Below are 55,473 nucleotides of genomic sequence, written 5' to 3'. Positions count from 1 at the left end.
GCACACATACCTTCAGGTTTACGAGCCAAAGAAATGAAACAAAAACAAATCAGGCCTCCATGCGGAGGCGCTTGAGGACGAACTCCCTATCGAGCGAGGCCAAGAACGGGGCAAGCCTCGGCCCGCGGTCCTTGCCTATGAAGACGTTGTAGAGGACCTTAAACCACTCTTTGCTTGGAATCCCGCGCTTCTTGGCGACGTCGAAGATAGCGTTGTTGAGCTCATCAACTGTGAACTTCTCGTGTGCCTCGATCCAGTCCGCTAACTCCCTCATCGCCTCCCTGATTTCGGGCTTTAGGTCGAGCCCTGGCGCTTCCTCAAGCAGGCTGAACTTGACGTTCTCGGGGGCGTACTTCTCGACCCAGTTCCTGGCGAGCCTGATGCGGAGCCTTATTCTCTCAATGTCCTCTTCGCTCAGGTTCTCGGGAACGTGGCCCTGCTCCTTGAGAACCCTGATTATTCCCTCCTCGTCGAGGTGAGGCATCTGGACGAGGGTGACGAGGAAGCGGAAGGGCGCCTGAGCGATAAGCCTCTCCGGAACCTTCGGCATCGACAGCTCGTAGGTCCTCTTGAGTTCCTCTTCCTCCTCGGGGTTCTTTGCGTGCTCAAGGCCGAAGTAAATCCTCTCGACCTTGTCGAACTCGTCGTAGAGGTTGAGAAGGCCGAGACCGAGGTCTATCTTGAGCTCCTTGTTGGGCCTCGCCTTGGCGTAGATGAAGCGGATTATTCCCGGCTCGAGAACCTCGTAAAGGTCGCTGAGGAGTATAACGTTACCCTTTGAGCCACTCATCTTGCCCTTCTGTCCCTTGATTCCGACAAACTCGTACATGAGGGTCATCGGGGCGGGCCAGCCGAAGACCTTCTCGGAAATCTCCTTTCCGGTGTCGTAGGAGCTTCCAGCGGCGAGGTGGTCCTTTCCAGCCGGCTCGAAGTCCACCTTGAAGTGGGCCCAGCGCATCGGCCAGTCAACGCGCCAGCGGAGCTTAACGTTGCCCTCCCTTATGTCGGTCTCCCCCTCCTCGCCACAGTGCTCACAGCGGTACTTAACCTTCCACCCGCCGTCCCACGAGACGAACTTCGCCTCTCGCCTACACTTCGGGCAGTAGACCATGACCGGCTGCCAGTCATCTTCGAGGGGCGGCTGCTTGGCCCTCTCGCGGTACTTGTCGAGGACGGCTTTGATTTCATCGCGCTTGGCCAGGGCAGTCCTTATCTCCTCCGCGTACTCACCGGACTTGTAGAGCTCGCTCGCGTAGAGGAAATCAACCTCAATGCCAAGTTTCTTTACCTCTTCCTCGAACTTCTCCATGAAGTGCTCGGCGTAGCTGTTGTGACACCCCCACGGGTCGGGAACCTCGCGGACGGGCTTGGTTAGGTGCTCCTTCCACTCAGCCGGGACGTTCTTTGGAACCTTTCTAAAGCGGTCGTAGTCGTCCCACATGTGGATGTGCCTGACCTTCTTTCCCCTGTCCCGGAGGGCGTGGCCCACGATGTAGGCCGTGAAGAACTCGCGGAAGTTCCCAATGTGAACGTAACCGCTCGGGGTTATCCCGCTCTCGACCACGTACTCCTCCTTGTCACCGCGTTCCCGGATAATCTTTTCCGCCATGTAGTCCGCCCAGTGAACCATCTTCACCACCGCGCTTAGCTCCTCGAAAGGGCTTTTAAGGTTAGCCTCCAGTCAAACAACTCCCTAAGAGAAACACTTATAAGCACGAAGAGTAAAAACTACTGAACAATGTAAAAGGTGAACGCTATGGAGTTCGAATTGAGGAGAATGAACGTTTTCTTTCCGGCGTCGCTGGAGATTCAGGAGGAATTACTCAAGGCCGGCTTTAAGGTGCCGTACGACAAGGAAACAGGAAAGAAAACTCCCGTTCCTGTGGTCTCAAGCTCGAGGGAGGGCAGAAAGCTGAGGCGCGGAAGGCTGCTGAAGGCAACGGATTTTGAGATAAAGGACAAATTCGCGGTGATTCCAGAAGAGAAAACTCTCATCGAGTTCGAGGTTACCGAGAAGGGCTTTCTCGTGATAAGGCCGAAACCCTTCGAGTACCACCTCGAGGAGCTCGGGTTCCTATCAGTCCCACCAAGGATTTGGGGAACGTGGGCGAGCTTTTCACTGCCGTTTTCAGCGTACGGGGAGCTTGCCGATTGGCTGAGTGAGTTTAAAGGGGAAGGCAGCGGTATTTACACCGCCTCAAAGGGCTCAGGAGGAAGGATAGAAGTCTACGCATACAAGGGCAGGACGAGGAAAGACCTCGGCATCCCAGTCTTCGGCTACGCCTTTGGCTTACACGGTCTAACCATCGCGGAGGAGTACCTGAGGGAAAAGGCGGAGGAGAACGGCGTCCCAGAGGAGAGGCTCCGCTACCTAAAGCTCGGTCTGAGGAAGAGGAAGGAAACCAAGGCCGGCCTCAGGGTAGGAATCGTCTGGGAGAACGGAAAACCCGTTGAGGTTACCCTTAAGCTCTCTACGACCGCGCCAAGAGTCAGAATCCAGGGCCTCTACGGAGAGCTCGTCGGAAAGTCCAGAGGCGAGCTCACGAGGACTGACGACTGGTACATCTTAGTCCACGCAACGGACTTCGTAAACGCCCTTGAGAAGGTGCGCGGGACGTTTGGGTGAGGAGCGGAAGATATTTTAGTTTCAACCTCATTTTTCTTTTGGTGAAAACTGATATGATTGAAACTGCACTGGGAGTTGCAATAGCGGCTTCGTGTATCATAATCACGATATTTCTAACCAGCAAACTCGGGCCAGAATGGGCGTGGATAAACAGAAAGCTTATACACTTCAGCATCGTGCCCGCGGCCCTGCTGTTCTACTACGGCATGATTCCAAAGGAAATCTTCAGCCCAGCGGCTGCCCTCTTTGGAATCGTCCAGCTGGCGGCACACCTAAAGCATAAAGAGCTCAGCTGGTACCAGCTCAACCACAACTACGGGGAGGTCTTCTTCGCATTCTCTGCTGCGGCCATCACGTTTTTCCTGCCGAGGGACTACGCAACCGCCCTGCTCCTTGTGATGGCAATCAGCGACGGCGTTACGGGAGTCGTGAGACACTTCTACTTCAGGAGAAACGGGCTCAAGGTGAAGCTCAAGAAGCACTGGACCGGGAGCCTGGCGTATCTGGCGACGGCCCTCGTGATAGCGTTCATTTTCCTTGAGGGAGAAGCAATAAGAAAAGTGATATGGGCAGTGGTGTTGATGCTCGCAGAGTACCAGCCATGGGTCGATGACAATCTGGCGGTGCCCCTCGTTGGTAGTCTGCTGTTCCCTCTCTACTGAGCCCACCTGACCTTCAGGCTGTCCTTTTTCACCTTTTTGAACTCCTCAACCAGGGCCCTTCCCGTTCTCTCCATGAATTCTTCAACGTCGGTGATGCCAATTTCCCTGAGACCTGTTGCTTCCACGCCCTCCGGAATTCCCTTTGCCTCGACGTTTATTCCGATGTGAATCTTCACGCTGACCGGCGAGACGGTTGCTATCGAGATGCTGAGCTTCCTGCCGTTAACGTAGATGTCGTCGCCTTTGCGCATTGTCTTGATGCCGCACTCACCAAGAACCTCACAGAGCCTCGCTATGAAGAGCTTCTGGAGCGTCGAAGCGAAGAGGGTGTTTACGAGGTCAAAGACCTCTATGATGTAGTGAACCATGTCGTCGCTCTTTATCTCCTTGTTCTGCCTAAGGTCTTCGATGTCGATCATCTCTTCCACTTTGACGTCGCACTTCCCGCGGAAAACCACGAGCGAGTTGCCGAGCAGGCCGAAGTTCCTGTATGCCCAGTGGCTACCAATGGCCGAACCGTCGTAGTCAATACGCCTGTCCTTAACTATCAGCAGCTCCATGTTATCACCCCATTCTTTCGAGGAGTTCCATTAGCTCTTCAAAGCTTTTTGCATCGACCCACATGTGGATGAAGTCAACGCCAGAAACGGCCATTTTGACACCATCGATGTGAATGGCCCTGTCGTCAATGTAGATGATGTCGTCGATATCATAGCCGATTGAACGAAGCTCTTCAATGGTTCTCCGAATCATGTCACCCTTGTCAGGATGGCCCTCAATTTTCGGGAAGACAAAGTAGTCCCATAGACCAAAGCCCTCTAGAATCGGCCCTACCCTCTCCTCGATGTTCCAGCTCGCAATGCTTAGAACAAACCTTTCGCTCGCCCATTCGAGGAACCCGCGGACGCCAGGGAAGAGGCAGAGCTCTTGGCCAAGGGAGTCTGTTAAACAATCACCGCTGAACTCGTAAGGCAGAACTAAAGCAGAAGCGTCCTCATGATCCCAGAGGGTGCCGTCCAAATCGAGAACGAACAGTCTCATGGAAATCACCAGGAAAATGTATCGCGGAGAATTTTAATTTTTGCGGGTTGAAACTTGCAGAAGAGTTGAGTTAAGTCATGATGAGGGCCGTGCATAGGCGAGCTGGTCTCTCAGACGCCCCGCCCGGGGCACTCGGGCTGTTGGGAGCGGCAGGCTGAACGGGTCGGTTTCCCTTCCCGCTTACACCCCCGCCCCATCAAACGGGTCTTCTTCCCGAGCCCTCGTCCTGGGCAACGGACCGGTCGCCCAGGCCCAAACGCCCAGGAACGGCCGCCTATTTTCGGGGACCGCTTCGGCCTTAGATGCTTTCAGGCCTTATCGGACGCGGCGTAGCTGCCCGGCTATGCCCTGTAGGACAACCGGTAGACCAGAGGCCGCGGCTCCCTGTTCCTCTCGTACTGGGGGAGCCTTCCCCTCAGGCGGCCAGCACCCCCGGTAGATAGCATCCGACCTGTCTCACGACGGTCTAAACCCAGCTCACGTTCCCCTTTAATGGGTGAACACCCCCACCCTTGGCCCCTGCTGCAGGGCCAGGATGGGAAGAGCCGACAGCGAGGTAGCAAGCCTCGGGGTCGATATGGGCTCTCGCCCGAGACGACTCTGTTATCCCCAGGGTAGCTTTTCTGTCATCCCTGGCCCCCACCGGGGAGGCACAGGGGTTCGCTAGGCCACGCTTTCGCGGCTGGACCCGCCTCTGTTACGGGTCCAGTCAGGCCGGCTTTTGCCCTTGCACTCTACGGCGGATTCCTGACCCGCCTGAGCCGACCTTAGGGCACCCTCGATACCTTTTCGAGGGTGTGCCGCCCCAGCCAAACTGCCCACCTACCGCTGTCCCCCCCTTCCGGGGGTTAGCCGTACGGCAGAGGGTGGGCGGTGTCTCATGGACGGCTCCACCCGCCCCGGAGGGCGGGCTTCGACGCCTCCCGCCTACGCTGCGCACCCCCCGCCGTACGGCAACGGCAGGCTGCAGTAAAGCTCCATGGGGTCTTCGCTTCCCACCGGGGGTCCCAGGCATATGCGCCTGGCAGAGGTTTCGCCGGGCCCCAGCCGGGGACAGTGGGGACCTCGTTACGCCATTCATGCAGGTCGGCATTTAACCGACAAGGAATTTCGCTACCTTAAGAGGGTTATAGTTACCCCCGCCGTTTACCGGTGCTTCACCCGGTTGTACCCGGGCTTCACATACCGGCACTGGGCAGGCGTCGGCCCCAGTACAAACCCTTTCGGGCTAGCTGGGACCTGTGTTTTTACTAAACAGTCGGGCCCCCCTAGTCACTGCGACCTGCGGGTTACGCACCCGCAGGCACCCCTTCTCCCGAAGTTACGGGGCCAATTTGCCGAGTTCCCTCGGCTGGGTTTCCCCCGACACGCCTTAGGCTTCTCACCCAGGGGCACCAGTGTCGGTTCTCGGTACGGTCGCGGTGGATCGTTCCCGAGGGGCTTTTCACGGGCCCCAGGGATCGGCGGAACCCCCCTTACGGGAGGCCATTCGCGCTTTCATCCGGTTCTCGCCATTACGGCACTCCCCGGACTTATACGCTTAGCCGGCCTTGTGGGCCGGTCCGCCTACCCCGAGGCGTCACCCCTCGGGCTTGCGTTGCCGCGCCTACCACCGCGGTACGGGAATATAAACCCGTTTCCCTTTCCCCGACGCCGAGTTACGGGTCGGGTTAGGACCGACTAACCCACGGCTGACGAACATTGCCGTGGAACCCTGGCCCCTACGGCGGCCGGGATTCTCACCCGGCTATGCTGCTACTCCCGGCAGGATCCACAATACCGACGGGTCCACCGGACCTTACGGCCCGGCTTCCGCCCCATCGGCACGCCCGCCTACCCGATCACGGACCAATCGGTCCGTGCGCCGGGGTCTCGGCGGCCGGCTTAAGCCCCGTCCATTTTCGGGGCCCCTGACCTCGACGGGTGAGCTGTTACGCACTCTTTAAAGGATGGCTGCTTCTAAGCCTACCTCCCCGCTGTCTAAGGCCAGGGACACCCTTTGGAGTAACACTTAGCCGGCACTTTGGGGCCTTAACCCCGGTCTGGGTTGTTCCCCTCTCGGGTGACGGCTTACACCGCCCCCCTACTCCGGCCATCTACGGCGGCGGTGGGTTCGGAGTTTGACAGGGAGCCGGAGGCTTTCGCCCCCTAAACTCCCAATCAGTGCTCTACCCCACCGCCTACCTCCGGCCGGGCTATCCTGGGGGATAATTCGGCGGGAACCAGCTATCGCCGGCCTCGATTGGCCTTTCACCCCTAGCCCGGGGTCACGGGAGCGAATTGCACGTCAGCACCCCTATCGGGCCTCCATCCCTCGGTTGAGGGACTTCACCCTGCCCCGGGCTAGATCGACCGGCTTCGGGTCTCACCCGAGCGACTCCGGGCGCTTTCACACCCCGTCCCTCGCCCTTACGGGCTGCGGACCTGTCGGTTTCCCTGCGGCTTCGGGGCTGACCCCCTTAACCTCGCCGCTCGGGTGAACTCCCTGCCCCGTGATCCAAGACGGACGGTGCAACCCCGGTCACCTCCCCTCGTACTCCACGGTCGCCCGTGTTTCCTTCGGGGAGGGTCAACCCTTTCGGGCCGCACCCTCCTATCGCCGCCTGGTTTCAGGCTCTTTTCACCCCCCGCCAGGGGTGCTTTTCAGCTTTCCCTCACGGTACTAGTTCGCTATCGGTCTCGGGACGTATTTAGGGTTGGGAGCCGATGCCTCCCAGCTTCCCGCCGGATATCCGACCGACGGTACTCAGGGACACCCCAGGAGCTCGGGGGCTTACGCCTACGGGGCTTTCACCCTCTACGGCGCCGCGTTCCAGCGGACTTCGGCTTCGCCCCCAGGGCTCCTTCGGGGGCCCTACAACACCACATCCCCCGAACCTTTCGGCTCGGGGTTCAGTTTGCCCTGTGCCGCTTTCGGTCGCCCCTACTCACGGCATCGCTTTTGCTTTCTTTTCCTGCGGGTACTAAGATGTTTCAATTCCCCGCGTTCCCCCTCCCGACTGGGAGTGCGGCAAAGCCGCGGGAGGTCCCATTCGGGCATCCCCGGTTCGACGGCTGCCTGCGCCTCGCCGGGGCTTATCGCAGCTTGCCACGCCCTTCGTCGGCGCCCCGAGCCGAGCCATCCACCAGGCGGCTTAGTTGCCACCGGGCGGGGCGTTTTCTGGACCAGCTCGCCTATGCACGGCCCTCATCGTGACCCCTGTTCGGGGTCTCAGGCCCTTCCACCCCGAGCCAAGCTCGGGATGTGCACCTCTTCGTGGTGGACCGGCCGGGATTTGAACCCGGGGCCTCCGGCTTGCAAAGCCGGCGCTCTCCCAGGCTGAGCTACCGGCCCACTTTGGCAGGCCCGACACCCCTTAAACCCCCCCGGACGGGTTCCCGGCGATAGGAGGTGATCGAGCCGTAGGTTCCCCTACGGCTACCTTGTTACGACTTCTCCCCCCTCACGGAGCCCAGGCTCGACCCGGCCTCCCCGAAGGGAGACCAGGCCTCACCCAGACCCCGCTCGGGTGGAGTGACGGGCGGTGTGTGCAAGGAGCAGGGACGTATTCGCCGCGCGATGATGACACGCGGGTACTAGGGATTCCAGCTTCACGCGGGCGAGTTGCAGCCCGCGATCCGAACTGAGGGCGGGTTTAGGGGATTCCCTTCCCCTTTCGGGGTCGGATCCCATTGTCCCGCCCATTGTAGCGCGCGTGTAGCCCGGGGGTTTCGGGGCATACTGACCTACCGTCGCCCGCTCCTTCCTCCGGCTTATCGCCGGCGGTCCCCCCAGAGTGCCTCCTCCCCAGCGGGGAGGACTGGCAACTGGGGGCGCGGGTCTCGCTCGTTACCACACTTAAGTGGACGCCTCACGGTACGAGCTGACGGCGGCCATGCACCTCCTCTCGGCGCGTCCGGCAAGACCTTCAGCCTGGCCTTCATCCTGCCGTCGCCCCCGGTGAGGTTCCCGGCGTTGAATCCAATTAAACCGCACGCTCCACCCCTTGTAGTGCTCCCCCGCCAATTCCTTTAAGTTTCAGCCTTGCGGCCGTACTCCCCAGGCGGCGGGCTTAACGGCTTCCCTCCGGCACCGGGCGAGCTCGAAGCTCGCCCGACACCTAGCCCGCATCCTTTACAGCCAGGACTACCCGGGTATCTAATCCGGTTCGCTCCCCTGGCCTTCGTCCCTCACCGTCGGACCCGTTCCAGCCGGGCGCCTTCGCCACTGGCGGTCCCCCTGGGATTATAGGATTTCACCCCTACCCCAGGGGTACCCCCGGCCTCTCCCGGTCCCAAGGCCCGCAGTATCCCCAGCAAGCCCCACGGTTGAGCCGTGGGATTTCGCCAGGGACTTACGGGCCCGGCTACGGACGCTTTAGGCCCAATAATAGCGGCCACCACTTGGGCCGCCGGTATTACCGCGGCGGCTGCCACCGGCCTTGCCCAGCCCTTATTCCCGGAGCTTTTTACACTCCGGAAAAGCCGTGCCTGAGGCACGGCACTGGGGGTCCCCCCGTCGCGGTTTCCCGCATTGCGGAGGTTTCGCGCCTGCTGCGCCCCGTAGGGCCTGGACCCGTGTCTCAGTGTCCATCTCCGGGCTCCCACTCTCATGGCCCGTACCGATCTTCGGCTTGGTGGGCCGTTACCCCACCAACTACCTAATCGGCCGCCGGCCCATCCTCGGGCGGGCAGAGCCCCTTTCGGCCTGGGGACCTTCCAGTACCCCAGGCCTATGGGGGATTAGCCCCAGTTTCCCGGGGTTATCCCCCTCCCGAGGGTAGGTTACCGACGTGTTACTGAGCCGTCCGCCGGTGCGCGCAGAGCGCGCCCCATGACTCGCATGGCTTAGTCGGACCCCCATAGCAGTGGCCTCCGGCAGGATCAACCGGAATTGAGCAAGGAGTACGGCCGGTGGAACTCCCCTCAAATGGGGGAGTACCGATTCCCGTCCGGGGGTTTGGTCGGGGTGTCGGGCCTGCCTTACCCCCGAGGGGTCCGCCTTTCGGCGTTTCCTCGGGAGCGCACCTCGTGTGACCCGGACTGGAGGGCGGGGTTCATCGTTGGGTGCTTTGCACCCGTTCCCCCCGACGCCGCCGTCTTGGCGTCCGGGTCTTCGTCGCCCCCTGTTCGGGGGCTCCACCCAATAGGGCTGAACCCCCGCAGTGAAAAATTTTTGCAAAACCCGTGAGCGGGGAGATTTTTAGAAAAGAACCTGTCAAAAGAGAGAACCAAAATGCACAAAAATAGGCATGAAAATGTTAAAAATTTTTGCAGTCAGAAGCGAAGTATTTCCGGGACAACGCTTATCTTCGAGACGGGGGTGGGTATTGTGTTCGTGACGGCGAGCTCATCAACAGCACCGCCAACCCTCTCGATGGCACCCTCGGCAAAGACCCCATGGGTGGCCGCAACAAAGACCTTACCCGCACCCATCTCCCTGAGCAGGTTGGCCGCCCTTATCATAGTACCCCCGGTGCTTATGATGTCATCAACTATAAGCACGTTCTTGCCCTTGACGTCTATGTCCACGGGCCTCATCTCGACCTCGGTAGGTGAGATTCTCCTCTTCTCAAAGTGGCTATACTCAAGGCCGAGCTCTTCAGCAACTGCCCTAGCCCTCTCGCGGGCGCCTTTATCAGGGGCAAGGACTATCCCCTCACCAAGCTTCTCGCGGAAGTAGCCCGCTATGACCCTCGCCGGCGAAACGTTGACTCCCTTGCCAGGGAAGTACTTGAGGGTCTCGGGGTTGTGGAGGTCGAAGATGTAGAGTTCATCGTAGTAGATGCCGAGCGCCTTCATTATCGCCCTCACGCTCACCGGCTCACCATCCTTCGTGACCCTGTCCTGCCTGCTGTAGGCGAAGTAGGGAACTACAGCGCGGAGTTTCGTGAAGCCCTTCTCCCTGAGTGCGTCCCCAATGAGGAGTAGCTCAACGATTTTCTCGTCCTGCGGTGCGAAGGTAGAGCTGACGACCGTTGCTTCACTACCTGAACCGAGAACCCGGACGTACTTCTCCTCATCCGGGAACTTCTTTATCTCGACGTCAATGATTTCTCCGCCGAGTTCCCTCAGCTCCGGCTCAAGGTGCTTTCCACCGCTCCCTATGACGAACATGAGAACCACCCCCTTTGACAGTCTCCTGTCGAATTGGCGACTTATAAACCCACCGTCATACCAGAAGAACGGCAATGATTCCGGCGAGAAATATTCCGTCGAAGGTCCCCGCACCACCTATGCTCACCATCGGTGCCCCCAGCTTCTTGATTTTGTCCCAGTTCATCAGGTCTGCCCCTATGAGGACACCCAGCGTCCCGCTGACGTAGGCAACGAGGGTCGGGTTTCCATCACCAAGCAACCAGCCGAGAAGGACGGCAATGAGGGGTGGAAACAGCGTCGGCATTGCTATCCCAAGACCCCTAACCGGCCTCGCAACGGCGTTGCTGAGGAGGGCCGCAATGAGGACGGCAAGAAGGGTGTTCATGAGGAGGCCGTACTCCCCTGCGTGGACGAGGCGGAAGAGCTCGTAGAGGGCGATGCTCAGCGGAACAAGGGCACCGCCAACGTTTACCGCTATTACGACTTTCCGCTCCTTCCAGTCAAAGTACGGAACCGGATAAAGGATGCCGAAAAACCCCACTTCACGAACCCTGATTACCGGCTCGTACGTCACCTCCTCGGCCACGGGGATGTTTATGAAGCTCCCGACGAGTGCAAACGTGAAGAGCGTGATAGCAACATCGGGAGGGAGGCCAAGCCTGTGGAACGCTATGAGAACAGCACCCGAGAAGAAAAAGAACGTGAGGACGAAGACAACCGCTATGAGAATCAGAAACGGCCAGGTAAGGGGTGGAAACAGGAAGCGCCTCGCTCTATTCATCCTTAACCACCACGTTGGCCCAAATCTGAACTCCTTTGGCCATCTCCACTTCCTTGGGCTTCTCAAACTTCTCGGCGTTTTTGAGCACCCACGCGTAGAGTGGCTTCCCGTTGGAGTACTCACGGAGAAAAGAAACGCTCGCGCGGTGCTTGTCCTCGTGCTCCGCTAGCTCCTCCGGCGTGAACGGGCCGAGGACGTCAACAAGTTCGGCCTTTCCAATGGCCTTTCCGTTGGAGATTATCAGAATCTCGCCCCTAACTCTCGTCCTTGTCTTCCTAATCTCCCACACTTTCTTGCCTTCAACTATAAGGCTCGCATAGGGTTCTCTCACTATGAGGCCTTTTTTCTTCTCTATCGTCATCGCTTTCAGTAAGGTTTAGAGGTTATAAAGCCAACGCTGGGAAAACTTTAAGTCCGCTTTACCGAAGGCACTTGAGGAGGTCGAACCGATGAAGGTCATATGGTACGGTCACGCCTGCTTTTGGGTTGAGACGAACGGAGTGAAGATACTGATAGACCCATACCCGGAAGTTGACGACGACCGAATTGGCGAGGTTGACTACATCCTGATAACCCACGAGCACACGGACCACTATGGAAAGGTCGAGCTCCTGTCAAGGCTCCGCGACGCCACGGTAATAGGCCCCAAGCAGGTCTACCTGATGGCGGTGGCAGACGGTGTTACGAAGGTCAGGGAAATCGAGGCGGGACAGACGATAGAGCTCGAAAACGGAGTGAAGGTTACGGCCATCTACGTCGAGCACCCGTCGAGCCAGTACCCGCTCGGCTACCTGATAGAGGGCGACAAGAGGCTCCTCCACCCCGGAGACACCTACGCAGGCCCAGTGTTCCAGAGGCTTCGCGGTAAGGTGGACATCCTGCTCGTCCCGATAAGCGGTCGCTCAACGGCCAATGCGAGGGAGGCGACGCAGATAGTCGAGGACGTGAGACCGAGGGTGGTAATCCCGATGCACTACGGCGTTTACAACGACGCCGACCCGTCGAAGCTGGCCGAGGAGCTCAGGAAGAGGCGCATTTGGGTGCTCTTCAGGGAGCCGAAGCTCTACGAGGAGATGTCCTTCTGAGGGAAAGGCATGCTATCCACGGGCTCACGGAAGCTCGACGAACTGCTGGGGGGAGGCTTCGCCCCCGGCGTTCTCACCCAGATTTACGGCCCCTATGCTACCGGGAAGACGACCTTAGCCGTTCAAACAGGAATTCTAAGCGGTAAGAAGGTCGCCTACGTGGACACAGAGGGAGGCTTTTCTCCCGAACGGCTGAAGCAGATGGCAGAAGCGAGAAACCTCGACCCCGAGGAAACACTGTCGCGCTTCATACTCTTTACACCTGCGGACTTCACGGAGCAGAGAAGGGTTATAGGCTCGCTGAAGAAGGTCGTTGACGAGTCCTTCTCGCTCGTCGTGGTGGATTCCATAACCGCCCACTATAGGGCCGAGGAGAACAGGATGGGCCTCCTGACCGACCTGAGCAGGCAACTCCAAGTTCTCCTCTGGATTGCAAGGAAGCAAAACATACCCGTCCTCGTAATCAACCAGGTGCACTACGACAGCCGACTAGAGAGAACGAGGCCAGTTGCGGAACAAACCCTCGGCTACCGCTGTAAGGACATTTTGAGACTCGACAAGCTCCCGAAGCCGGGCCTAAGACTAGCTATCCTCGAAAGGCACCGCTTCCGCCCCGAGGGCATAATGGTCTACTTCAGGATTACAGAAAAGGGCATTGAAGACGTTGGTGAATGATATCGCTGAGGTCGAAGGCCAGGACGCCCTCTTTTCTCAGCTCCTCCTTATCCTCAAGCTCCCTCGCTATAATGCCGAACCGGTAATCCCCTTTGAGCGGGAGGAGTTCGGCTTTTCTTTCAAGGAACCTCAAAACCTTCCTCGCGTCTCTCAGGCTCAGGTCCCTCCACTTCACCTCGAAGAGAACAACGTTTTTCCGGTCGTAGGCGACCACGTCTATCTCTTCTCCCCCCTGCCACCACCTGCCAACGCGCTCGGGCCTAAAGCCAAGGTCGAGCCCTCTCACGAAGTCCAGGGCTATTCTCTCGTAGGTTTTGCCAACGAAGGCAGGAAACTCGGCCCTAAAGCGCTCAAAGACCTTCTCGGGATTCTCCTCAAGGGCGGTGTAGTTGTGGTAAACGAAGCGGAACCAGAAGTTGAAGAACTCGTCGCTTATGCGATAGATTACTTTCCTCGTCTTCAGAGGGTTCTCGGTGACGGGAACTTCTCTCATCAGGTACTCGAAGTGGTTCGTCAGCTCGCTGAGGTACTTGCCGACGGTGAGGAGCTTCATACCAGTTTTGTCGCTTATCTCCTTGGGCGTAACGTAGCCAAGGCTGACCGCTTCGAGGATTGAGAAGTGAGCGCGGTAGAACCTGCCGAACTCCAGCTTGAGGACGTTTAAACCTTCTTCCCTCAGAGGGGCGAACTCGTCGAAGAACAGCGCCTTTAGGGTTTTGAGAGAGTCTCCACGGTAGTAGCGCGGGACGTAGAGGAGGTACCTTGGCATTCCGCCCAAAGCCGAGTACAGCTCAACGAAATCCTTCGGTGGAACATCAACAAGAGAGCGCACGAAGTTAAATGAAGTCCAGAAGTCAAAGGGCTTCAGCTTAACCCACTCGTCCACCCTGCCGAAGAGGGGCTCTTTTCTGTCCATGAAGATGCGCTTAATCATGCCGACGTACGAGCCTATGACTATAAGCATGAGGTTTGAGGTCTCCTTTTTCTCGTCCCAGAGCCTCTGGAGGGAGGAGAAGAAAGAAGGTTTAACCGTCCTGAAGTTCTGGAACTCGTCGAAGACCACAACAAGCTTTCTCTCCCGCGAGTAGTCGAGCAGGAACTCAACCAGCTCCTCCAGGGAGCCGAACTTTGGTTTCACGTAAGGGGGAAGGTAGCGGGAAAGCTTCTCCTCAATCTCGCGCGAGTACTCCTCGAGGAGCAACGCTTCGTCCTTCTCGCCAACGAAGAAGTAGAGGCCAAGTTTATCACTCAGGAACTCCCTGGCCAGGGCTGTCTTTCCAACCCGCCTCCTGCCGTAAATTACGAGAAAGCTTGAGCCAGGAAAGGAGTAAACCTCGTTGAGCTTCTCAAGCTCGCGTTCCCTGTCGTAAAACATATTACCCACCGAGTATATTACTGAATGAGTAATATTTAAGGGTTGTGGGGAATCAAAGCCAAGACTAACAAGCTCGGCACGCCCCTAAGCCACGAAGTTACCAAACGTTTTTGAGAGCTATCTTCAAACACCCACATATGAACTCCCCAGAAACCGAAAGAACACACCAGAGAAAAAGGCTCAAGTTACCGGTTCTTCCCGGCGGCAGGAATCTACCCCCGAGGACATTGAAAAGACCATAAGCCTCGGCCAGGGTAGTGAGATAGCAGAGGAAATGAGAGTAAAGAAAACGGGAAGAGAGCGCCTTCAAATCCTCTCGTAGACCTCCTGCGTAATCCTCAGCACGGCCCTGTAGAGCTTCTCGCTTATTATACCCTCCTCGTAGTGTTCCGCTAACTTCTCCTTGTCGATTATCTCCTTCGTTCCATCTGGCCATTTAACGATGTCAACCTCAAGGTCAACGTAGCGCGCTCCATCGGGGTAAATCTCAACGGGAGTGTTGATGTTGTAGTACTCGCCCTTCAGGTTGCCGTTCTTGTCGTAGTAGCGGTGCACGAACCACCACTTGCCGGCCTCAATCTCTGTTATGGCGTAGTCGCCGAACTCTATCGGCAGGTCGAGGCCGTCGTAGAACTTACCGGGCTTGAGGTGCCTCTTTATCGTGACCTTGAGCGGGTTGTGGCTGACCTCCAGAACTTCTCCCGGCCCAATCCTTATCCTCTGACCGTCGGGCTTGACGTGGTCGAGGCTGAAGAGCCAGCCCCTCCTCGGCCCCTTGTTCTCTATCAGAGCCTCCCAGAAGCCCCGGTTCACCTTCATCCTCTGGCCGGGAACCTTGGCGAGGATTCCCTCCGCTATCTCAACCGCGAAGCCGAGTTCGGGGTCTTTAGCCTTGAGCTGGTGGTGGCCCTCCACGGTCGGGACGACCTTGTTCCTTATCTCGTCGAGCTTCTTCTTGGCACCGCCACCGAACTCGACCTCGTAGATGTTCCTGCCCTCGATGATGAGCGACGGCGCGAAGTAGGTGTCAGCCTTGGCCAGTCTGTCGGCGAGCTTTGAAAGCCTGACTATCTCGTCCCTCAGGGTGTTCCAGTCCTTGTAGGCCGCGGCGGTTCTCCAGAGGATTCCCCACTCGCCGAGGTCTATGCTCAGGCCGAGGATTCTGAGCCTCTCGCGCTCCTGGTTGTCCCTTATCTTCCTCGAAATCTTCACGTGCCTCTGGGCCCCTATCGGCTTGGGAATCAAAACGGCGTAGTCGCCTGGAATAGTTAGGGTAGTGCTGAGGTGTGGCAGGAGGTTGTGCTTCTTCACCTGAACGAGAACCTCGTCCCCTTCGTTCGCCCTCGGGAGCTCGTTCTTGGGGAGGGTTCCTATCGCGCTCCCGAGGTCAACGTAAACGTACCGCTCATCAACCTTAACAACGAGACCCTTGTAGATGCCGTAAAGCTGGTAGGGAAGTCTCCTGAAGAAAACATCAATCAGCTCCTCCTCCAGGACGGCCTTGGCCTCCTCAACGGCGTTTCCAACGAGAACGACGCCGTGCCTGTCCTTCTTATCGTAGATGTCAACGTCGAACTCGTCGTAGGTCTTCTCAAGGCCGAAGCGCTCGACTATCTTGTTGCTCGGCTGGCTTATGCCGAAGCCCCTGTCGAGGAAGAGCTTCGTTAGGGCCGTTGAGTAGATGCCCCGAATCCTAACCGTAAGCCCTGTGTCTGTAGACACCTTCACCACCCCTCATCTTCTTCTCCACCACTCCAATGAGCGCCAGTCCCTCAAGGATTTCCTCAGTGTCTCGCACCCCGCTGAGCTTCTCCACGTTTCTCGCCTCAACCCAGAGCAGGCCCTTGGAGTGCCATTCGAGCAGGGCCCTCTCGACGCGGTGAACGTCTGAGGAATGAGCGTAGAGCCTGTAAACGAAGCGAACGAGCGTGTCGAGCCTCTCCTCAAGGTACCTCGTTCTGTGGACTTCCTCCAGTATGCCAACGGGAACCTTTTTGTGGTTTTCGCCCAGGAATGCCAACCCCTCAACCTCGGCCGAGAGCTCGCCTATCGCCTTCCTCACCGCGTAGTCGTAGAGCCTGTGAAACTGGACCAGCCTGTCGAAGGAAGCCTTCAACCTCGCCCGCGAGTTGAAGTCGTCACCGCGGAGGAGCGAGAGGACTTCCTCAAGGCGGAACTTCATCTGGTGCTCGTTCTTGTAAAGCTCCTTCGAGAGCTCCTCAAGCCTCCCGCCGAACTTCGCCAGCTCACGGTAGAGCGACGAGGCCCTCTCAAGCTTCTCGGCCGAGAGCTCGTGCAGTGACCTGAGGACAGCCTCGAGCTCCTCAGCGCCCTTCTCACCGTAGAGCTCGGAGAACTTTGATTCAAAACGGGAGTGAAGCCTCTCAAGCTCCCCGAGAAGTGACCTGAGCTCGTCAACGTCCATCCCCGAAACCCCCTAATGTAGGAGTTGGCCGTAGGCCTACTTTTACTTTTCGATTGGCGGAGTTAAACGAAACCGCTTACCCGAAAGCCTTTTTTAAAAGGACAGTGTATCAGAGTACGGTGTTGCCATGACCCTCTACGACCGCTTTGGAAGGCCAGTAACGAACCTCAGGATTTCGCTCACGCAGGAGTGCAACTTCCGCTGCTTCTTCTGCCACCGCGAGGGCCAGAGGTTTTTGGCCGCGAATGAAATGACCCCCGAGGAAATCGAGAGGCTCGTCAGGATAGCTTCCCGCTTTGGGATAAGGAAGGTTAAGCTCACAGGCGGTGAGCCGACCGTTAGGGAGGACATCCTCGAAATCGTTCGGAGGATAAAGCCCTACGTGATTGACCTGAGCATGACGACCAACGGGAGCCGGCTTAAGGAGCTCGCAAAGCCACTCGCAAAAGCGGGACTCGACAGGGTGAACGTCTCACTCCACAGCCTCAAACCGGACGTTTACCGCAGGATTACCGGCGTTGACATGCTTGAAACCGTTCTGGAGGGCATAGAGGAGGCCGTGAAGTATCTCAGCCCCGTCAAGCTCAACATGACGGTCATGAGGGGCCTCAACGACGGCGAGATAGGGGACATGGTCAAGTTCGCCGCGAAGACTGGAGCAATACTCCAGCTGATAGAGCTCGAAGCGCCGAGGGAGATGACCGAGACCAAGTTCTTTAAGAAGTACTTCTATCCGCTCAGGCCGGTTGAGAAGGAGCTCGAAAAGAGAGCCGTTGAAATCCGCGAGAGAACGATGCACAGGCGGAGGAAGTACTTCATCCCGACCGACTACGGCATAGCCGAGGTCGAGGTCGTTAGGGCGATGCACAACACGGTCTTCTGCGCCAACTGCACCCGCTTGAGGGTCACTTCCGACGGCAAGTTCAAGACGTGTCTGCTGAGGAAGGACGACCTTATAGACTTCCTAACGGCGATGAGGAACGGCGCAAGCGATGAAGAAATCGCGGAAATACTCCACCAGGCCGTCCTGATGAGAGAGCCTTATTGGAAATAGTTTGGCATTGGATGCCCTGGACATATTGGCCTTCAATAGATATTCATCGAAATTTTTTAAAATTCGTCTTAACGCATGGGTTTGATAGAAATGGAAAAACATTTAAACTATTTTGTAGATACCACAAGCAAGTTTGGAAATACTGCGGTGCGGTGGGGTTATGTATCAAAACATTCCAGGGCTCCTATCGGGATTTGCACTTGTGACAATTGGACTGCACCTTATTTGGATAGCACTCAAGTACTACAAGGCCCTCGAAAAGCCCGGGAAAAAGTTAGCTTGGAGATTCTTGATTTCGATATCGCTCTTTACTGTAGGTTCAATTGGGGTCGTCATAGACTCTCTAACCGAAATCCAATTATGGTTCATCATGGCCATCATTTATCCAATCTCCTACTTTATTTTGGCCTCCTCAGTTGGATTCTACCTTAAGGCCCTGCTCTCAAAGCAGGCGAAGCCAATAAAGCCCCACAAGAAGGCGCCGGTTCTCCCAATATCCGGAGCATACTCCTTGAGGAAGCCCGCAACACCCCAAACGCTGGCGTACCTGTCGAGGATTTCAAGCGGACTGCTCGTCATCAGCAGGACAAAGAAGGAGAGGTGGGTCAAAAAATATCGGCTTGAGCCGGATGAGTTCGTATGGCTGAGCAATATGGAGGAAGAAACTGCAATCAGCCCCACAAAGCTCCACGTGATTCAGGGCAAGATACTCCAGTTTCTGAACGGGAGCGGAGGAAAAGCAGTGGTGTATATGGAGGGGGTTGAATATCTGGTAATCTACAACGACTTTCCCCCAGTTGCAAAGTTCCTGTTCTCGGTCAAAGACTACGTTATTTCCCATAAATCGGTGCTTATCGCTTATATCCCCCATGGCATCCTGGATAAGTCACAAGAGAGCATTATTCTAAAAGAGTTCAAGGAAGCGGAGGAGGAAGAACTACTTAACGAAATCTCCCAAAAACTCCTAGTAACAATGGTGGAACAGAGGGAAAGTGCTAGTGTCGATGAACAAGAAAATGTCATGTCAAACAGTGAATGATGGCCCCAGCAGGGGTACTTTTGGAGCCGTACTGCAGTCTTGGAGACGCGAACAAGCACCCGCCGTAGAGTAGAAAGGTTTTTTGGGGAGAGATGCAAAGTTTTAATGGTGGAACAGTGGAGCTAAACAACCTCTCGCCGTATCTTTCAGGGATAATGCTGATTCTCATAGGCCTCTATGGTATGGTTAGGTCGTACCAAGAGTGGAGACTGCATGACGAGCCGGCCAAACGGCTTGCCCTAGTCCTAATGGTCTCATTCGCCCTGTTTGGGATCGTCGGAGGAGTTAGTATAATCATGCTTATCGCCATTGACCCCGAGTTCTGGGTCATTGAGGCAACTGCAATCACTTCGGGGTATCTTCTCCTGGTGTATGCAACGCTGAGCATGCTCACCCGTCTGAGAACAATCCAGAAAAAACCCAGGACAGGAGGAGCAGAGGAAAAACTCGAAAGACAGAGGGTAAAAAAGGTAAAACTTCCCCTCCCCTCTGCGGGGGTAGTGAAGTCCCGCAAAGACGCTGTATTACTCCTTAGGGCAATAGCAAACTATGCTGGCCGCCCCATCCTTGTCATTGGAAGGGAGCACCCCGATGAGTGGGTCGAAAGGGCGGGCATAGAACCCGACGAGTACATATGGCTTACAAGGGTTGAGCACAGAAAAGCCGTGAGTCCGAGCAGCCTGCATGTTCTCACAGGAAAAGTTGAGGCATTCCTAAAGGGTAAGCCGGGAGGTGTGGTCTACATTGAGGGAGTTGAGTATATGCTCTTTTACTCCGACTTCAAAGCCGTTGCAAAGTTTTTGTTCACAATCCGGGACATGGCAATAATGGAGAATGCCCACATAATCCTTCTAGTAGATGAAAACACGATGTCCCCAGAACAGACGGCAATACTAAAAAAAGAGTTCGAGGAAATAGACGTAGAAGATGCCCTCGAAAAGCTGATGGGCCCTGCACTGTTTGGAGCTATTCCCAGCGAAAAACGGAGGGGCAACAATGCCAGCCCTGAAAGTCCCGAAGAAGGAAGCGGAGCCGGTGAAGAGAAAGCTGAAGAATCTGGGTCTCTACGACGGGAAGAGGAGACCGAGGAGAGAAAGTGATTTCGTCCTTCTGCCTGTAGTTGAGGACGAGAGAATTTATTCCCTCGGCTACGAGGTTTTACCAATTGAGCTCCCCCTCAGGCCGGAGAGACAGATTTACAAGAACCTTGAGAGCGTCCTTGCGGAGAGGCTGAGCGAGGAGGAGCTGAGGCACCTCAGGCGCTACGACGTGGTTGGGGACATAGCGGTAATCCAGATACCGCCCGAGCTGGAGCACCGCGTTGACGACATCGTCTGGGGACTGAGAAAGGTTCACCCTTTTCTGAAGGTCGTCGCAAAGAAGGGCTTCCACGAGGGGGCCTTCAGGATAAGGGACTACTCGATAATCTGGGGCGAGAAAAGGCTTGAGACAGTCCACAGGGAGAACGGCGTCGAGATTAAGGTTGATTTGAGCAAGGCATTCTTCAACCCGCGGATGAAGGGAGAACGCTATCGGCTGGCCCAGCTGGTGAAAGACGGCGAGAGGATTTTAATTCCCTTCGCCGGAGTTCTGCCGTATGCCCTCGTGATAGCAAAGTATAGAAAGGTCAAGATAACTGCCGTCGAGCTGAACAGGGAAGCCTACGAACTCGGACTGGAGAACATAGAGCGCAACAGGAGGAGGCTGAAGGGAGAGATAGAGTTCATCTACGGCGATGCCTTCAAAGTCCTGCCGGAGCTCCCAAGCTACGACCGCGTGATAAGCCCAACGCCGAGGGGCGTTGATGCCCTAAGTTTAACGCTCTCAAAGGCCGAGCGCTGGCTTCACTACTACGACTTCGTCCATGAAAACGAGATTAAAGCCTTCAGGCGGAGAATACTTGAGGAATGCCAAAAGCTCGGAAGGGAGTGCTCGGTAATGGTGAAGAAGGTCAGCGACTTCAAGCCGCATGTGTTTAAGGTGTGTGCCAATGTTGAACTCATGCGAGGCCCTTAAACTTGATGTTGCACCACAATACGACTCCCTTATTCGGATTTCTTTTGTCCGGTTCTAAATGGGAAACCCAGGTTAGAACAAATTTATACTTGAAAAAAAAAGAAAAAAGACTTACTTATAGTAAAAGGAAAAACTTATAAAGGTTAGCTGTACAACTGATATTGCAAAAACCTAATGATGGAGGTGACCTCATGCGGTGGAAACCACTCCTCGCAGTCCTGTTGGGACTGCTGATGGTCGGAGTAACGGCAGGAAGTGCGATGGCAGTGGAAATCAACAATGATTCGAAGCACTTAAGCGGGATAGTATTAGTTCTGAAGGGGAGGTACTATCCCCATTCATGGAAGGGGAACTACACAAAGTCATCACCTGCCCAAACAGTTGCTAGGTTCAACATGCGGACTCATGAATTAACAGCAATCTTTATGTACGAACAAACTATGGAGCCCACCAGGTACAAGGTTAGAATACTAAAATCACATCTGTTCAATGGATACGCATTGCTACCCATAGGTAGTAGCCAAAAACACAACAACATTCATCTTCTTGAGATTATAGTATATGACAACGGAACGATACAGATTTTTGCTAAAGACCATAAGGGCAACCTAATAGCCCTCAGTGGATATAGCCGCAGCTTAATAAGGGGACTGCATCTATCACAGTTCCCATCTGAAGATATTCCAGACAATTTGTGGATAATGTCCGTAACACCTATCATTAATGGAACAACAAAAATAGTAAAAGTTCCAACAGATTATAGTACAATGGCGACACGCTCAACTTCTGTCTCTAAAGTTATAGAATATCAATATACCGCAAAAGCCGCACATTGGAACGTTACATTTTACATAACATTCAAACTATACATGTATGGACCAACGTCGCTAGATAATTATGGCAAATACCGTGTTTCAGTGTCTGTCTTGGACAAAGGGGTATACTATAACAAAAAACATGTACATCACAATGGAGTTCCCCTCTCGATTGGGAATATAAAGCCTATTGAAATTGGGTTTATAGTTCCAAACGATGACAACATCAAAGACAGGATTATATCAACACAGTTTTCATATCATTCACCTTCAGATATTTTATCAAAATTAGCAGTAGGATGGGACCTCCTAGTGGGGGGGTTCAATCCAATAACTGTTGTTGACACCTTTTTCAACATAAAACCAGATGTCAAACTAGATCTTAGGCACACAGATGAACCTCCCAATGCAATTCATGTAAAGTTCGAGAATGTACCGTTATGGTCTCCCGAAGACTATGTGGAAGGTTTATTCGAGGTTGACCATTCATCAGGCATAGGCAGTGGAACTATTACCACGTTTTTTGCAGTTCCACTCTATTACAAACAGGGCAAATTCCACTATATAGAGACTATCAAAGACAAACTCAAAATAACCGCTGAGCATCTAGACAGTAAAACTGCTCGAAGGTGATGAACATGCCAAGCAGGTGTTCACTAGCAATCTCCCTCCTTCTCATTTTTCTCGTTGGTACCAACGTCTGGACATATGCATATTACAAAGAGACCGTCAGAGAAGCACAGAAAAATGGCGACATACACACAGCCGTACTGCTCACAGGTACGTATCTCCATGATACACGCTCCCACTCGGAGGCCGCTCTCAGCGCCCTTTCACAGGGAAACTTTGACATCTTTAACTTCACGATGGGTGAACTCCACAGCGACTTTGTGAACCTTGGGTTTTCATTGGACCTAATAGCGGAACTCGTATTCCCCGAAGAATATCCTGATAACACAACGGTGGTCAGCATGACCGAAACGGGGTCGTGTGCTGACTTTGTAAATAAAGCGCGGGATGCTGTCTTATCCGGCCAAGGGAACCTCTCTGCCGTTAGAGAAGGCCTTATACTAATCCACAATTTTGCCAACCAATGGATAACCGGCGATGCTAATTCCCATGCCCTTAAAAATAACTCCACGCACGTTCATCATTTCGCTAACAGGTGGATCTTTTCTGGCTCCCTCGTTAGCAGAGCATTCCTTCAGGCAAACGAGAGGCTTGAAGAGAAATGTGAGCTTCTCGCCCATAAAATTGATGGAGGTTGATGATACCGATTACTCCAGATACGCCCTTAAGGAATCAAAACACAGATAGCAGGGCGCACATTATTAGGGCAAGAAGCATAAAAACGATAAAAATCGGTAAAATACAAAATCAGAGCCTCACTTCTTCCCCAGGAAGTCGAACAGCGTCGCCTGCTTGCCCTTCTTCTTTTCAGGCTTCTTCTCCTTCTTCCCCACGGGCTCTATCTCCCTCTCGGCCTCCTCAAGCTCTTCCTCGCTGAGTTCCTCCCCTTCCCCGGGTTCTCCTTGAGGGACTTCCTCCGTCTCCCCGATTTCTTCGGCCCCTTCCGACCCCATCTCCTCTTCTTCCTTCTCCCTAGCCTTCCTGAGGCCCTCGCGGACGCTCGTCTCCAGCCTGCCCCGCTCCCTGAGCTTCTTCTCGATGTTCATGGCCTTGCCCCATATTGTCTTGGCCTTCTCCGAGTCCCCAGCTATGAACTCAACTTCCTTGAGGTTAAGGTCGAGGTAAACAACGAAGTGCGCCGCAAGGTCTGGGTTGTTCTCGAATATGACGCGGAGGTAGTGGAGCGTCTCAAGGGCCTCAAGCTTGGCCATGTGCATTTCTTTCATTATTTTCTTGACTATCGAGTCCCTGAGGCCCCTCTCAGCCTTGCTCTCCGCCAGGAGCTTAATCGTCTTCGGCGGGTAAATCCTCACGAAGCCCTTCTTCTTGACGCCGGCGACGGCAACTCCGGCCGTCATCATGTCGGTGGCGTACTTCCAGAGCGAGTAGTTGCCGGTCCTCTTCGCCCTGCCAAGGTATATGTCGGCCCTGCTCAGGGCCTCGTAGGCCCTTGCTATGTCCTCTGGCTTGTAGTAGACGTAAGGCACGTTCTCGTCAATCCAGAGGAGGAGCTCGTCGGGAAACATGTCAACGCCGAGCGTCGCCATCTTTGCCCTCTTCGCGTTGTCGGTCGCGAAGACCTGAGCCAGAGCCTGGAAGACGCTCTTCTCGACGTCACGGTAGGCCAAAACTTCCTTTGCGTCCTCGACACCACCCGTAACCACCGTCTGGAGGTCGTTTATCGCCGCCCTTAAATCGCCGTTCGCGCGCTTGGCTATCTCGTAGAGTATTTCCTTCGGAACCGTCTTACCCTCGCGCTTGAGAATCCTCACGAGGGCCTTTATGATGTCCCTCTGCGTTAACCTCTTGTACTCGACTATCTGGGCCTTGTTCCTAATCTCCTTGGGAACCTCCCAGTAGTGATTGGCGCTCATTATGATAGGATTCCTGGCTCGGTCTATGAGCTTCGCTATCTCGCGAGCACCGCTCGGCTCTATGTTGTCCGCCTCGTCGAGAAAGATTAGCTTCCTGCGCTTTCCGAGGATGTCCATCGTATAAGCGGCCTGAACGTAGCGCTCTATCTTTTCGTAGGTTCTCTCATCGCTCGCGTTCAGCTCGATGACCTCGAAGCCGTACTCGTTGGCCAGGGCATAGACGGTGGTCGTCTTGCCGACGCCTGGAGGTCCAGCGAGGATTAGCGCCTTCTTCTTCGGGGGGTTGCCGTGAAGCCAGGCCTCGACCCAGGCCCTCACCTGCTCTATTGCCTTCTCCTGGTTCACTATCTCGCTCAGCTTCCTCGGGCGGTATTTCTCAACCCAGGGAACCTCGGTCATGGCAATCACTTGCCCTTCTTGTCACCCATAATCGTGAACTGAGCGAGTAAAGCTTCGAGCTGTATCATCTCGTTGGCGCCTTCAACCAGGCGGAAGTTGTACTCGCCTATCTTGTCTGCCAGAGCTACCTTCTTGTCCTCCGGAATCGGCAGGTTAAACACTTCCTTGTGCATCTGAATCAGCACGTCCTCACCGCTGAGGCCCTGCTTGAGGAGTATGTCCCTCAACTTGTCCCTCGCTTTCAGGAAGTTACCCTCCAACGCTAAGGTCATCATCTCGCGAACGTCCTCCGGGCGGGCTCTGCTGGCAACGAGGAAGACGTTCTCGTCGGTTATCTTCTTGTCCAGAGCGGCCGCCGCCTGGAGGACGTTGATGGCCCTCCTCAGGTCGCCTTCGGCAACGTAGAGAATCGCCTGAAGGCCTTCTTCGGTGAGCTCAAGCCCCTCCTGCTCGGCGATGTACCTTATACGCTTCGCTATGTCCTCGTCGTTGAGGGGCCTGAAGCGGAAAATTGCACACCTCGACTGTATCGGCTCGATAATCTTGGAGGAGTAGTTGCAGTTGTGGCTGACGACGCCGTTGGATATGAAGCTGTGGTCTCTGGCGCAGGTAACGTCGTAGACGTCGAGGTAGCCGAGCTCCTCCTTCTTGATAATCCGCTCAACGACGTAGCCGTCGAGGGTTCTCTCGCGGAGGAACTCCTCAAAGGTCATGAAGTCCCTTGTTAGGCCAATTGGGACGCCCTTGAGTCTGTTCACAACAAAATCCCGCTTGACGCCGAGGACTTTGGCGGCATGAGCTGGATTTGTAGCTGTGGCGAGCTCCACGGCTTTTTCTGCAACCTGCGGGAGGACGAGTTCTTTGTACGCCAGCTTAATCCTGAGGTACTCTCCAACGAGCCTCGCATGGGAATCCTTGGCGTAGGCGTAGCCAACCCTCGTGAGGAAGAGGAGGTAGTTGGCGTCGTTGGGCGTAACGAGAAGGCGAACGATGAACTTTCCGTCCTTCGAGGGGGAAACCACGATCTTCGAATCAACCTCGAATTCCCTGAGGAGCTCGGCCAAGTCGTTGAAGAACTCAGTGGTCTTCTCAAGGCTCTCCCTCGTCGCGCGCATCTCAAGCTTTATCCCGTTGAAGTTGTAGCGGTTTCCGCTCGGCTTCGTTCCGTCGGCTCCAAAGAGGCCCCTGAGGAACTCCCTCTTGACGAAGAGGTTGCCCCTCTTTATCCACTCTGGAACGGCGTAGCCCTTGGAGGTTTTGTTTCCAACCTCGACGTCCCAGAACCGCATGAGCGCGTGGAACGCTGAGCTGTCCACGTAGAGCATGTGGATTCTGCCCTCGACCTTTCTTCCGCGTATTTCTGAGCTGGTCTCACGTTCTATTATCTCAGAGGGCTTTAAGCCGAGCCTTCTGAGGTCCTCGGCGAGGAGCTCAAGTTCCTCCCTGCTCGAGTTGAACCAAACCCTGACACCTCCCTTGGCAAGGTGGCCGTCGCCGAGGAGGAATCCAAGGACCCTCGCAAGGATTCCCGCTTTCTCGTCGTCGTAGCGGACGAGCCACTTCTCCCTGACCTCCCGCAGGATGTCGTAGGCGATTCCACTTATCTCACCGTTGAGGAGCTTTCTAACGGTGGAGTAGCTTATCCTTATTCCGAACTCCCCCTCAATGGCCTTCTTCACGTCCATCGCGTTTCTTAGAGGTTTGCCGTTGCGAACCTTCCTGACGAACTGCCTTTTGCCTTCAATCCTCCTTTCGACGTAGCCCTTTTCCTCAAGGCTCTGGAGGAGCTGGTTGAGCCTCACCCTTGAGAGGCCGGTCTTCTTCTGAAGCTCCGCCCGTGAAACCCAGTCCTCTGGAATCTGGGTGAGGATTTCAGCCTCCCTAACCGTCAGCCCGTTCTCCATCTCGGCCTTGAGCTCAAGAACCCTTGCGAGGATTTTCTCCTTATCCCTCGTCAGGAGCTCGCGGAACGTCTTTGCCTCGCCGAGAGGCTTCAGCCCGTGCTCGCGTTCGATTTTCTCAAGGAAGCGGTAGAACTCGTGGAGGTCTATTATCGGTCTCGGGTCTGGTTCGTATGGGGTGCCCTCAAGCGTCGGCCTGACGAGGACTTCCGAGCCTTCCCTTAGGTCGTAGGTCTGAACCCAGCCCTCAGGCGTTAGGAACATGTGGTCGCCAGTAGCTTCGATTATCCTACCACTTTCAAGGGTCAACCTGAAGACGGGGTGACCGACTATCCTTGAGTTGAAAGCCACTGCTGCTATGACCGTATCCCTTCCAGCCCTGTTGCTCACCTCCCTGAGCAGGCCATTCTCGAAGTGCCTGAGGAAGTCCCGTATCTTAACTTCCCTTTCGTCGGGCGTGTAGATTTTCGTGTCTCCAGTGACGCAGCTCAGGATAAAGCGGACGTTGTTGGAAAACATCTCCATCGTTCTCCTCAAGGCCTGCTGGGCGTCCTGCGTTAGAGCGTCTGCCTCGTCAAGGAAGATTATCTTGAAGCTCGCCCCGCCTATCGGCTTCGTCCTTGCGAACTCCTTGACCTTCTCGCGGATGACATTTATCCCGCGCTCATCCGACGCGTTCAGCTCTAAGAAGTTATGACGCCAGTTTTCGCCAAATAACTCCCTCGCAAGGGCCAGAGCCGCACTGGTCTTTCCCGTGCCCGGCGGTCCAGCGAAGAGCAGGTGGGGCATCGAACCGGTCTTAGCGTAGTGTTTGAGCCTCTTGACTATGTGCTCCTGACCGACGATGTCATCGAGCCTCTGAGGGCGGTACTTTTCAACCCAAGGCTTCTCAAGAACCTTAACCTCTCTAATCTCCTCGGTCATGTATTCCACCTAAACCTTTATGAGAGCCAAGAGTTTAAGGGCTTTGCCATGGACCCGCTTGAGCACGCCTCGATTCCGAGCCTCGTTTACCTCGCACTCTCAAACGAGCCGACGCTGACGGGACTAACAGCACTCGTCCTCGGCGCGGTCTTCCCCGACCTCGATGCTTTAGCTGAGGAGCACCGCTCATACCTCCACTCCCTCCTGCCCTTTCTCCCGGCCCTTCTCCTCGGCCTGCACTTCAAGCCGTTTCTCCTCTTCGCCCTCGGCTGGGGAAGCCATCTCTTCCTCGACTTCTTCACCGGTGTCGTGCCCCCTGCTTACCCACTGTCGAGAAGGGGCTGGGGGTTGTCAATCATCGTCACAGGGCCGACAAATTTTAGGATTGAACTCAGACTAATCGAAAGGTATCCGGACAGAAAGCGCGACTACAGACTTGAAATCGGCGGGAGCGTTGCGCTCGCCCTTTTAACAATCCTCACGGCAATAATTAGACTGAACTAACCGGTTCAGTGCAAAACTTTTATACCTCAATGACCAAAAAACGACCGGTGGTTTTCATGGGGAAGCTTGACTGGATTAGGGAAGAGCTCCAGGAGCTTAAGGATAAGGGCCTCTACGTGACCATAAGGAAGCTCGAGAGCGCCCAGGGCCCGTGGGTCGTCGTTGACGGCAAGAAGGTTCTCAATATGTGCTCCAACAACTACCTCGGCCTTGCCGCGCACCCGGAGATTAGGTACGCGGCAATTAGAGCTATTCTTGACTACGGTGTTGGTGCCGGAGCCGTTAGGACCATAGCCGGAACGATGGAGCTCCACGTGGAGCTTGAGGAGAAGCTCGCCAAGTTCAAGAAGAGGGAAGCCGCTATCCTCTTCCAGAGCGGTTACAACGCGAACCTCGGAGCCATAAGCGCCCTCCTCAAGAAAGGAGAAGACGGAGTCTTCATCAGTGAGGAGCTCAACCACGCGAGCATCATAGACGGGATGCGCCTCAGCGGTGCGCCGAAGGTCATCTACAAGCACATCGACATGGAAGACCTCAAGAAGAGGCTTGAGGAGAACAAGGACAAGAAGAAGAAAATCATCGTCAGCGACGGTGTTTTCTCAATGGACGGTGACCTCGCCCCGCTTCCCGAAATGGCCGAGCTGGCCGAGCAGTACGATGCCATACTCTACATAGACGACGCCCACGGTGAGGGTGTCCTCGGTGACAGCGGTAGGGGTATAGTCGACCACTTCAAGCTCCACGACAGGGTTGACTTCGAGATGGGAACGCTGAGCAAGGCCTTCGGTGTCATCGGCGGTTACGTGGCCGGTCCAGAGGAGGCCATCGAGTACCTCCGCCAGAGGGCGAGGCCGTTCCTGTTCTCAAGCGCCCCGAACCCGCCCGACGTCGCCGCGGCCATAGCTGCCGTTGAGATACTCCAGAGGAGCGACGAGCTCGTCAGGAAGCTCTGGGACAACACCCACTTCCTCCAGAACGGGCTGAGAGACCTCGGCTACGACCTCGGAAACACCAAGCACCCGATTACGCCTGTTATGCTCTACGACGAGAAGCTCGCCCAGGAGTTCTCAAGGAGGCTTTACGACGAGTACAACATCTTCGCGCAGGCCATCGTCTATCCAACTGTCCCGCTTGGAACCGCGAGGATAAGACTCGAACCTTCAGCGGCCCACAGCAAGGAGGACCTCCAGTACGTCATAGACGCGTTCGAGGATTTGGGGAAGAAGACGGGCTTTTTGAAGTGAACCCTTTCCATCTTTTCTTCTATTCTCTTAAAACCTCACCCACTCAACCTTATAATAAGTAACATCCGCATCCTCATCAACTATCGCCATAATCATGTTCTTCCTGACGCCGTGGGCGACGCGGACGCGGGCTGTGATGTCGTTTGGACTCAGGCGGGAGTTCTCTGGGAGAACCCACACGAGCCACTGGGAGTGCTCGTCCATTCCGCGCCTGTAAACGCGGAAGTGGGAGCCGAACTTGAGGCCGGACTTGACGGTGTAGCCCCTGTCGCGCAAATCCTTGTAGACGAGGTATTTTGCATCAAACAGCTCGTCCCTCTCCCTTCCGAGGTTCATGAGCTCCTCAACGGTGAGCTTCCTCTTTCCATCCCTGACCTCTATCTTGCCCCTTTCAACGAGGTAGGTAGCTTCCAGCAGGGAGAGGAACAGCTTGCCCTCCACCAGCTTTCCGAAGTGGCGCTTGTTGTAGAGGCCGTTTATCGCGTTCTGGTCGGTCGAGAAGACCCTGTCTCCGCTCAGGTAAAAGACTATCATCAGCTTCCCCTCCATTCCTCAGCAGGCAGGAGCATGTAGTAGGCGTCCTCGCCGTCTGAGTAGTAGCCGATAATCCTCTTCACCTTCCGGAAGCCAAAGCGCTCGTAGAGCTTTATGGCCTTTTCGTTGCTGACCCTGACTTCGAGGCCTATGTACCTTGCCCCCCTCGCGATGAGCCTGTTTATGGCCTCTGCAAGTAGAGCAGAGCCAATACCGTTCCCGCGGTAGCGCTCCTCAACGGCTATGCTCATTATGTGGCCCTCAAGGTCGGGCCTGAGGTAGGCCATGACGTAGCCGATTACCCTGCCGTTGTATTCTGCAACGAGAAAAGTATCCGGGTTGTTCTCAAGGAAGACGAGGAAGATTCCCCTTGGGTAGGCCTCGCGGAAGGATTCCCTCTCAATCCTCATAACTTCGCTTATGTCAAAGAGCTTCGCAGGCCGTATCGTGACGAGTGCCAGCGGTATTCTGGCCTTCACTTCCCTCTCTGAGACGCTCATGTTAATAACTCTCCCCCAAGGCTTTTAAGGCTTGAGGGGACTCCCTATGGGGTGGCCACCCCGGCGTGATGAGCACTCTCGAACCTGACCCAGGGATGATGACCGGATTCCTGGCTGATTACAACTCCCTTTAGTTCCTTTTTCACGGTGTGGAAAAGTTTAATTAGCCGAGCCTCGAACTTGTGCCGGTGGTGAAGTTGAGGATTCACGAGGAACCTGTTGGTATAGTCACCGGAGAAGCCACGGTCAACTCGTTCCAGTTCTACGCTCACCCGGACAGCGAGCTGAAGTTCGGCGACTTCGTGGTTGCGAGGCTCTGCAAGGAGGCGAAGGACAGGAACTGCCGCTGGAACGATGACGTTGAGTGGGTAATAGGGACAATCAGGGGGATTAAAAACATCAACTGGCTCCTCAGTGAGGGGAAGAGCACTTTTGCGAGCCTCGAACTCGACCTGAGGGAGTACGGGGAGAGCATAGGCGAGAACGAGGCGCTGATAGTCACGGTTCACGTGCTGGGAAGGATAGAACTCAGAGGCGAACGGGCCGAGATAGTCCCAAACCGTGTTCCGGTTCCCAACGGGAACAGGGTTTACAGGGCAAGCTCGGAGCTCCTGAGGGCAATCTACTACGGCGGTGACGGCTTCATTGAGGTTGGCAACCTCCTCCTGAGGGAGGACGTCCCGATATACCTCAACGCAGACGAGCTCGTCTCAAGGCACTTCGCAGTCCTTGCAGTTACGGGTGCGGGAAAGAGCAACACCGTGGCAGTCCTGATAAGTGGAATGGTAGAAGACCTCGGCGGGACTGTGATAGTCCTCGACCCGCACGGGGACTACGTCAAGCTCATGCTACCGAAGACAGGAAGAAAGCATGTAAACGTTATAGAAGCTAAAATTTCACCCGAACACCTTGATAGCGAAGAGCTTGCGGAAATTATAGATGTAAGAAAAGATGCTTCTATTCAACGGACGATTTTAGAAAGAGCATGGGACACTGTAAAACATGAAAATCCGACTCTAGGTGGAAAAGATCTTATAGTTAAGCTACGAGATAAATTGATAACTTGGGTAGAATGGGAAGATTGGAATAATCCCCCCAAATACTGGGACCCAATTACTGAACGAAAATATGAGCTAGAAAAGCTAGACACAAACAAAAAGAATTCCATTGTAGGAGTTATCATGAGGCTATCTAGATTCATACGAAATTATGGATCCTTGCTAACTTCAGAGGACTTAATTGGAATGATAAAACCAGGGATGGTCAACGTCATAGATCTAGGCCCTCTAGACGAGGGACAAATGAAAGTTATCACTGCAAGACTCCTAGCTAGGTTATTCGAATTGAGGGTTGAATATGAAAAGGCAAGAAAAACCCTCGAGAGGGAAAAAGAAGAAGCAATGCTCAACCCTAACTCGCTTAGAACCGAGAAAATTAAAGAACTTGAACAAACGCTAAAACGTATTGAGACTATAAACCCTGCCCTGGCTGAACCCGTGCTCGTGATAGTCGAAGAGGCCCATATCTTCGCGCCGCAGGGCGAGAAGAACGACGCAGTGAGAATACTCAGCAGGATAGCGAGGGAGGGCAGGAAGTTCGGCGTCGGCCTTGGAATTGTCTCACAGAGGCCAAACAAGCTAAACGAGGACGTTCTCAGCCAGACCAACACCAAGATAATCCTGAGGATAGTCAACCCCAAAGACCAGGACTACGTGCTGAAGGCCAGCGAACAGCTCAGCAAGGAGCTCCTCGGGGACATAGCGTCACTCGGGAAGGGTGAGGCCGTCATCGTCGGCCAGGCGATAAGCCTCCCGGCCCTCGTCAAGATACACAACTTCAAGGCCATCGGCGGAGACTACGGAGGAGAGGACATAGGAGTCGTGAAGCGCTGGCGCGAGAGGCTTGAGCGGGAGAGAGCGGAGCGCGAGAAAGAAGCCCTCTACGAAGAGGAAGGTATTGAGATAGACCTGTGAGGTGCTAAGATGAAGTTCGCCCACATAGCGGACGTCCATCTGGGCTACGAGCAGTACCGACTGCCATACCGGGCAGAGGAGTTCACCCGCGCATTCAGGGAGGCCGTTGAAAGGGCCGTTGAGGAGAGGGTGGACTTCATACTCATAGCCGGCGACCTCTTCCACACGAGCAGGCCGAGCCCGGAAACCCTCAAAGATGCCATAGAGATACTGGGAATCCCAAAGGCAAAGGGAATACCCGTCTTTGCAATAGAGGGCAACCACGACAGGACTCAGAGAAAGGTCTCGGCGTACCACCTCCTCGAGGGCCTTGGCCTCCTCAACCTCCTCGGGATCAGAGAGGAGAAAGTCGAGAACGAACACCTCACAAGCGAGAAACTGGGGGACAAGTACCTCGTGAAGGGCGTCTTTGAGAAAGGAGGCGAGAGCATCGAGATTCACGGGCTCAAATACATGAGCGCCGCGTGGCTCGAACGGAACAGGCTGAGGGACATATTCAGGCCCGAAGGAGACGCAATCCTTATGCTCCACCAGGGGATAAAGGAGCTCTTCGAGAGGGTCTCAGGAGTACTTCCCGAGAGCCAGCGCGATTATTTCGAGCTCAAGATGGAAGACCTGCCGAAAGGCTATCTCTACTACGCGATGGGCCACATACACAGGCGCTTTGAGACCAACTACGACATAGGAAAACTCGTCTACCCAGGCTCGCTCCAGCGCTGGGACTTCGGGGACTACGAGGTCAGGTACCGCTGGGACGGAAGGACATTCAAGCCCAGGGCCGGCGTCGAAAAGGGCTTCTACATCGTGGAGGACTGGGAGCCGAGGTTCGTTGAGCTCAAGGTGAGACCCTTCGTGGACATCAAGATTGAGGCCGACGGTGAGACCGTCAAGAGGGAAGTAAAGAGGCTCGGCCCCAAGATTCCAAGCGAGGCCTTTGTAAGGCTCGATATCAAATGGGAGAAGCCCTTTGACGTCTCCGCCCTCCACGAGCTCTTGAAGGTAAAGTACCTCCACATAAGAACCCGCTTTGGAAGGAAAATCGAGACACCCGGCGGGGGAGGAGAAGTCCCGAGACCGGAGGAGTACTTCTCGCCCCTCGAACTCAAGGCCATTGAGCTCACAGGAGAGAAAAAATTCGAAGTGGAGCCCGTGGTGGAGCTCTTCCTCCGCGGTGGGTGGGACGCAGAAAAAACCCAAAAACGGGAAGAGAAGAAGGAAAATAAGAAGATGGAAAAAGAGGGCCCCTCAAAAGACGGCGAGAAGAAGCAGACAGAGGCCAGACCCCCCAAAAAAGGGGAAGCTGTTGAGAAGAAGCCTGAGAATGCCAAGCCCAAGAAGGGCCCCAACCTGCTTGCCTGGCTCGGTGGTGCGAGATGAAGGTTGAGAGGCTCATAATCAAGGACTTCCGTTCGCACAAACTCACGAAGGTCAATTTCACCAGCGGGATAAACCTGATAGTCGGCCAGAACGGTAGCGGAAAAAGCTCCCTCCTTGATGCCCTCCTGATAGGCCTGTACTGGCCCACCAAACCGAAAGACCTGAAGAAGGACGACTTCTTCAGGATAGGCGGGACATCAACTGAGATAACGGTCTTCTTCGAGAAGGACGGTGTGAAGTACCAGCTGCACAGGAACATAACAAAGGGCCTCTCCTTCGTCAAATACTGGGACGGTGAGCGGTGGCAGACCCTTGAGAGCGGGCAGAGGCAGGTCAGGGAGTGGATGGAGAGGCTAATCCCCTACGACGTCTTCCTCAACGCAATTTACATCCGCCAGGGTGAGATTGACGCCATACTGGAAAGCGACGAGAGCAGGGAAAAGGTCGTCCGGCAGGTTCTCGGCTTAGATAAGTACGAGAACGCGTACAAAAACCTCCTTGATGTCAAAAAGGACATCGAGGCCAGGATTAAAGCCGTGGAGGACTACCTGAAGAGCACGGAGAACATAGACTCCCTAATTGGGGAGATGGAAAAAGAGCTGACGAACACCCTCAGGGAAATAAACGGGCTCTCACCCCAGCTCCCGAACCTCAGGAAGAGGCTCGCGGAGGTTGAGGGCCGGCTGAAGGAGCTGGACAAGCTCTCTAAGGACATCAACAGCATGAGGCTCGAAGTGAAGAAGAGGGAGGGAAACGTTGGAATACTGAAGGCGAGAATAGGGGAGCTTGAGAGGAAGCTCTCCGAAATCGAGGAGCGCATCAGAGGGCTCAGAGAGAAAGTGAGAGAGGCCGAAATGCTCAGAGAGAAAGCCAAACTGTACACAAAGCTCTCCGAATTCAGAAAGCATTATTCCGACGAGAAGGCCAGGGACGAAAAGCTCGTGGAAAGCTACAAGGCACAAATCAAGAGCATAGAAGAACGTCTGGCCGAAATAGAGGGGCTAAAATCCCGCGTTGAAGAGCTTGAAGGGAAGAAAAAAGAGCTCTCCGAGAAGCTTGAGGTGCTGAAAGAGAGCACAAAGACGTATGAAGAGGTGCGCGCGATAGAGGCCAGCCTGAGGGACAGCAGGGCAAAACTAAAGCTCTCAGAGGAGGAGATTGAAAGGCTTGAAGGGAGCATTGAGGGCGCCAAAAAGAGAAAGGAAGAAATCCAGCGCAGACTGGAGGAGATAAACGGGGAAAGGGGAGCGCTGAAGAGCCAGGCGAGCGAAAAGAACAGGGCAATACTTGAGCTAAAGAAGGCCAGGGGCAAATGCCCCGTGTGCGGCAGGGAGCTCACCGAGGAGCACAGGGCGGAGCTCCTTGAGAAGTACCTAGGGGAGGTTCGGGAAATATCCAGGAAGATCAAAGAGCTCGATGCAGAGGAGAGAAAGCTCAGAGAGGAGCTCGTGGACGTCGAGAAGACGCTTAAGAGGGAGCGGGAGGTAATAGCCCAGAGAGAGCTCCTTGAGAGGGTTAAAGAGCTTGAAAGCAGGCTAAAATCCTACGACATTGAGAGCCTGAAGGCCAAGGTGGAGGAGTACGAACGGCTGAGGGGCGAGCTCGGGAAAGTCGAAGGCGAGCTGAAGAACCTCAAAGAGGAGCTTGAAAAGGCCAGAGCCCTTGAGAAAAAGAGAGATGTCCTGCAGAGAAAGCTGGAGTCCCTTGAGTCGAGGCTGAGGGAGCTTGATAACGAACTCAAGAACCTCGGGTTCTCAAGCGTCGAGGAGCTTGATGAAAAACTGAAGGAGCTCGAACCGGACTACAGGAAGTACCTGTCCCTCAAGGGTTCGGCAGAAGAGCTGGAGAGGGAAGAGAGAAGGCTAACCCTGACCCGGAAGGAGCTCGAAAGTGCCAGAGAGAGCCTAGAAAAAGAGACCGCAGTCCTGTTGGAGCTGAGGAAAAAGCTCGAAGAGCTGGAGCGGGCCTACAACCCCGAAGAACACGAGAAAGCCAGGGAAGAGTTCACACGGCTGAGGGAGGAGCTTGCCAAGAAGGAAGAAAAGCTGAGGGGGCTTGAGGAGAAGAGAGACCAGCTCATGGAGAACATCAGAAAGCTGAAGGAAGAAAAGGAGAAGAGAAAAGAAAAAGCGAGGGAGCTTGAGAAGCTTAAAGAGGCCCGCGATAGGGTGCAGAGGCTCAGGGAGAAGGTCAAGCACTACAAGAACCTCCTCAAAGAGGGCGCCCTCGCCAAGGTTGGGGAGATAGCGAGCGAGATATTCGAGGAACTGACGGAGGAGAAGTACTCCGGAATAACCGTTAAGGCCGAGGAAAACAAGGTCAGGCTCGGCGTTGTTTACGATGGAAAAGAGCGTGGACTCGGATTTCTGAGCGGTGGAGAGAGAATAGCGCTGGGACTGGCATTCAGGCTTGCGCTGTCCCTCTATCTGGCGGGAGAGATAAGTCTGCTCATCCTCGACGAGCCCACACCATACCTGGACGACGAGAGGAGAAGAAGACTTGTGGACATAATGCAGCGCTACCTCAGAAAGATACCGCAGGTCATCGTGGTTTCTCACGACGAGGAGCTGAAGGACGCGGCGGACAGGGTAATACGGGTGGGCCTTGAGAACGGGGTATCAGTCCTCAGGGAAATCGAGCTGGGGGTGTGAGCGTGTACCGGCTTCTTGATAGGAAGAGCGTTGATAGGATAAAGGAGATGCTTGAGAGGAGCTACAAAGAGGCCGAGGGAAAGCTCAAGGACATCGAATGGCGGGAGCTGCCGGAGGAGAGGAGGCCCTGCAGGGTCTACGCAATAGACGGCAGTCAGGGGAAGCAGAGGCTCAGCGGGACGATTTTCTACGCCGTCTCAAGCTACGCCTTCGGCAACGGCCCGGCTTACAGGCTCATCTACACCAACGTAATGCTCTACAACCAGGGCATATCCGACCAGATAATAAGGCTCCAGATGGAGACCCTTGAGAACAAGCTCGGCTACCTATCGGCCGAGCTCGGTGAAGTCGACTACGTTATGATGGACGGGACGCTCACGGGTTCACTAACGAGGCCCCCGGTTTACCCGGAGAGCATCAAGGGCATAACCACCATCGAAAACGCCCTTGGGAGAAACAAACTGGAAGAGCTCGTCAAAGCCTTCGTTGAGCTCCTCGACGAGCACTACGAGAAGCTGGGGGAGGAGCTCAGGGAGAAGCATAAGGTAAACCAGGGAGTCATTCTTGCAGACGAGAGGCTGGAGGACTTTGAAGAGTTTTACAAGGCAATGGAGGGCTTCAAAGGGCGCTCCCTTGATGCGACCTTACCGAGAAGGGTCGTCCTTACGAGGAAAACCCTCGATGCCTACCTCAAGGGGAAAAAGGCGCTGAGGAGATATTCCAGGAGATACTCAACGAGTACAGCGAAGAAAAGGAGCTGAGCCTTGACGACGCGCGCAATGCCGTCCACGTTGTCCTCGGCTACCTGGAGTACCTGTACTCACTGGAGAAGCTCCTTCAGAAAAACCTCGTCTACGTCGCCAAGAGCTTCTACAACAGAAAGATAACCCAGAAGCTTGGACTTGACATCGTAGACGTCCCCTACCTCGACGCTTACCTGAGGCAGAAATACGGGGAGGAAAAAACCGGGTACTACATCATAACCCAGGGGGGCACCCCGATAAGCCACAGGATGCCCAAGATACTAAGGAAGTACTTCCCGACCGTCGAGGACTATATCGAGAGGGGCGTTCCGATGGCCTACATAAGGACCATGCGCGGTGGGGTCATTTACCTCCTCCAGAGCAACAGAAAAATAACCGACGACCTCTTGGCTGAAATACTCTGGCACGAGAGCAACGGCTACTTCAGGCCGCTCCAGAGGGCCCATGAGGGCGTTAAAATCGAGAAAAAGGCCTTTGAAGCCGAGCTGAGGGCGCTTCTCAACATCATCAAGGCCGAGAACCCGGAGCTGAGGGCCTTCCTCAAGTACGGACGCTCACCCCTTGAATAACATCAGCTTTAAAAGGCTGGACAAAAACTCCACCACATGCGGAAATGGCTCCCGGCCCTGCTCGCCCTTTCAATCACCTCAATTTTCCTCGGCGTTTACTTCGGCCCGGTTAGCCTGGGCCTTCACGACGTCACAGAGAGCGTAACCTATGGCCTGAAAACGACCCTCGGAAACGGGCTATCCTGGATTCTAGAGGGACTCGCCGAGGTCACCCACTCCCAGACCCTTGAGGAGGTTTCCAGGTCAATAGCCGAGCGCGTCTCAGGCCAGCCCCCAAGGTACTTCACAATAGTGTGGCAGATTCGCATGCCCGAAGTCCTCTTGGCATATCTCGTCGGCCTCGCCCTCGCATCGGCCGGCGTCACGAGCCAGGCCCTCTTCCGAAACCCCCTCGCCGACCCGTACATAATAGGCATAAGCTCCGGCGCGGCCCTAGGCTCCGCCATCGCAACGCTGGTTAACCCCACTTACATGGCGCCCTTCGCTCTGGTGTTCGCATTCCTCTCTGTCTTCATAGTCTACACGATAGCGAGAACCAACGGAACCGTCCCGGTAGATACGCTCCTCCTCGCGGGGATTGCCTACGGCTTCCTGGCAAACGCTGTGACGTGGTACATCTACGTGACGCACCCCCACGAGAGCACCCTGAGCTGGATGTGGTTGCTTGGGAGCTTCAACGGGAGCACGTGGCGGGACGTAGGGGTGATGCTCGTCGTCTCGACCCTTGGAGTCCTCTTCCTCACCTGGCGCTGGCGCGAGCTGAACCTAATCCTCCTCGGAGAGGAGAGCATAGCGCTCGGCCTCGACCTGCACCTCTACAGAAAGGTTTTCCTCGGGGTTATAGCGACGCTGACTGCGTTCGCCGTCTACACTTCCGGGATAATAGGCTTCGTGGGCCTCGTGAGCCCCCACATAATGCGCCTGCTCCTCGGCCCGAACCACAGGGAGCTGACGCCCGCAACGGCGCTCTTCGGCGGAGTCCTCCTCGTCACGGCAGACCTGCTGGCCAGAACAGTCGCAAAGCCAACGGTCATCCCGGTCGGCGTAGTGACCGCCCTGATGGGCGCACCGTTCTTCCTCTACCTTCTGATGAGGCACAAGAGGGGTGAGCTGATTGCTTGAGGCGAGGGTCTCGTTCGCCTACGGCGAGAGGGAAGTCCTGAAGAATGTCGAACTGAGCGCGAAGAGGGGCGAACTGCTCGCTGTAATCGGGCCGAACGGTGCCGGTAAGAGCACCCTGTTGAAGTGCCTCGTCGGTATTCTAAGACCTATTGGTACAGTAAAGCTGGACGGCCTCGAGCTGACAGGGCTTAAACCCGCCGAAAGGGCCAGGCTGATAACCTACGTGCCCCAGAGCTCTCTGCCGCAGTTCGCCTTTACCGTCGAGGAGTTCGTGGAGATGGGGGCGTACATAACGAGGGGGAGCGTCGAGGAGGCCCTCAAACGGGTTGGCCTCTGGGAGAAGCGGAGTGACAGGATAACGAGCCTCAGCGGCGGAGAGTTCCAACTCGCCCTCATAGCGAGGGCTTTGGCACAGGGCAGTAAGGCCATTCTCCTCGACGAGCCCACGAGCCACCTCGACATCAACCACGCCCTCGACGTCATGGAGCTCCTCAACGAGCTCAAAAGGGAGAAGATAATCATCGCCGTCCTCCACGACCTCAACCTCGCGTTGAGCTACGCCGACAGGGTTCTTGTCCTGAAGGGCGGAAAGAAGGCCTGGGAAGGGCCGTCGAAAAAGCTCAAGGCCCAAATCATCGAGGAGGTCTACGGGATACGGGCGAGAATCCTCGAGGTCGAGGGGAAGAGGCTCATCGTCGCCTGGCCGGAGGGCTAAGGTTTAAAACTCTGGCGCGTTTCTTAGTTTAGGTGAGAGAAAGTGGAGAAGAAGACCGGAACAACAACGGTGGGAATAAAGGCCAAGGATGGCGTTGTTCTTGCAGCTGATACGCAGGCCTCACTTGACCACATGGTCGAGACCCTGAACATCAAGAAGATACTCCCTATAACCGACAGGATAGCGATAACCACCGCTGGAAGCGTCGGCGACGTTCAGGCCCTGGCGAGGATGCTCGAAGCCGAGGCCAGGTACTACCAGTTCACGTGGGGAAGGCCAATGACCGCCAAGGCGATGGCGCATCTGCTCAGCAACATCCTCAACGAGAACAAGTGGTTCCCCTACATGGTGCAGATTATCATAGGCGGCTACGTTGAGGAGCCCACTTTGGCGAACCTCGACCCGCTGGGCGGCCTCATCTTCGACGACTACACGGCGACCGGCTCGGGAAGCCCCTTCGCAATAGCGGTCCTTGAAGAGGGCTTCAGGAAGGACATGAGCATCGAAGAAGCCAAGGAGCTCGCCATCAGGGCCGTCAGAACCGCAGGAAAGCGCGACGTCTACACCGGCAACAGGAAGGTTCAGGTCGTCGTCATAACCAAGGACGGCATGAAGGAGGAGTTCGTCGAGTTCAAGGAGTGAACCGTTCAACGGTTGCACCAAAGCTCTTTTTAATTCTCTTTTTGAGTTGGTAACATGCGGAACCTCCCAGAAAAGCTGGCGGTTCTGGGGCTGATACTCATTCTCGTTTCGGCCCTCTACGCGGCCGAGAGGTTAATTGCCGAACCGGGCACGGTTCTTGAGGAAGTTGACGAAATCCTCCACCAGGTTCAGGAGATACGAAACCTCACGTTCAAGGAGTGGCCCAGGATAGTTGTCATCACGAAGAGCGAGGCCCTGAGCATGTGGAAGCCCGGCGAGACGGACGTCGAGAGGCTAAGGATAGAAGAGCTGACATATAAGATGACGCTCCTTCTCCCCCCCTGACTACCAGTACATCAAGGAAGAGACCGAGAGAAAGGCCAGCTGGATAGCCGCCACCGTTGGGGACACCATCTACATCATCAGGGAAAACTTCATGGAAAACCCTGACATCGCCCGGAGAACGATAGCCCACGAGAGCGTCCACGTGCTCCAGAAACAGTGGTTCGATGCGAAGTACAGGGCAGACACCTACGACGGCACCATAGCGGTTCAGTCACTCATCGAGGGCGACGCAGACCTCGTCGCCGACCTCTACTGCGAGAGGAACGGGATTCCGATTCACAAGATACGCTCGCTGAGCGGCAATCCACTCACGGACCTTCACATCTTCCCCTACGTCTTCGGCGACCGCTTCGTGAGGTACCTCTACGAGAAAGGTAGCTGGGAACTTGTTAACGAGGCGTACAGCCGCTATCCGGTCTCGGCGCAACAGGTCATGCACCCGGAGCTGTACCTCGAAAACGTCACCCCCCTCAACGTCACCCTGAGCGCACCGCCCGGTTCCAGAGTCCTAAAAGAGGACAGGCTAGGTGCGTATTACGTCTACATCCTCCTCCTGGACGTCGCGGGGCTGGACAACGAGGCCGCCTGGAGCGTCTCGACCGCCTGGCTCGGCGACAGGCTGGTTCTCACGGTCAACGGGACTGACTACGTGCTCCTCTGGAAGGTGGAGTTCTCGGACGAGAGGGCTTCAGAAACATTCGCCGAAACCCTCAAGAAGCTTGCCCGGGAAAACAGCTATGCACACTTCACTATAACCCGTGATGGAAACACCGTGCTCCTTAAAGCTGTAAGGAGGGTCAGAATTGAAACTTAGGTGTCCACTCTGTGGTAGGGAGTACAGTGAGCCAGTCCAAAGATGTGAGTGCGGTGAACCGGTTGAGTTCGAGACATTTCACGGCGAGCCGTACATCGGAAAGAGCGTCTGGGAGCGCTTTTACGACTTCTGGCCCGTTGAGCCCGCGCTGGAGTTCTCCCTCGGCGAGGGCGACACGCCTCTGGTTAAGTCGAGGCTCGGCGAAGAGCTTGGAATAAAGCTCTACCTCAAGAACGAGACCGTAAACCCGACGTGGAGCTTCAAGGACAGGGGCACTTTTCTGGCGATGAGCTACGCACTCAAAGCAGGCTATAGGACAGTTGGAACTGTCTCAACTGGGAACATGGCGGCGAGCGTCTCGGCCTACGCCTCCCGCTTCGGGCTGAAGGCGAAGATTCTCGTCTCAGAGAGCGCTAGCGAAGAGAAGCTGAATGCTGTCGGCGCTTACGGCGGGGACGTCATCAGAGTTTGCGGGGACTACGGAAGGCTCTATTTCGAGAGCCTGAAGCTGGGAGAAAAGCTTGGCGTCTATTTCATCAACTCTGACAACCCCTTCCGAATCGAGGGCTACAAGGGAATAGCCTTCGAGATAGCGGAAGAGGTAAGCCCGGACTACGTTTTAATCCCCACCAGCTCCGGCGGGCTCTTCAGGGGGATTGCAAAGGGCTTCATCGAGCTTTACGAGAGCGGGCTGATTGATAACTTACCAAAGCTGATTGCGGTCCAGGCGGAGGGTTGTTCGCCGATATGCAGGGCATTCCACGAAGGAGAGGAGAAAGTGGAGCGCTTTGAGAACCCGAAGACGATAGCAAAGGCCATAGCCAACCCCTACCCGCCAAGCGGGAACGCGGTTCTGAAACTCCTCAGGGAGTTCGGCTGGGAGTGCGTTGCCGTTTCGGACGAAGGAATAAGGAAAGCTCAGGAAAGGCTCGCCCGCGAGGGCCTCTTTGTCCAGCCCGCGAGCGCTACGGGAATTGCCGCGCTTGAGAAGCTCGACCTCCCTGAGGGAGCAAAGGTCGTCTCGATTCTCACTGGCTCGGGTTTGAGAACGCTGAAGGAGGCCCAGACCGGAAAGGTAATGGAGTGCCCGCTCGAAGGACTTGAAAAGTGTTTGAGGTGATTGAAATGCTAGTTGGAATCGGCCTGATGCCCCACGGGAACCCGGTTCTTGAGCCGCCCGACGAGGAAACGGAGAGGCTCGCGGAGGTGCTGAGGAGAATCGGCGAGGAGTTCAGGAATGTGGACTCCTACGTTTTGATAAGCCCGCACAACGTGAGGATGAGCGACCACCTCGGCGTGGTTATGGCGGAGCACCTAGTTTCATGGCTCGGCTTCGAGGGGAAGGAACTGCCCGGCGAGTGGAAAACAGACAGGGAGCTGGCTGAGGAAATATACCGCGCCGAGAAGGACGCCGGAATGCCCGTAGTTGACCTGAACTTTGCATCGGCAAGAGGGGAATACTCGCGCTGGCCGCTGAGCTGGGGAGAGCTTATACCACTGCAGTTCCTTGAGAAGAAACCGCTCGTCCTGATAACGCCATCTAGGGGAGTGAGCAGGGAGACCCTCGTAAGGTTCGGTGAAGTCCTCGGCGAAGTCCTCGAAAAAGATAACAAGAAAATCGCCCTGATAATCAGCGCCGACCATGGACACGGACACGACGAAAACGGCCCCTACGGAAAGGTGAAGGAAAGCGAGGAGTACGACAGGTTGATAATGGAGCTGATAAACGGAGACCGCCTTGAGGAGCTCCCAGAGGTTCCCGAGGAGCTCGTTAGGAAGGCCCTCGTGGACAGCTACTGGCAGATGCTTATAATGCTCGGAACTATGAAGAAAGCGGAGTTCGAGCTGAAAGCTTCTGCCTACGCCTGTCCGACCTACTTCGGCATGGCAGGGGCGCTGTGGGTGAGGTAGCCTGCACCAGAGTTCTCTCGTAATCTACACTTTCCGTTTTTAGCCCTAAAAAGGGTTATTAGGAATCACCACGTACCTATTGAAGGTGTTCTCATGAAAAAGCTCGAAGAAATCGCCAAGGAACTGGGGGCCGAGATTCTTGAGATTGGAAGGCCCTTCAAGACCGTCGAACAGGCCACAAGGGAGACGGGCGTCGCCAGAAAGCAGGCCATAAAGTCGCTCGTTATCGTAAGCGAGAGCGGGCCCCTCCTCGTCATAGTGGACGGCGAGTCGAGGGTCAGCATGTCAAAACTTGAAAAAAGTTCGGAAAGTGCAGGTTCGCCAGGCCAAGGGAAGTCAAAGAGCTCACCGGCTATGATGTCGGAGGCGTCCCTCCAGTTGGCGTTCCCCTCAAGACGGTAGTCGACCCGAAGGTTCTGGAAAACGAGTACGTTATCGGCGGTGGCGGCACCACTGAGAGGTTTCTGAGGATAAAGCCAGAGAAGATAGCCGAGTACCAGAAAGCAGAGATTCTTGACGTGAGCGAGTAGTGCGGAATGTCCATAGACACCCCGACAGGCCAACCGGTGATTATCCAGTCCTATCTGAAGACTTTTCAATGTTTCAATGTCCACATCGAATAAACCCCACAGAAAGCTTTCACTATTCAACGAAAACCGTTATAAATGCCAAAAGCGATACACTAATGCCGAATTAAAAGCTTTTGAGGTGGTCAAAAATGGCCGAGAAGAAGAAAAAGAGGGTTCTGATTTTGGGCGCCGCCGGAAGGGACTTCCACAACTTCAACGTGTTCTTCAGGGACAACCCTGAGTACGAGGTCGTCGCCTTCACCGCCACCCAGATTCCGGACATCGAGGGCAGGCTCTACCCGCCCGAGCTCGCTGGAGAGCTCTACCCGAACGGTATCCCCATCTGGAGCGAGGACGACCTTGAGAAGATAATCAAGGAGCACGACATTGACATCGTCGTCTTCGCCTACTCCGATGTCTCCCACGAGCACGTCATGCACCTCGCCAGCAGGGCCCACTCAGCCGGTGCCGACTTCTGGCTCCTCGGCCCGAAGAGCACCATGCTCAAGTCCAGCAAGCCGGTCGTTGCCGTTACCGCAGTCAGAACCGGCTGTGGAAAGAGCCAGACCAGCAGGAAGGTCGCCCAGCTCCTCCAGGAGATGGGCTACAAGGTCGTTGCCATAAGGCACCCGATGCCCTACGGCGACCTCAGGAAGCAGGTCGTCCAGCGCTTCGCCACCTACGAGGACCTCGACAAGCACGAGTGCACCATCGAGGAGCGCGAGGAGTACGAGCCCTACATCGACAGGGGCATGGTCGTCTACGCGGGCGTTGACTACGAGAAGATTCTCCGCGAGGCCGAGAAGGAGGCCGACATAATACTCTGGGACGGCGGAAACAACGACTTCCCGTTCTACGAGCCCGACCTCTGGATAGTCGTCACCGACCCGCACAGGCCCGGCCACGAGCTCAAGTACCACCCAGGCGAGACCAACTTCAGGGCCGCTGACGTCATAATCATCAACAAGATTGACACCGCCAACCGCGATGACATCCAGAAGGTTCGTGAGAGCATCGAGAAGGTCAACCCGAACGCCACCGTCATCGAGGCGGCCTCGCCGATATTCGTCGACAACCCAGAGCTCATCAAGGGCAAGCGCGTTCTCGTCGTCGAGGACGGTCCGACCCTCACCCACGGCGGCATGAAGTACGGAGCCGGCTACGTTGCAGCGAAGAAGTTTGGGGCGAAGGAAATCATTGACCCGAGACCCTACGCCGTCGGCTCAATCGTCGAGACCTACAAGAAGTACCCGCACCTCGACCTCATTCTGCCGGCCATGGGCTACGGCAAGAAGCAGATTAAGGAGCTTGAGGAGACCATTAACCGCGCTGACGCCGACGTCGTCATCATGGGCACCCCTGTTGACCTGCGCAGGTTCATGAACCTCAACAAGCCAGCTGTAAGGGTCCGCTACGAGCTCGAGGAAATCGGCCAGCCCAAGCTCAAGGACATTCTCGAGAACTGGGTCAAGAACTGCGAGAAGCTCAAGAAGGAGTGAAGTTTTTAACCTCCGCTCCTAATTTTTCTCCATGTTCGACGTGGTCATTGGAATCTGGGACCTGATTTGGGTTCTCAACATCGCGGGCTTCGCGTGGGTCACCTACGACGTCGTTAAGAAGCAGAAGCTTATGCCAGACTCGGAGAAGGTCATGTGGATTCTTTTGGCGTTTCTGTTTGGCTCGTTCGTTGCCCTCGTCTACGCCATCTCAATTAAGCTGAGCGGGAAGTATGAGGAAGTCGAGTTCGAGAAGAAGGAGAACGAAGATGTCAAAGTGTGGTAGAAAGCCTTTTATTGTGAAGCGCCCAACTCAAATCGCCCGGGGAGCACCGCCGAGGGCGGAGTCAATGAACTCGGGCGGGTTATTACCGTCCCGCCGACTCCTTCCTTTTTATTGCATTGACAGTGAGAGTCGGCTTCCCTCCTCCCAGCTTCATTGGAGGGCTTTCGGGGGGAACGGTGACTCCCCACATCTTCAAGGCTCTCAAGCGAATATTCCAACTCCCAACCACGTCCCTATCGGCTTCAAAACCACAATTCAAACACTTCAAAATCCGGTGCCCATTCGGGCTTAATTTCTCCCCACATATCGGGCACAGAGAAGAAGTGTAAGCAGGGTTTACAAAAACGACTCTAACACCCTTCAGTTTGGCTTTGTATTTGATGATTGACTGGAGTTTGCGAAAACTCCACCTGTGAAGTCTCCCATTCATCCCAGCTGAATATCTAATCGAATCCCTGATTTCAATCAAATCCTCTAAAGCAATCCCACCATACTTCTCCGCCAGCTCGATGATTTTATTGGCAAGCTTATGGTAAAGGTCGTTAAGCCTGTTCTTTTCCCTTCGCCCGTATTTTTCAAGGAGTTCTCTCCTCCTCTTTCCAGCCTTAAATTTCTTCTGGATTTTCCTTCTCTTCATGAAGTAACCTGTCCTAATCTCCCGCTCGTGGGTGATGATTTGAACAAACTCTCCATTAGGGAAGGAAAGCGTTACGTTATTCTCATTCAAATCCACTCCAACAAAGGCTTTCGGCTCTTTAACCTCGACTTCCTTCGAGAAGACGACGTTTAGGAAGACTCCCTTCGATGTTCTCACTAACCACGCTTGACCAACCCCCCAGTTCTTGAACTTCTCGTGGTATTTTGCGGGATAAAACTCTAACTGAACCCTCCCGCTTGGAGTGGAGAGTTTTACGGTCTTGTTCTCCAAGTCGAGTTTGAACAGGTGGTCGTCGAGCATAATAACTTCTTTCTTGAAAACTGGTCTTCCCCTCGCTTTACCCTTCTTTTTCCTCTTCCTGAAGCTTTTAAAGATTGCAGTCGCCATCTGGCAGGCCGTGTAAAGGTAGTGACTTGGGAGTTCTGGATACTCTTTGCGAAGACTTTTGTAAGTTTCTTTTTTCAGCCTGTAGAAGCTTGTGGTGTTGTTTTCGAAAGCATAAGTGATGAGAAAGTTCACGATTTCACGATAAGTGGAGAAAAGGCATTCTAAACCCTCTGGAATTTCCCTAAGCTTGAATTTGGCAGTAAGTTTAATTGTTTCAAATGACATTGAAAACCACACAAAGATCTAATTTGGAGTATTTAAATCTTACTATAATGTCTTCGTGGACAATTCCAATTCCATATAATTGTACTCTCTGGGAGGAGGGAAATGATAAATCGGGCTGTATTTTTGATGTCCATCGGTGGAGCAAGTTTTGCATACGGCGTTATGAACTTCCTTGACAGCAGCTACGGAGCTCTGGAAAAAGCGCTTTCCTACTACCGCTCAAGCTCAATCTACAAAGATAAATCAGAGCTCCAACATCTTCAGCGCGCCTACAAAGATGTCCTCCCCACCGCGACGAAGGATTTTCACGAGATAATTGGAGGATGGCGTCTCAGCGGTGCCGGGGTTTTACTGGGCTGGTATGCCATGTTGAACGGTGAATATCTGACTACATGGAGCGAAGAACTCATGGAGGACGTATCCGACGTAAAAACCACAGGTTATATCGTTGACATAGGTCTCATAATCGCGGGGCTGGCATTCATAATGATGATACTATCTTACCTTCGAGTCAGCAGCTATGAGAGAGAACTCCTTGCGATAAGGCTTAAAGACTCAAAAAATGCTGAAATTTCGATAAAGGTTTAATTTTTCATTCTCCCACCGTTCCCTTTGCGTTCCGAACCTATTTAACGCCTTTGCATTGAAGCGTTTATAAATGGTGAGAACTCACACTTCTCAAAGTTTATAAAGAGGTGAGAACCGGAAGTTCTCACTCCCCTATGACCTGCACTATAACGCGCCTGTGCCTCGGCCTCACGTCCAGCTCGACGAAGAAAATCTGCTGCCAGGTTCCGCGCACGAGCCTGCCGTCAGCGACCGGGAAGCACTCGCTAGCTCCCAGCAGGGTGGCACGGAGGTGGCTGTGGGCGTTGTCGTCTATCCTGTCGTGGAGGTAGCCCCTCCCCTTCGGAATCAGCTCCTTCAAGGCCCGCTTGAAGTCCTCCAGAAGGCCGGACTCGTGCTCTATGGTGACTATCGCGCCCGTTGCGCCGGGGACAAAGACGAGAACCTGGCCGTTCTCTATTTCGGACTCTTCCACAATCCTCTCGACGTCGCGGGTTATGTCAACGAGGTCAATCTCACCCCTCGTGGAGAAGTGAAGCTCCTTTGTCACGACCCTCATGCCACCACCCAAGGAGGACTCCGAGCGCGAAGCCTATTAGGTTTGCGCCCATGTCCGCGAAGGAGAAAGTCCTGCCGGGAACGAAGAGCTGGAGGGACTCCAGGACAACGGGCAGAGGAACGAGATAGCGCCAGAGGAACCGGCCCAGAAAGCCCAGTACCGCAAACTCGGCCAGATGCACCAGCTTGTCCCCGTTCGGCACGGGGGACGACGGAACAGCGGGCATCAGGTTCAGAAAAAGAAGGAGAACCACATAGGGAACAAGAATCCTACGCCTCAAAGGTGCCTCACCAGCCGCTTGAGCTTCTCAACGACCTCAACGGGGTCTCTACCGAAGAGGTAGACAAGGGGCTCAACGCCGAGGCCGCCCTCGTCGACGACGGCGTCGTAAACATCGTCCCTGAAGACCCCCACTATCCTCTCAATGGCCTCGTCCTCGCCCAGCCCGCCGGTTTTAACCCTCGCGACTTTAAAGCCGGCCTTTTTGATGGTCCCCTCAACGTCATCACCATACCTTATGTTCAGAACGCTCCTGATTTCAGGCCTTATCCCGGCCAGCTTCACGAGGATCCCCGCAACAAAGCGGCTCGCGCCGAACTCCGGCGGTAGTGCGAAGGCCTTCCCCTTGACGGAGGTTATTCTCCCAGGAATCGCCGCGACGTCCTCGGGGCTCTTCGGGGACGGGAGGGAATAGGCGAAGTTGCTCCGTACCTCCGGAATAAGGGACGGGAACTTTTCTTCCCTGAGGAGCTCGTTTAGGGCGGTGTTCAGAACCTCAAGAACCTCCCCTCTGCTCGGAACCATGGAGAACAGCGAGCGGCAGGCCTCCTCGCTCACTCCGGCGTATTCAGCGTAGAATTTGCACAGGAAACCGTTCTGAAAGAGCTCCATCAAGCGCCTCGTCACGAGAAGAACCGCTTCCTCCCTGCTCCCGCCGAAGAGTATGAAGGAGGCAACGTCATTTGCCAGGTCTTCAAGTCTCTCGGCTACCTCCGCCGGGGGCACCTTGTACTTCCCGGCCAGGTACTTGCTCACCATGGCCTGGGTCATGCCGAGATAAGATGCAATCTGCGACTGCCTCATGCCCTCTCGGTATAGTCTCTCAGCTATTTTAGCCCTCAGAAAAGGCATCAGCTCCTCAGCAACGTAAACGCTGGGCGTCCTCATGCTATCACCCTAAAACCAGGTTATTGAACGTTCCAACTCGATGTTTAAATTTTTGCCTCAACAAGCAAATGTCAAAAAAGACTTAAAAACCCATCGATTTTTACATCGGAAGGGCTCTTATGGAATGGAAAGGACGCGACGTGATAAGCATTAGGGACTTCTCAAAGGAGGACATCGAGTTCCTTTTGAAGGTCGCCGAGAGGCTTGAGGCGGAACTGAACGAAAAGGGCTCTCTTGACTACGCGAAGGGAAAAATCCTAGCAACGCTCTTCTTTGAGCCATCAACGAGAACCAGGCTGAGCTTCGAGAGCGCCATGCACCGCCTCGGGGGCTCCGTTATCGGGTTCTCATCGGCATCGAGCACGAGCGTCAAGAAGGGAGAGAGCCTGGCAGACACTATAAAGACGGTCGAGCAGTACAGCGACGTCATAGTGATACGCCACTCGATGGAGGGGGCCGCGAGGCTAGCGGCGGAGGTGGCCGAGATACCGGTCATCAACGCCGGCGACGGGAGCAACCAGCACCCCACCCAGACGCTCCTCGACCTCTACACAATAAAGCGCGCCTTTGGGAAGATTGACGGCCTTACCATCGGCCTACTCGGCGACCTCAAGTACGGGAGAACTGTGCACAGCCTCGCGGAGGCCCTGGCCTTTTATAACGTGGAGCTGTACCTGATTTCTCCAGAGCTTCTGAGGATGCCGAAGCACATCATAGAGGAGCTCCAGGAGAAGGGCGTCAAAGTCCACGAAACCAGCGACCTTGAGGGGGCAATCCCGGAGCTGGACGTTCTCTACGTCACCAGAATCCAGCGCGAGCGCTTCCCGGACGAGCAGGAGTACCTCAAGGTCAAGGGCAGCTACCAGGTGAACTGCGAAGTCCTCAAGAACGCCAAGGAAACGCTCAAGGTCATGCACCCTCTCCCAAGGGTTGACGAGATACACCCTGAGGTTGACAAGAGCAAGCACGCGCTCTACTTCAGGCAGGTTTTCTCTGGTGTCCCTGTTAGAATGGCCCTGCTCGGGTTAACGCTGGGGGTGCTTTGAATGGCCGAGCTTAAGGTTACTGCCATTAAAGAGGGAACCGTTATAGACCACATCCCAGCCGGAAAGGGGCTTAAGGTCATCGAGATACTCCGCCTCAACAGGCCGAACGGAGGGGCGCTGCTCCTCGCCTCGAACGTCAACAGCAAGAAGCTGGGCAGGAAGGATATAGTCAAAGTGGAGGGCAGGTTCCTGAGCGAGGAAGAGGTCAACAAGATAGCCCTCATCGCCCCGACCGCCACCGTGAACATAGTGCGGAACTACAAGGTCTCCGAGAAGTTCAAGGTCGAGATTCCGGACGAGATAACAGGAATACTCCACTGTGCCAACCCGAACTGCGTCAGCAACCACGAGTACACGGTTTCAAAGTTCTACGTCGTCTCAAGGGAGCCTCTCAAGGTGCGCTGTCACTACTGCGAGAGGACGATGGAGGAGGAGGATATACTCCGGAACCTCTGAAGAAAACTTTAAAACTACACCCCCTTTATTTTAATTGTGAGTAGTATGAGAAAAAACTCACGAGTATTATTGCTGCTCATAGTCACCACTACCATTCTTGGAATTATATACCTAGGGACTAGTCATTTTGAGGAAGTCCCCCTCTCAGAAAGCCACGAAACTGAAGACGTCAGAGTCTACGTAATGCTCAAGGAGGAAAACGCTGTTTTTGAAACAGCCATATTTAAGATAAACGTTGGCAAAGCAAGGATAAACGAGACAAACGTCCCAGCTTTGGCGTACAGCGGGAAACCAGGCCGTGTTCATCTTCGAGTAGGGGGAGAAGTCGTAAACTGGAACGGGGTTAGATTCGATGTCACAGGCGATTTTTCCCTGGAAACTGAGGGAGGAAAAAGCTATTTAGTGGCACTCACCCTCGTTCATAAACCCGGGGTCTTTGTAATAAAGCCAGATTCACGACTAAGTGGCATCATAGGTGAGGACATACCGGACACGCTTCTCCTAGATGACAAATTCTTTGTAAATAGGGCAATGGCGAAGGCCAACGCAACGGAAGAGCTAAAAATAAACCGGGAACTGAGAGAAAAATACCTAGGGTTGTGGGAGCAAACTAAAAATCTGAGTTATCTTCTGGCCTACAGGGACTTAAGCTATCACCTCAAGATGATTTCCATGCTCGGGAAAGCTGGAAAACTAACAGACACTGCCCTTAAAACATACGTCCTTGATATAATTGCCACAGACTACTATTATTCCAGGTTCACGAAACCAGGGAAAAAAGACCTGATACTGGTTTTTTCGAACGAGTGTCCGTATTACGGAGCCATTAAAGTCACAGATGGTCCCATAAAGAGCCACATGCCCTTCATATACTACCGCGGGAGAGGGTTTAACTTATACCCCGTTTCAGCTCTTCACTGGGCACACGTATATTTTGAGAAAGATCGCCCCAACGTGGCCGTTGAAATTCTGCAGGAACTCCAAGATTTCATTGAACACGGAAAGTACCAGACAACCGAGTACGCCATCTTTCCAGTATACTTCCACTTCCAAAACGCCAGCATCCCATGGGTTTCAGGCTATGCCCAGGGCCTAGGCGCTGGACTCTACGCCCTCGCCTACAACATCACGGGGAATGAGAGTTACCTCCAGACTGCCAAGCTACTCCTGAACTCCTTTGAACTGCCTCTAGAAAGGAACGGCTTTGTTCTTCAAACCCCATATGGGCCATGGTACTTGGAATACAACTACTACCCAGAGCAACTCGTCTTGAACGGACATATAATCTCCCTCCAGGGACTCTACTATTACTGGAAAGTAACGGGCGACCAGAGGGCCTACAAACACTTCATAGAAGGCGCCTTAAGCGTTAAGCGAGCCCTCCCATTCTTTGACACCGGGAACTGGAGCAGATACGCCAGTATCTACAACTCCTCCAGCATCTTCTACCACCGTCTTCACGTAAGGCTCCTCGTCTGGCTCTACGCAAAAACGGGAGAGGAGGAGTTCATAGAGTACGCAAAGAGATGGAATGGTTACCTAGAAGAGAAGGGACTTAAAAAAGAGGACATAGAGGCTCTACTCCAACAGATGCGGAAGACGCCTTAAAACGGGTATCGTGGCGGCCAGTCCTATGAAAACATCAATTGCACTCTGCACCGAGTTGGGCAAGCCTATAGCCACCCAGAAGGGGACGTGCGTCCAGTCCTCAACTGCCTGAACCACCTGCTCCCTCGGCAGGCCAAGCCAGATTGGAAGCGCCACGTAGTAGTTGAGGGCCAGCGTCAGCGGAATCCTAAGGGCAACACCCACCACGTACGCGACGAGACCGAAGAGGACGGCCCTTCTCGGATTCCTCAGGTCGAAGCCAACGGTTCTCCTCGCAAACTCAAGGCCCAGGAGAACCGTGAAGGTGGCGGTCGTCTTCATCATTGCTCCGAGCCAGCTCGCGGAGGAGACCACGCTGAGGCCCAGGAAGAGCAGGCCGAGGGCAAAGAGGCCGCCCCAGAAGCCCAGTATCAGGTAGGTGACTATTATCGGCACTGCAACAACGTCAATCTTCATTCCCCATACCGTCGGAAAGTCTATCGGGGCAACGTCGAGGAGGAGCGCGAGACCCAGCATCACACCTGAAATCGCCATCTCTCTCGGGCCAACTTTCATTCACACCACCGAGACAAATTTGTTCCATAATTTTAAAAGGTTTGTTCCAGAAAAAGAACAATTTTCTTAAAAACATCCGCCCGGAACACTCACCGATGTTCACCCCAGAAACAATATCGAAGCTCGTGCAAGAGATACGGAGGGAGCACAGCCTCCCGGACAGCCCCTTCAGGATAGATGAAGTCAGATACGACGAGGAGGAAGACAAGCTCTTCATAATCGCCCACGACAGGACGGATAAGAGTGTGGTCATAGGCAACAGCCTCGTCATCGGGAAGCTCCGGGCGAGGCTTGGGGTCAAACAGGTTACCGTCTACTCAAACCTCGACCTGGAGATAAAACGGAGGACGCTTGAGGAAGCCGAAAAGCTAATATCCGGCACGGAGTTTGAGTTTCTCCTCCCGATAATAGAGGCCGAGAAAAGATTCCCTCCAAGGAAATGGCCCAACGTTAAGGGGGACATCAAAACGCTCGTCTTCCTGAGCTTCAACGCAAAAGCTCTCCTTGGATTCGCCAAGCGGCTGGGACTACCATACGAAGCCATCGGAATCCGCTATGCCTTCCCAAAGCTGGAGTATGAGCCCGTGGAAGCGGAGCCAAGGAAGATTTTCTTTCCCGACGAGGAGAAGCTCACCATGTTTGCAAAGGAGAAGGGGACGAGACTCGTCCTAGCAGATTTCCCGTTCGGCCTGAAGTTTAAAAATGAAGTTGCGCTCCTCAACCCATTCCGCTTCCTTCACGTAGGGTTCTTCGAGCTGAAGTACCTCTTCGGCTTTGAAAAGCCCGTAATCTACGATAAAAAGGCCCTCGTGGACTTCGTGGTAAGCCTGACCTACGAGGGCCTCATGGAGTCCACCGATGGGGCAAACATAATCTGGAGGATGTGGAGAAAATGATCATCGGAGTCGTTGGAAAGATTGCCGCGGGAAAGACGACGGTTGCAAAGTTCTTCGAGGAGAAGGGGTTCTGCAGGGTCTCGTGCAGCGACCCGCTCATAGACCTCCTCACCCACAACGTCTCGGACTACTCCTGGATCCCAGAACTGCCCGAGAAGGCCGAGCCGACCCGTGAGAGGCTGATAGAGTTCGGAAAGTACCTAAAGGACAAGTACGGCGGCGACATACTCATCCGCCTTGCCGTAGACAAGAAGCGGAACTGTGAGAACATTGTCATAGACGGCGTCCGCTCCAAGGAGGAGATTGAGGCGATCAAAAGGCTCGGCGGAAAGGTCATCTACGTCGAGGCGAGTCCGGAGATAAGGTTTGAACGCCTGATGAAGAGGAAGGCCAGCAAGGACAGAGAGATAAAGAGCTTCGAGGACTTCAAGAAAATGGACGACGTAGAGGAGAGCCTTTATCACACGAGCAGGCTGAAGGATTTAGCCGACTACGTGATAGTAAACGAGGGGACGCTGGGGGAGCTGAAAGGACAGGTTGAAAAAATAATCGAAGAGGTGGTCGGGTGAAGCTCCTAATCCTCGCCCCCTGTCTTCTGAGCCCCTTCTACGTCTACCGCGGACCAAAGGAGAAGGAGTATAAAACTGCAAAGCTCCTGAGAGAGCTGATTGGAGAGCTGGGCGACGAATGGCAGGTCTTAGTATACCCGTGTCCCGAGTTCGAGCTGATCGGCTGGCCAAGGACGCCGGCGAGCAGGGAAGTTTATGAGAGGCTCGGCATGCGCGAGAGGGCGAAGGTAATAGCGGACTTCATAGGGAGGGTTCTGACCGAGGAAAAGCCAGAGAAAGTCATTTTTGTTGGAGTTAAAGGCTCGCCGACCTGCGGTGTCTTCCACACGAGCTCAAGCGACCCCGAGGGCTACCCGTACCGGGCGATGCAGGAGTTCTTCTACCTGAGCAAGGACGAGAGGATAAAGCGTTCTAAGGAGCTCGTGGAGGAGCAGAACTTCAAACTTGTGAAGATGCCCGGCATACTGTTTGAAATCCTGATGGCGAGGTTCCCGGAGGGTGTCTACATCGAATTTGACAAGGAGGACATTGAGGAGAGCCTTGAGAGGCTAAGGGAAACCCTATCCAAGCGCTCATAGTCCACGTCCCCATTCGCCACGGAGCATGGAGAAAAAGCAAACCCGCTGCGAGCCACTCCGGCTTTTGCTAAGTCACAAAGAAACCAGCAAAGCTCCCAGGACTATCAACAACGCCCCAAAACTGTTCTGGGTGTAAGTTCTTCCTTCAAAACTGACCACGAGAGAAATATCGCCAGGGCGACGCTCGTCTTGTCTATTGCTATTACGGCTGGAACGCGGCCGTCCTTAACTGCCATGAAGTATAAGAGCCACGAGAGCGCCCCGCTATCCCGGAGAGGGCTATGAAGAGCAACGCCCTGCCGTTGATGCTGGAAACGTCGGTCCTACCCTGCCACACTGCAAGGAGGAAAAGGAACGCGAACATTATGAAGGCCCTCACCATCGTCGCGACGGTCGAATCAACGTCCTTCAGGCCGAGTTTTCTGAAGATGGGAACAAGAGAGGCAAAGAAAGCCGAGAGAATGGCATAGAAGATATAGGCCTTCATCTCACGCCCGCTCCACGGCGTTCCTAACAAGCTTCTCCGCCTTCTCCATCAGCTCTTTCGCTTTCTCCTCGGTGTGAGCCTCAAGGGTGATGCGCATTATCGGCTCAGTCCCGCTCGGACGGAAGAGTATCCACCAGTCCGAATTCTCTATTCTTATCCCGTCTATGTCTATAAGCCTCTCGTAGTCGAAGCTATTAAGAGCTTCCTGAGCTATCAGCTCCATCGCCCTAGCTTTCTTCTCGTTGGGGCACGGTATCTTCGCCCTCAGCGTCACGTAGCGTGGGACTTCCTTGGCCAGC

The 55,473-nt window shown here is 54.8% G+C and carries 55 protein-coding genes, 1 tRNA gene, 2 rRNA genes and 2 pseudogenes (2 of these 60 only partly in view); 36 read left to right on the top strand and 24 right to left on the bottom strand.

What is annotated here, in order from left to right; translation table 11 throughout:
• Positions 1-37: the 3' end of a class I SAM-dependent methyltransferase gene (locus ACZ5ER_RS03495; RefSeq protein WP_464934818.1), read on the top strand. 650 nt of this gene lie to the left of the window's left edge; 37 of the gene's 687 nt are visible here — the last part of the coding sequence; the start codon falls outside the window, past its left edge; its stop codon occupies positions 35-37.
• A gap of 12 nt (positions 38-49) precedes the next feature.
• On the opposite strand, the gene lysS is transcribed toward ACZ5ER_RS03495, so the two are convergent.
• Positions 50-1,630, bottom strand: coding sequence for a lysine--tRNA ligase (lysS, locus tag ACZ5ER_RS03490; RefSeq protein WP_464935081.1), 1,581 nt, complete (start codon positions 1,628-1,630; stop codon positions 50-52).
• Positions 1,631-1,756: 126 nt separating this feature from the next.
• Here lysS and ACZ5ER_RS03485 point away from each other — a divergent pair, with 126 nt between their 5' ends.
• Complete coding sequence (locus ACZ5ER_RS03485; protein ID WP_464934817.1) at positions 1,757-2,626, top strand: PhoI; 870 nt, start codon at positions 1,757-1,759, stop codon at positions 2,624-2,626.
• A 53-nt stretch (positions 2,627-2,679) separates the two neighbouring features.
• Positions 2,680-3,288 (top strand): hypothetical protein, encoded by a 609-nt coding sequence (locus ACZ5ER_RS03480; protein WP_464935080.1) that lies wholly within the window; start codon positions 2,680-2,682, stop codon positions 3,286-3,288.
• On the opposite strand, the gene ACZ5ER_RS03475 is transcribed toward ACZ5ER_RS03480, so the two are convergent.
• The 8 genes from ACZ5ER_RS03475 to ACZ5ER_RS03440 form a co-directional block, all read right to left on the bottom strand.
• Positions 3,282-3,848 carry a DUF366 family protein gene (locus ACZ5ER_RS03475; RefSeq protein ID WP_464934816.1) on the bottom strand — a complete coding sequence of 189 codons (567 nt, stop codon included), beginning with the start codon at positions 3,846-3,848 and terminating at the stop codon, positions 3,282-3,284. The two genes, ACZ5ER_RS03480 and ACZ5ER_RS03475, sit on opposite strands and share 7 nt — an antisense overlap.
• 4 nt (positions 3,849-3,852) lie before the next feature.
• Positions 3,853-4,329 carry a magnesium-dependent phosphatase-1 gene (locus tag ACZ5ER_RS03470; RefSeq protein ID WP_464935078.1) on the bottom strand — a complete coding sequence of 159 codons (477 nt, stop codon included), beginning with the start codon at positions 4,327-4,329 and terminating at the stop codon, positions 3,853-3,855.
• A gap of 120 nt (positions 4,330-4,449) precedes the next feature.
• A 23S ribosomal RNA gene (locus ACZ5ER_RS03465) occupies positions 4,450-7,479 on the bottom strand.
• Positions 7,480-7,586: 107 nt separating this feature from the next.
• Positions 7,587-7,663, bottom strand: a tRNA-Ala gene (locus ACZ5ER_RS03460).
• A gap of 52 nt (positions 7,664-7,715) precedes the next feature.
• Positions 7,716-9,203: ribosomal RNA gene (locus ACZ5ER_RS03455) — 16S ribosomal RNA — on the bottom strand.
• Together the 16S and 23S rRNA genes with 1 tRNA gene alongside form the textbook arrangement of a ribosomal RNA operon.
• A 382-nt stretch (positions 9,204-9,585) precedes the next feature.
• The gene (locus tag ACZ5ER_RS03450; protein WP_050002012.1) at positions 9,586-10,425 is read right to left on the bottom strand and encodes a ribose-phosphate diphosphokinase; all 840 of its coding nucleotides are present in this window, start codon (positions 10,423-10,425) and stop codon (positions 9,586-9,588) included.
• A gap of 55 nt (positions 10,426-10,480) precedes the next feature.
• The gene (locus ACZ5ER_RS03445) at positions 10,481-11,188 is read right to left on the bottom strand and encodes a DUF1614 domain-containing protein (protein ID WP_464934815.1); all 708 of its coding nucleotides are present in this window, start codon (positions 11,186-11,188) and stop codon (positions 10,481-10,483) included.
• A complete protein-coding gene (locus ACZ5ER_RS03440; RefSeq protein ID WP_464934814.1) occupies positions 11,181-11,549 on the bottom strand; it encodes an ASCH domain-containing protein in 369 nt (122 codons plus the stop codon). The genes ACZ5ER_RS03445 and ACZ5ER_RS03440 overlap by 8 nt, the downstream gene beginning before the upstream one ends.
• Before the next feature lie 88 nt (positions 11,550-11,637).
• Here ACZ5ER_RS03440 and ACZ5ER_RS03435 point away from each other — a divergent pair, with 88 nt between their 5' ends.
• Together ACZ5ER_RS03435 and radB are read left to right on the top strand one after the other, a co-directional pair.
• Positions 11,638-12,273, top strand: coding sequence for an MBL fold metallo-hydrolase (locus ACZ5ER_RS03435; protein ID WP_050002015.1), 636 nt, complete (start codon positions 11,638-11,640; stop codon positions 12,271-12,273).
• A gap of 9 nt (positions 12,274-12,282) precedes the next feature.
• A complete protein-coding gene (radB, locus tag ACZ5ER_RS03430; protein WP_050002016.1) occupies positions 12,283-12,948 on the top strand; it encodes a DNA repair and recombination protein RadB in 666 nt (221 codons plus the stop codon).
• Here the strand turns inward: radB and ACZ5ER_RS03425 are convergent.
• From ACZ5ER_RS03425 to ACZ5ER_RS03415, 3 genes are all read right to left on the bottom strand, one after another.
• Positions 12,914-14,323 carry an ATP-binding protein gene (locus ACZ5ER_RS03425; RefSeq protein WP_464935077.1) on the bottom strand — a complete coding sequence of 470 codons (1,410 nt, stop codon included), beginning with the start codon at positions 14,321-14,323 and terminating at the stop codon, positions 12,914-12,916. The genes radB and ACZ5ER_RS03425 overlap by 35 nt on opposite strands.
• A gap of 306 nt (positions 14,324-14,629) precedes the next feature.
• On the bottom strand, positions 14,630-16,045 hold the full coding sequence (locus ACZ5ER_RS03420; protein WP_464935075.1) for a ribonuclease FAU-1 family protein: 1,416 nt from the start codon (positions 16,043-16,045) through the stop codon (positions 14,630-14,632).
• The gene (locus ACZ5ER_RS03415) at positions 16,017-16,748 is read right to left on the bottom strand and encodes a hypothetical protein (RefSeq protein WP_050002019.1); all 732 of its coding nucleotides are present in this window, start codon (positions 16,746-16,748) and stop codon (positions 16,017-16,019) included. The genes ACZ5ER_RS03420 and ACZ5ER_RS03415 overlap by 29 nt, the downstream gene beginning before the upstream one ends.
• Before the next feature lie 127 nt (positions 16,749-16,875).
• On the opposite strand from ACZ5ER_RS03415, the gene moaA reads away from it, so the two are divergent.
• The 6 genes from moaA to ACZ5ER_RS03385 all read left to right on the top strand — a co-directional run bounded on the left by moaA (position 16,876) and on the right by ACZ5ER_RS03385 (position 22,940).
• A complete protein-coding gene (gene moaA, locus ACZ5ER_RS03410; protein ID WP_464934813.1) occupies positions 16,876-17,802 on the top strand; it encodes a GTP 3',8-cyclase MoaA in 927 nt (308 codons plus the stop codon).
• A gap of 133 nt (positions 17,803-17,935) precedes the next feature.
• Positions 17,936-18,841, top strand: a complete 906-nt coding sequence (locus tag ACZ5ER_RS03405) for a DUF835 domain-containing protein (protein WP_464934812.1) — start codon at positions 17,936-17,938, stop codon at positions 18,839-18,841.
• Positions 18,842-18,957: 116 nt separating this feature from the next.
• Positions 18,958-19,941: a DUF835 domain-containing protein gene (locus tag ACZ5ER_RS03400; RefSeq protein WP_464934810.1), complete on the top strand. Its 984-nt coding sequence runs from the start codon at positions 18,958-18,960 to the stop codon at positions 19,939-19,941.
• The gene (gene taw22 / locus ACZ5ER_RS03395) at positions 19,838-20,857 is read left to right on the top strand and encodes a tRNA (guanine(37)-N1)/4-demethylwyosine(37)-methyltransferase Taw22 (RefSeq protein ID WP_050002024.1); all 1,020 of its coding nucleotides are present in this window, start codon (positions 19,838-19,840) and stop codon (positions 20,855-20,857) included. Before ACZ5ER_RS03400 ends, taw22 begins: the two co-directional genes overlap by 104 nt.
• Before the next feature lie 191 nt (positions 20,858-21,048).
• A complete protein-coding gene (locus ACZ5ER_RS03390) occupies positions 21,049-22,305 on the top strand; it encodes a hypothetical protein (protein ID WP_464934809.1) in 1,257 nt (418 codons plus the stop codon).
• A complete protein-coding gene (locus ACZ5ER_RS03385) occupies positions 22,305-22,940 on the top strand; it encodes a hypothetical protein (RefSeq protein ID WP_464934808.1) in 636 nt (211 codons plus the stop codon). The genes ACZ5ER_RS03390 and ACZ5ER_RS03385 overlap by 1 nt, the downstream gene beginning before the upstream one ends.
• A 117-nt stretch (positions 22,941-23,057) precedes the next feature.
• Here ACZ5ER_RS03385 and ACZ5ER_RS03380 read toward each other — a convergent pair whose 3' ends face one another.
• Positions 23,058-24,575, bottom strand: a complete 1,518-nt coding sequence (locus ACZ5ER_RS03380) for a replication factor C large subunit (RefSeq protein ID WP_464935073.1) — start codon at positions 24,573-24,575, stop codon at positions 23,058-23,060.
• 5 nt (positions 24,576-24,580) lie between these two features.
• On the bottom strand, positions 24,581-27,400 hold the full coding sequence (locus tag ACZ5ER_RS03375) for an AAA family ATPase (RefSeq protein ID WP_464935072.1): 2,820 nt from the start codon (positions 27,398-27,400) through the stop codon (positions 24,581-24,583).
• A 48-nt stretch (positions 27,401-27,448) separates the two neighbouring features.
• On the opposite strand from ACZ5ER_RS03375, the gene ACZ5ER_RS03370 reads away from it, so the two are divergent.
• On the top strand, positions 27,449-27,904 hold the full coding sequence (locus ACZ5ER_RS03370) for a metal-dependent hydrolase (RefSeq protein ID WP_050002029.1): 456 nt from the start codon (positions 27,449-27,451) through the stop codon (positions 27,902-27,904).
• A 56-nt stretch (positions 27,905-27,960) separates the two neighbouring features.
• Positions 27,961-29,148, top strand: coding sequence for a glycine C-acetyltransferase (locus ACZ5ER_RS03365; protein ID WP_050002030.1), 1,188 nt, complete (start codon positions 27,961-27,963; stop codon positions 29,146-29,148).
• Positions 29,149-29,175: 27 nt separating this feature from the next.
• Here ACZ5ER_RS03365 and endA read toward each other — a convergent pair whose 3' ends face one another.
• Complete coding sequence (gene endA, locus ACZ5ER_RS03360) at positions 29,176-29,682, bottom strand: tRNA-intron lyase (RefSeq protein ID WP_050002031.1); 507 nt, start codon at positions 29,680-29,682, stop codon at positions 29,176-29,178.
• Positions 29,682-30,182 carry a ribosomal protein S18-alanine N-acetyltransferase gene (gene rimI / locus ACZ5ER_RS03355; protein ID WP_464934807.1) on the bottom strand — a complete coding sequence of 167 codons (501 nt, stop codon included), beginning with the start codon at positions 30,180-30,182 and terminating at the stop codon, positions 29,682-29,684. The genes endA and rimI overlap by 1 nt, the downstream gene beginning before the upstream one ends.
• A 197-nt stretch (positions 30,183-30,379) precedes the next feature.
• Here rimI and herA point away from each other — a divergent pair, with 197 nt between their 5' ends.
• The 16 genes and pseudogenes from herA (at position 30,380) to ACZ5ER_RS03275 (ending at position 45,416) form a co-directional block, all read left to right on the top strand.
• Complete coding sequence (gene herA, locus ACZ5ER_RS03350; protein ID WP_464935071.1) at positions 30,380-32,155, top strand: DNA double-strand break repair helicase HerA; 1,776 nt, start codon at positions 30,380-30,382, stop codon at positions 32,153-32,155.
• A gap of 9 nt (positions 32,156-32,164) precedes the next feature.
• Positions 32,165-33,532 carry a DNA double-strand break repair protein Mre11 gene (mre11, locus tag ACZ5ER_RS03345; RefSeq protein ID WP_464934806.1) on the top strand — a complete coding sequence of 456 codons (1,368 nt, stop codon included), beginning with the start codon at positions 32,165-32,167 and terminating at the stop codon, positions 33,530-33,532.
• Positions 33,529-36,183 (top strand): DNA double-strand break repair ATPase Rad50, encoded by a 2,655-nt coding sequence (gene rad50 / locus ACZ5ER_RS03340; protein WP_464934805.1) that lies wholly within the window; start codon positions 33,529-33,531, stop codon positions 36,181-36,183. The genes mre11 and rad50 overlap by 4 nt, the downstream gene beginning before the upstream one ends.
• 2 nt (positions 36,184-36,185) lie before the next feature.
• Positions 36,186-36,944 (top strand): DNA double-strand break repair nuclease NurA, encoded by a 759-nt coding sequence (locus ACZ5ER_RS03335; RefSeq protein ID WP_464934804.1) that lies wholly within the window; start codon positions 36,186-36,188, stop codon positions 36,942-36,944.
• Positions 36,899-37,516 carry a DNA double-strand break repair nuclease NurA gene (locus tag ACZ5ER_RS03330; RefSeq protein WP_464935070.1) on the top strand — a complete coding sequence of 206 codons (618 nt, stop codon included), beginning with the start codon at positions 36,899-36,901 and terminating at the stop codon, positions 37,514-37,516. The genes ACZ5ER_RS03335 and ACZ5ER_RS03330 overlap by 46 nt, the downstream gene beginning before the upstream one ends.
• Before the next feature lie 36 nt (positions 37,517-37,552).
• Positions 37,553-38,638, top strand: coding sequence for a FecCD family ABC transporter permease (locus ACZ5ER_RS03325; RefSeq protein ID WP_050002036.1), 1,086 nt, complete (start codon positions 37,553-37,555; stop codon positions 38,636-38,638).
• A gap of 52 nt (positions 38,639-38,690) precedes the next feature.
• Positions 38,691-39,353 (top strand): annotated as a pseudogene (locus ACZ5ER_RS03320) (ABC transporter ATP-binding protein); the annotation flags it as partial.
• 42 nt (positions 39,354-39,395) lie between these two features.
• Positions 39,396-39,995, top strand: coding sequence for an archaeal proteasome endopeptidase complex subunit beta (psmB, locus tag ACZ5ER_RS03315; protein ID WP_464934803.1), 600 nt, complete (start codon positions 39,396-39,398; stop codon positions 39,993-39,995).
• A gap of 54 nt (positions 39,996-40,049) precedes the next feature.
• Positions 40,050-40,340, top strand: a complete 291-nt coding sequence (locus ACZ5ER_RS03310) for a hypothetical protein (protein WP_464934802.1) — start codon at positions 40,050-40,052, stop codon at positions 40,338-40,340.
• 91 nt (positions 40,341-40,431) lie between these two features.
• Positions 40,432-41,154 carry a hypothetical protein gene (locus tag ACZ5ER_RS03305; RefSeq protein ID WP_464934801.1) on the top strand — a complete coding sequence of 241 codons (723 nt, stop codon included), beginning with the start codon at positions 40,432-40,434 and terminating at the stop codon, positions 41,152-41,154.
• The gene (thrC, locus tag ACZ5ER_RS03300; protein ID WP_464934800.1) at positions 41,144-42,274 is read left to right on the top strand and encodes a threonine synthase; all 1,131 of its coding nucleotides are present in this window, start codon (positions 41,144-41,146) and stop codon (positions 42,272-42,274) included. Before ACZ5ER_RS03305 ends, thrC begins: the two co-directional genes overlap by 11 nt.
• Before the next feature lie 5 nt (positions 42,275-42,279).
• Positions 42,280-43,065, top strand: coding sequence for a DODA-type extradiol aromatic ring-opening family dioxygenase (locus ACZ5ER_RS03295; protein WP_050002041.1), 786 nt, complete (start codon positions 42,280-42,282; stop codon positions 43,063-43,065).
• 93 nt (positions 43,066-43,158) lie between these two features.
• The gene (locus tag ACZ5ER_RS03290; RefSeq protein WP_464934799.1) at positions 43,159-43,467 is read left to right on the top strand and encodes a YbaK/EbsC family protein; all 309 of its coding nucleotides are present in this window, start codon (positions 43,159-43,161) and stop codon (positions 43,465-43,467) included.
• Positions 43,431-43,595: pseudogene (locus tag ACZ5ER_RS03285) on the top strand (hypothetical protein); the annotation flags it as partial. The gene ACZ5ER_RS03290 and the pseudogene ACZ5ER_RS03285, both read left to right, overlap by 37 nt.
• 188 nt (positions 43,596-43,783) lie before the next feature.
• On the top strand, positions 43,784-45,133 hold the full coding sequence (locus tag ACZ5ER_RS03280; RefSeq protein ID WP_464934798.1) for a cyclic 2,3-diphosphoglycerate synthase: 1,350 nt from the start codon (positions 43,784-43,786) through the stop codon (positions 45,131-45,133).
• A gap of 31 nt (positions 45,134-45,164) precedes the next feature.
• The gene (locus tag ACZ5ER_RS03275) at positions 45,165-45,416 is read left to right on the top strand and encodes a hypothetical protein (protein WP_464934797.1); all 252 of its coding nucleotides are present in this window, start codon (positions 45,165-45,167) and stop codon (positions 45,414-45,416) included.
• A gap of 82 nt (positions 45,417-45,498) precedes the next feature.
• Here the strand turns inward: ACZ5ER_RS03275 and ACZ5ER_RS03270 are convergent, their stop codons facing one another.
• Positions 45,499-46,686, bottom strand: coding sequence for an RNA-guided endonuclease InsQ/TnpB family protein (locus tag ACZ5ER_RS03270; protein ID WP_050002044.1), 1,188 nt, complete (start codon positions 46,684-46,686; stop codon positions 45,499-45,501).
• 126 nt (positions 46,687-46,812) lie between these two features.
• Between ACZ5ER_RS03270 and ACZ5ER_RS03265 the strand changes: the two genes are divergently transcribed.
• On the top strand, positions 46,813-47,274 hold the full coding sequence (locus ACZ5ER_RS03265) for a hypothetical protein (RefSeq protein ID WP_464934796.1): 462 nt from the start codon (positions 46,813-46,815) through the stop codon (positions 47,272-47,274).
• Positions 47,275-47,398: 124 nt separating this feature from the next.
• On the opposite strand, the gene ACZ5ER_RS03260 is transcribed toward ACZ5ER_RS03265, so the two are convergent.
• The 3 genes from ACZ5ER_RS03260 to ACZ5ER_RS03250 are packed head-to-tail and all read right to left on the bottom strand — an operon-like array spanning position 47,399 to position 48,979.
• Positions 47,399-47,812, bottom strand: a complete 414-nt coding sequence (locus ACZ5ER_RS03260; protein ID WP_050002046.1) for a secondary thiamine-phosphate synthase enzyme YjbQ — start codon at positions 47,810-47,812, stop codon at positions 47,399-47,401.
• Complete coding sequence (locus ACZ5ER_RS03255; protein WP_464934795.1) at positions 47,769-48,092, bottom strand: VanZ family protein; 324 nt, start codon at positions 48,090-48,092, stop codon at positions 47,769-47,771. The genes ACZ5ER_RS03260 and ACZ5ER_RS03255 overlap by 44 nt, the downstream gene beginning before the upstream one ends.
• Complete coding sequence (locus ACZ5ER_RS03250) at positions 48,089-48,979, bottom strand: thiamine-phosphate synthase family protein (RefSeq protein ID WP_050002048.1); 891 nt, start codon at positions 48,977-48,979, stop codon at positions 48,089-48,091. The genes ACZ5ER_RS03255 and ACZ5ER_RS03250 overlap by 4 nt, the downstream gene beginning before the upstream one ends.
• A gap of 119 nt (positions 48,980-49,098) precedes the next feature.
• Here ACZ5ER_RS03250 and pyrB point away from each other — a divergent pair, with 119 nt between their 5' ends.
• Genes pyrB through ACZ5ER_RS03235 form a run of 3 tightly spaced genes read left to right on the top strand, consistent with a single transcriptional unit; the run spans position 49,099 to position 52,089 of the window.
• Complete coding sequence (pyrB, locus tag ACZ5ER_RS03245) at positions 49,099-50,025, top strand: aspartate carbamoyltransferase (RefSeq protein ID WP_050002049.1); 927 nt, start codon at positions 49,099-49,101, stop codon at positions 50,023-50,025.
• Positions 50,026-50,481, top strand: coding sequence for an aspartate carbamoyltransferase regulatory subunit (pyrI, locus tag ACZ5ER_RS03240; RefSeq protein ID WP_464934794.1), 456 nt, complete (start codon positions 50,026-50,028; stop codon positions 50,479-50,481).
• Positions 50,482-50,526: 45 nt separating this feature from the next.
• Positions 50,527-52,089: a D-glucuronyl C5-epimerase family protein gene (locus tag ACZ5ER_RS03235; protein ID WP_050002051.1), complete on the top strand. Its 1,563-nt coding sequence runs from the start codon at positions 50,527-50,529 to the stop codon at positions 52,087-52,089.
• On the opposite strand, the gene ACZ5ER_RS03230 is transcribed toward ACZ5ER_RS03235, so the two are convergent.
• On the bottom strand, positions 52,060-52,644 hold the full coding sequence (locus ACZ5ER_RS03230) for a hypothetical protein (RefSeq protein WP_050002052.1): 585 nt from the start codon (positions 52,642-52,644) through the stop codon (positions 52,060-52,062). The two genes, ACZ5ER_RS03235 and ACZ5ER_RS03230, sit on opposite strands and share 30 nt — an antisense overlap.
• A 95-nt stretch (positions 52,645-52,739) precedes the next feature.
• Here ACZ5ER_RS03230 and ACZ5ER_RS03225 point away from each other — a divergent pair, with 95 nt between their 5' ends.
• The 3 genes from ACZ5ER_RS03225 to ACZ5ER_RS03215 are packed head-to-tail and all read left to right on the top strand — an operon-like array spanning position 52,740 to position 54,687.
• Entirely contained in the window at positions 52,740-53,540 is an 801-nt protein-coding gene (locus ACZ5ER_RS03225; protein WP_464934793.1) for a hypothetical protein, read from the top strand.
• Entirely contained in the window at positions 53,537-54,109 is a 573-nt protein-coding gene (locus tag ACZ5ER_RS03220) for an AAA family ATPase (protein WP_050002054.1), read from the top strand. The genes ACZ5ER_RS03225 and ACZ5ER_RS03220 overlap by 4 nt, the downstream gene beginning before the upstream one ends.
• Positions 54,106-54,687, top strand: a complete 582-nt coding sequence (locus tag ACZ5ER_RS03215; protein ID WP_464934792.1) for a hypothetical protein — start codon at positions 54,106-54,108, stop codon at positions 54,685-54,687. Before ACZ5ER_RS03220 ends, ACZ5ER_RS03215 begins: the two co-directional genes overlap by 4 nt.
• A 104-nt stretch (positions 54,688-54,791) precedes the next feature.
• Here the strand turns inward: ACZ5ER_RS03215 and ACZ5ER_RS03210 are convergent, their stop codons facing one another.
• The 3 genes in view from ACZ5ER_RS03210 to glmM are tightly spaced (at most 1 nt apart) and all read right to left on the bottom strand, a layout consistent with a single transcriptional unit that may run on beyond the window.
• Entirely contained in the window at positions 54,792-54,923 is a 132-nt protein-coding gene (locus ACZ5ER_RS03210) for a hypothetical protein (RefSeq protein WP_449449953.1), read from the bottom strand.
• Positions 54,890-55,174 carry an EamA family transporter gene (locus ACZ5ER_RS03205; RefSeq protein ID WP_464934791.1) on the bottom strand — a complete coding sequence of 95 codons (285 nt, stop codon included), beginning with the start codon at positions 55,172-55,174 and terminating at the stop codon, positions 54,890-54,892. The genes ACZ5ER_RS03210 and ACZ5ER_RS03205 overlap by 34 nt, the downstream gene beginning before the upstream one ends.
• A 1-nt stretch (position 55,175) precedes the next feature.
• Positions 55,176-55,473 carry the end of a phosphoglucosamine mutase gene (gene glmM, locus ACZ5ER_RS03200; RefSeq protein WP_050002056.1) on the bottom strand. Its footprint extends 1,052 nt past the window's final position, so only the last 298 of its 1,350 coding nucleotides appear in the window; its start codon lies off the right edge, out of view; the stop codon is at positions 55,176-55,178.

The sequence above is a fragment of the Thermococcus marinus genome (genome assembly GCF_055389025.1).
The sequence above is the reverse complement of the archived record's forward strand: the minus strand, read 5'-3'. Positions and strand labels throughout refer to the sequence as shown.

Bases quoted from the DNA above. Each gene is read 5' to 3' on its own strand.
- lysS (WP_464935081.1), bottom strand. From the start codon at position 1,630: ATGGTTCACTGGGCGGACTACATGGCGGAAAAGATTATCCGGGAACGC.
- ACZ5ER_RS03485 (WP_464934817.1), top strand. From the start codon at position 1,757: ATGGAGTTCGAATTGAGGAGAATGAACGTTTTCTTTCCGGCGTCGCTG.
- ACZ5ER_RS03480 (WP_464935080.1), top strand. From the start codon at position 2,680: ATGATTGAAACTGCACTGGGAGTTGCAATAGCGGCTTCGTGTATCATA.
- ACZ5ER_RS03475 (WP_464934816.1), bottom strand. From the start codon at position 3,848: ATGGAGCTGCTGATAGTTAAGGACAGGCGTATTGACTACGACGGTTCG.
- ACZ5ER_RS03470 (WP_464935078.1), bottom strand. From the start codon at position 4,329: ATGAGACTGTTCGTTCTCGATTTGGACGGCACCCTCTGGGATCATGAG.
- ACZ5ER_RS03450 (WP_050002012.1), bottom strand. From the start codon at position 10,425: ATGTTCGTCATAGGGAGCGGTGGAAAGCACCTTGAGCCGGAGCTGAGG.
- ACZ5ER_RS03445 (WP_464934815.1), bottom strand. From the start codon at position 11,188: ATGAATAGAGCGAGGCGCTTCCTGTTTCCACCCCTTACCTGGCCGTTT.
- ACZ5ER_RS03440 (WP_464934814.1), bottom strand. From the start codon at position 11,549: ATGACGATAGAGAAGAAAAAAGGCCTCATAGTGAGAGAACCCTATGCG.
- ACZ5ER_RS03435 (WP_050002015.1), top strand. From the start codon at position 11,638: ATGAAGGTCATATGGTACGGTCACGCCTGCTTTTGGGTTGAGACGAAC.
- radB (WP_050002016.1), top strand. From the start codon at position 12,283: ATGCTATCCACGGGCTCACGGAAGCTCGACGAACTGCTGGGGGGAGGC.
- ACZ5ER_RS03425 (WP_464935077.1), bottom strand. From the start codon at position 14,323: ATGTTTTACGACAGGGAACGCGAGCTTGAGAAGCTCAACGAGGTTTAC.
- ACZ5ER_RS03415 (WP_050002019.1), bottom strand. From the start codon at position 16,748: ATGGACGTTGACGAGCTCAGGTCACTTCTCGGGGAGCTTGAGAGGCTT.
- moaA (WP_464934813.1), top strand. From the start codon at position 16,876: ATGACCCTCTACGACCGCTTTGGAAGGCCAGTAACGAACCTCAGGATT.
- taw22 (WP_050002024.1), top strand. From the start codon at position 19,838: ATGCCAGCCCTGAAAGTCCCGAAGAAGGAAGCGGAGCCGGTGAAGAGA.
- ACZ5ER_RS03390 (WP_464934809.1), top strand. From the start codon at position 21,049: ATGCGGTGGAAACCACTCCTCGCAGTCCTGTTGGGACTGCTGATGGTC.
- ACZ5ER_RS03385 (WP_464934808.1), top strand. From the start codon at position 22,305: ATGAACATGCCAAGCAGGTGTTCACTAGCAATCTCCCTCCTTCTCATT.
- ACZ5ER_RS03380 (WP_464935073.1), bottom strand. From the start codon at position 24,575: ATGACCGAGGTTCCCTGGGTTGAGAAATACCGCCCGAGGAAGCTGAGC.
- ACZ5ER_RS03375 (WP_464935072.1), bottom strand. From the start codon at position 27,400: ATGACCGAGGAGATTAGAGAGGTTAAGGTTCTTGAGAAGCCTTGGGTT.
- ACZ5ER_RS03370 (WP_050002029.1), top strand. From the start codon at position 27,449: ATGGACCCGCTTGAGCACGCCTCGATTCCGAGCCTCGTTTACCTCGCA.
- ACZ5ER_RS03365 (WP_050002030.1), top strand. From the start codon at position 27,961: ATGGGGAAGCTTGACTGGATTAGGGAAGAGCTCCAGGAGCTTAAGGAT.
- endA (WP_050002031.1), bottom strand. From the start codon at position 29,682: ATGATAGTCTTTTACCTGAGCGGAGACAGGGTCTTCTCGACCGACCAG.
- rimI (WP_464934807.1), bottom strand. From the start codon at position 30,182: ATGAGCGTCTCAGAGAGGGAAGTGAAGGCCAGAATACCGCTGGCACTC.
- mre11 (WP_464934806.1), top strand. From the start codon at position 32,165: ATGAAGTTCGCCCACATAGCGGACGTCCATCTGGGCTACGAGCAGTAC.
- rad50 (WP_464934805.1), top strand. From the start codon at position 33,529: ATGAAGGTTGAGAGGCTCATAATCAAGGACTTCCGTTCGCACAAACTC.
- ACZ5ER_RS03325 (WP_050002036.1), top strand. From the start codon at position 37,553: ATGCGGAAATGGCTCCCGGCCCTGCTCGCCCTTTCAATCACCTCAATT.
- ACZ5ER_RS03310 (WP_464934802.1), top strand. From the start codon at position 40,050: ATGCGGAACCTCCCAGAAAAGCTGGCGGTTCTGGGGCTGATACTCATT.
- ACZ5ER_RS03305 (WP_464934801.1), top strand. From the start codon at position 40,432: ATGGAAAACCCTGACATCGCCCGGAGAACGATAGCCCACGAGAGCGTC.
- ACZ5ER_RS03295 (WP_050002041.1), top strand. From the start codon at position 42,280: ATGCTAGTTGGAATCGGCCTGATGCCCCACGGGAACCCGGTTCTTGAG.
- ACZ5ER_RS03290 (WP_464934799.1), top strand. From the start codon at position 43,159: ATGAAAAAGCTCGAAGAAATCGCCAAGGAACTGGGGGCCGAGATTCTT.
- ACZ5ER_RS03280 (WP_464934798.1), top strand. From the start codon at position 43,784: ATGGCCGAGAAGAAGAAAAAGAGGGTTCTGATTTTGGGCGCCGCCGGA.
- ACZ5ER_RS03275 (WP_464934797.1), top strand. From the start codon at position 45,165: ATGTTCGACGTGGTCATTGGAATCTGGGACCTGATTTGGGTTCTCAAC.
- ACZ5ER_RS03270 (WP_050002044.1), bottom strand. From the start codon at position 46,686: ATGTCATTTGAAACAATTAAACTTACTGCCAAATTCAAGCTTAGGGAA.
- ACZ5ER_RS03265 (WP_464934796.1), top strand. From the start codon at position 46,813: ATGTCCATCGGTGGAGCAAGTTTTGCATACGGCGTTATGAACTTCCTT.
- ACZ5ER_RS03260 (WP_050002046.1), bottom strand. From the start codon at position 47,812: ATGAGGGTCGTGACAAAGGAGCTTCACTTCTCCACGAGGGGTGAGATT.
- ACZ5ER_RS03250 (WP_050002048.1), bottom strand. From the start codon at position 48,979: ATGAGGACGCCCAGCGTTTACGTTGCTGAGGAGCTGATGCCTTTTCTG.
- pyrB (WP_050002049.1), top strand. From the start codon at position 49,099: ATGGAATGGAAAGGACGCGACGTGATAAGCATTAGGGACTTCTCAAAG.
- pyrI (WP_464934794.1), top strand. From the start codon at position 50,026: ATGGCCGAGCTTAAGGTTACTGCCATTAAAGAGGGAACCGTTATAGAC.
- ACZ5ER_RS03235 (WP_050002051.1), top strand. From the start codon at position 50,527: ATGAGAAAAAACTCACGAGTATTATTGCTGCTCATAGTCACCACTACC.
- ACZ5ER_RS03230 (WP_050002052.1), bottom strand. From the start codon at position 52,644: ATGAAAGTTGGCCCGAGAGAGATGGCGATTTCAGGTGTGATGCTGGGT.
- ACZ5ER_RS03225 (WP_464934793.1), top strand. From the start codon at position 52,740: ATGTTCACCCCAGAAACAATATCGAAGCTCGTGCAAGAGATACGGAGG.
- ACZ5ER_RS03220 (WP_050002054.1), top strand. From the start codon at position 53,537: ATGATCATCGGAGTCGTTGGAAAGATTGCCGCGGGAAAGACGACGGTT.
- ACZ5ER_RS03210 (WP_449449953.1), bottom strand. From the start codon at position 54,923: ATGGCAGTTAAGGACGGCCGCGTTCCAGCCGTAATAGCAATAGACAAG.
- ACZ5ER_RS03205 (WP_464934791.1), bottom strand. From the start codon at position 55,174: ATGAAGGCCTATATCTTCTATGCCATTCTCTCGGCTTTCTTTGCCTCT.